A 57671-nucleotide genomic window follows, 5' to 3' on the forward strand; every position below is an offset into this window, starting at 1 on the left:
GGGTGCATCGGCGGGGGAGGGCGCGGGCTCGGCGCGGCGCGTGGCCGGGATGGCCACGGTCTCCGCCTCGCTCGCCGTGGCCGGCTCGGACTGTGTGGCCGGCTCGGACTGTGTGGCCGGCTCGGACGGGGCGCCGGCGTGCTCCGCGGAGGACCCGGGGGTGTCCGTCGCCGGATCAGGGGACGTGGTGGTGTCTTCGTTCTTCGGATCCGGCACGCGATCCCCCTTGCTGGACGGACGGCTGTTCTCCCGGGCAGCCTATCGACCGACCTCGGGCGGTGGGCACAATGGTGGCCATGACGTCTTTCGGTGACCTTCTCGGACCCCAACCCACCCTGCTGCCCGGCGACGACGAGGCGGAGTCGGCGCTGCTGAACCACGAGGACCCGGCGAAGGTGGCCGCCGACCACCCGACCGCGTCGATCGCCTGGGCATACCTGGCCGAAGCCGCTCTCGGGCGCGGCGAGACGATCACGGCCTACGCCTACGCCCGCACCGGTTACCACCGCGGTCTCGACCAGTTGCGCCGCAACGGCTGGAAGGGCTTCGGTCCCGTGCCGTTCGACCACGAACCGAACCGGGGCTTCCTGCGGTGCGTCGCGACACTGGCCCGCGCGGCGAAGGAGATCGGCGAGGCCGACGAGCACGCCCGCTGCCTCGACCTGCTCGAGGACTGCGACCCGCGCGCCGCCGAAGCACTTGGTGTCGATTAGTCCCCGGTTACCCACCAAGCGGGGCACGCGCCGGCGGCTGCGCACGTCGGGGCGCCGCCTGCGTTCCTCGGCGCTGCCGATCCTGCAGTGCGCGCTGGCAGCGGGCATCGCCTGGTGGGTCGCCACGGGGCCGGTCGGGCACGAGCAGCCGTTCTTCGCGCCCATTGCGGCGGTGGTGTCGCTCGGGTTGTCGCTGGGCGCGCGGATGCGACGGTCGGTCGAACTCGTCTGCGGTGTCACCGTGGGCATCGGTGTCGGCGACCTGATCATCTCGTTCATCGGCAGCGGCCCGTGGCAGATCGCGCTCGTCGTCGCAATGGCGATGGGCACGGCGGTCGCGCTCAACAGCGGCCCGATCTTCTCCATGCAGGCCGGGAACTCGGCGGTGCTGGTGGCGACCCTGATCCCGCCCGGCGGGTCCGGAGGTATCGACCGAATGGTCGACGCCCTCATCGGCGGGCTGGTCGGCATCGCCGTCGTCGCCGTGATCCCCACGCACCCGGTGCGCCGGGCGCGGCGGGAGGCGGCGAACGTGCTGTCCACCACCGCGGACGTGCTGCGCAAGGTCGAGGCCGGCCTGGTCGAGAACAACCCGAAGCCGATCGAGTCGGCCCTCAGGGAGGCCCGGGCCACGCAGTCGGCGATCGACGCGATGCGCGCCAACATCTCCGGCGGCAAGGAGGTGAGCCGCATCTCGCCGCTGTACTGGAACAGCCGGCCCCGGCTCGAGCGCCTCATGGCCGCGGCGGACCCGATCGACAACGCCATGCGCAACACACGGGTGCTGGCGCGCCGGTCGCTCTCGCTCGTGCGCGACGACGAGATCCTCGACCCGCGGCTGGTGCGGCGCATCGAGGAGCTGGCCGGGGCGGTGGACGTGCTGCGGCTGATGGTTCTCGCCGAGCCGGGGGAGCAGCCCGATCAGGCGGAGGCGGCCCGCGTGCTGCGCAGCGTGGCCCGGGAGATGAAGCCGGAGCTCGTGTCGGGGGCGGGCCTGTCCTCGACGGTGGTGTTCGCGCAGATTCGTTCGCTGATCGTGGACCTGCTGCAGGTGGCCGGCCTCGAGCGGGTCTCGGCGATCGCCACGCTGCCCCCGACGGTGGAGCATCCGGCGTATCCTCCGGAGTCCTGAGCGGCTCATCTCCCGTTGAACATATGCGTATGTCTGCATATGATGGCCGAGACTTCGGAGGGAGGACCATGGGCGTCGGACACGGCCACTCGCACGGCCATTCCGGGACGAGCGCTCCCGGCGGTGCCGGCCCGTCGACGCGACGCCTGTGGCGGATGGCGATCGCCCTCGTCGTCCTGGTCGCGTTCCTGATCCTCGAGACGGGCGTCGCCCTGTGGATCGACTCGCTGGCCCTGCTCGCCGACGCCGGCCACATGCTCACCGACGTGGTGGGCATGTCCATGGGCATGGTCGCGTTGATCCTGGCCCGGCGGGGCAGCACGGCGGCCGCGCGCACCTTCGGGTGGCACCGCGCCGAAGTGCTCGCCGCCATGGCGAACGCCGCGCTGCTGCTCGCGGTGGCGGTGTGGGTGTTCTACGAGGCGATCCGCCGCCTCGGTGACGCCCCGGAGATCCCCGGGACGGCCCTGGTGGTCACCGCGACGGCCGGCCTGGCCGCCAACCTCGTCGTCATGCTGCTCCTGCGGGCCGACGCCAAGGACAGCCTCGCCGTGCGCGGCGCCTATCTCGAGGTGCTCGCCGACGCGGTCGGCAGCGTCGGGGTGCTCGTCGCCGGCGCCCTCGTCCTGCTGTTCGACTGGAGCCTCGCCGACGTCGTCGTCGGCGTCCTCATCTCCCTGTGGGTGGTCCCGCGGGCGGTGCGCCTGGCCGCGGCGTCGCTGCGCATCCTCACCCAGGCTTCGCCGGCCCACCTGGACGTCGACGGGGTCCGCGCCGACCTGTCCGCCCTGCCCGGCGTCACCGGCGTCCACGACCTGCACGTGTGGACCCTGACCACCGGCATGGACGTCGCCACCGTGCACCTGATCAGTGACCACGACCCGCAGTGGGTGCTCGAATCGGCCCGCGCCGTGCTCACCTCCCACGGGCTCGAGCACGCCACCGTCCAGGTGGAGACGACCGTCAACGGTCGGCGCTGCGAAGAGAACGTCACCTGGTAGGGGCGGCTCAACCCAGCCGCAGCGACCACCGGCCCCCGCGTCCGTGCAGCCGGACCTGTGCGAGCGGGCGCACGTCGATCCGCCAGAATCCGGCCGGGGGCGCGCCGAGGGCGTGCACCGTCGCGGCGCGGATCACGGCCGGGTGGGTCACCGCGACGACCCGGCCCGGCGCCAGCCCGGCGAGCCAACCCGCCACCCGCTCGCTCAGCTCCGCGATCGACTCGCCGCCGTGCGGCGCCGCGTGCGGGTCGGTGAGCCACTGCTGCAGGCTCTCGGCCGGCACCTCGTCCATCGCCCGCCCCGCCCAGGCGCCGTAGTCCAGGTCCCGCAGTGCCGGATCCCGCAGTGCCGGATCCCGCAGTACCGGATCGACCCCGGCCGTCGTGCCCAGCGCGGCCGCGGTCTCGACGGCCCTTCGCTCCGGCGCCGCGACGATGCGGTCGGCCACCGGCGCGACCACCCGCTCCAGCTCGCGTCGGCCGCGCCGGGAGAGCGGCTCGTCGGTGGGGAACCGGACGGCGCGCTGCGCCTCCGTCGAGGCATGGGCCAGAAGAACGAGGCGAACCACGGCGGTCATCGAATCACAGCCGCCCGGGGTGGTCTCGAATCACAGCGCCGGAGGCGGTCTCGAATCACAGCCACCCGGGGCGTCGCCTTGACAGGGGCGGGCGCACGGTGCGACTGTTCCTGCGTCACACGTGCCGAGGTGCAGGCAATCCGGTGCAAGTCCGGAGCGGTCGCGCCACTGTGACCGGGTCATCCGCCCGGGAGTCAGAAAACTGTCTCGGCGCAAGAATTTTCGACGGGACGCGTTATCCCAGGAGGATGCCATGGCTACTGTCCACACCCCCGAGTCCACGATGGGCTCCGCGGCCCTGGCCGCCGCGATCACCGCCGTCGTGCTGCTCGCCTTCGTCACCCTCTACCTGGTCGGCTTCGACCAGGGCGCGATCTCGCGCACCGGCATGTTCATGCACGAACTGATGCACGACGGCCGGCACCTGCTCGGCCTGCCGTGTCACTGAGCCGGGAGACCGGCGTGTCACCGAGCCGGGGGACCGGCGTGTCACCGAGCCCGGACGCTGCCGTGTCGGCAAGCGTTCCGCTGACCGGCCCCTATACCCGGATCCTGCTGCGCGGCCTGCTGGCCGGCCTGATCGCCGGCCTGCTCGCCGGCGCCGTCGCCTTCGTGATCGGCGAGCCGCACATCGAGGCCGCGATTGCGCTGGAGGAGGCCGCCGCGACGCACGCGGCCACCGAGGCGCACTCCCACACGCACGAAGTCGAGTCCGCCGGTCACAGCCACGGCGAGGACGCCCTCGTCAGCCGCACCGGGCAGAAGGTGGGCCTGATCCTCGCCACCACCCTCGCCGGTCTGGCGCTCGGTGCGCTGTTCGCGTCGGTGCTGCACTTCGCCCGGCGCCACACCACGCTGTCGGGTTCCGCTCTCGGACTGCTCGGCGCCGGGGCAGGATGGCTCGCGATCGAAGCGGTGCCGTTCCTGAAGTACCCGGCCAACCCGCCGGCGGTGGGGGACCCGGACACCGTCGACCAGCGCACCCTCCTGTGGGTCGCGGCGGTCGTGCTCGGCCTGGTCGCGCTCGCGGTGGCGGTCGCCGCCTCGAAGGCGCTCGCCCGTCAGGAGCTGCGTACCGTCCGGCTCGCCGGACCGGTCCTGGCCTTCCTCGTCGTGGTCGGGCTCGGGTATGCGGTGCTGCCGACGATCGACGAGGTCGGCGCGGACTTTCCGGCCACACTGCTGTGGGACTTCCGCGTTGCGTCGGTGATCATCCAGACCACCCTGTGGTTCGCCCTGGGCGTGGCGTTCGCGTTCCTCACCGAACGCGCCGACCGTCGCGCGCCCGTCCGCGTGGCGTAGCCGTCGTGGGACAGGGCCTGCTCGTCGCCGGAACCACCTCGGATGCCGGGAAATCCGTGGTGACCACCGGGATCTGCCGGGCCCTGGCCCGCCGCGGGTTGTCGGTGGCGCCGTTCAAGGCGCAGAACATGTCCAACAACTCCATGGTGGCCGTCGACCCGGTCACCGGCGACGGTGTGGAAATCGGCCGCGCGCAGTGGATCCAGGCGGTGGCGGCGCGCGCCGTGCCCGAGGCCGCGATGAATCCCGTGCTGCTCAAACCCGGTAGCGACCGTCGCAGTCACGTCGTCGTGCTCGGCCGGCCCGCCGGTCACCTCGAGGCCGGCGAGTTCGCCGGCGGCCGAAAGCACCTCGCCGAGGCCGCCTTCGGTGCGCTCGACGACCTGCGGGACCGGTTCGACGTGGTGGTCTGCGAGGGCGCCGGCAGCGCCGCCGAGATCAACCTGCGGGCCCACGACTACGTGAACATGGGCCTGGCCCGGCACGGCGACCTGCCGACGGTGCTCGTCGGCGACATCGATCGCGGCGGGGTGTTCGCCGCCATGTACGGCACGCTGGCCCTGCTCGACGCGTCCGATCAGGCCCTCGTCCGCGGCTTCGTGATCAACAAGTTCCGTGGGGACCTCGGGCTGTTGCGTCCCGGTCTCGAGTCGCTCGAAGAGCTCACGGGCCGGCCCGTGCTCGGCGTGCTGCCCTGGCAGCGTGACCTGTGGCTCGACTCGGAGGATTCGCTCGCCCTGTCCTCGCGCCCGGCCCACGACGGCGCCGGGTCGCTCACCGTCGCGGTGGTGATGCTGCCGCGGATCAGCAACTTCACCGACGTCGACGCGCTGTGCCTCGAACCGGACGTGCGGCTGCGGTTCGTCGACGATCCGCGCGCCCTCGCCGGCGCCGACGTGGTGATCCTGCCCGGCACCCGCGCCACCCTCGCGGACCTCGCGTGGCTGCGCGGCCGCGGCCTCGACACCGCCGTCGCCGACCACGCCCGTCGCGGGGGCGTGGTGCTCGGAATCTGCGGCGGCTTCCAGATGCTCGGCCGGCGGATCTCCGATCCGCACGGCGTCGAGGGCACTCCCGGGGCGTGCGTGGACGGGCTCGGATTGCTGGACGTGCACACCCGTTTCGAACCGGAGAAGGTGCTGCGGCTGCCGGCCGGGTCGGCGCTCGGGGTGCCTGCCTCCGGCTACGAGATCCACCACGGCCGGATCTCCCGCGGCGGCGACGAGGAGTTCCTCGGCGGCGCCCGGACGGGAACGGTGTTCGGCACCATGTGGCACGGCAGCCTCGAGGGCGATGCCCTGCGCACGGCGTGGCTCCGCGAGGCGGCCGCACTCACCGGCCGCGACCTCGCCACCGGCACCGTCGGTTTCCACGCCGCCCGCGAGGCGCGCCTCGAGGTGCTCGCGGACATGGTCGAGGAGCACCTCGACGTCGACGCCCTGCTCGGGATGCTCGGGGATCGGCCGGTGCTGCCCACACTGAAGGGCGGCCTGGCGTGACGGTACTCGTCCTCGGCGGCACCGGCGAGGCCCGGGCGCTCGCCGCCGGCCTGGACACCGCGGGGGTGGCGTACCTGTCGTCGCTCGCGGGACGGGTGCGCAACCCCCGCCTGCCGGTCGGCGAGGTGCGGATCGGCGGTTTCGGTGGCATCGACGGACTGCGGGAGTATCTGCGCGGCAACGGCATCCGTCGGGTGGTCGACGCCACCCACCCGTTCGCCGCGCGGATCAGCGGCAACGCCGCGGCCGCGTGCGCGGCGGCCGGGGTGCCGCTGCTGCGCCTGGCGCGGCCGGGCTGGACCGGCACCGGCGACTGGACGTGGGTCGACGACCACGACGCGGCCGCCGCGGTGGCCGCCCGCGGTGCGAGCGTGTTCCTGAGCACGGGCCGCCAGACCCTCGACCGGTTCGCCGGCCCGCTCGCGCGGCACCGCGTCCTGGTGCGGGTGGTCGAGCCGCTGGACCTCGACGTGCCGGACTCCTGGACGGTGCTGCTGGCCCGCGGCCCCTACACCGTCGACGGTGAGCGTGCGCTCCTCGTCGGCCACGGGGTGGATGTGCTCGTCACCAAGGACTCCGGTGGGGACCTCACACGCGCCAAGCTCGACGCGGCGGCCGAACTCGGGGTGCGGGTGGTCGTCGTGCGCCGCCCGCCGTCGCCGGCGGGCGTGCCGACGGTGGCGACGGTCGCGGACGCCGTCGCGTGGGCGACGGATTCCGGCGCGAAGTAGTTCTCCGTGCACGGACTTTCGGGTGCGGACGACCGGGAACCCCCGGTCCGCGGGTTCAGACCTGCGGGCCCTCGGTGCGCAGGTCGTCGACCTTGCGCATCGCCTCGCGCAGCTCGGCGAGCCACTGCTCGCTGTGCTGCCCGACGAGCTGGACGCACCAGGCGAGCGCGTCGGAACGCGAGCGGGCGACGCCGGCGTCGACGAGGGTGTCGAGGACCTTGCGCTCGGGCTGGCGCAACCGGGTCATCACCGGAACGGCCAAGTGGGTGAACAGCACTCGACGCTCGCCGAGCGTGACGCCCCACGCGACCTTCCGGCCGTAGCGGGCCTCGGCCTCGTCGGCGATGCGCATGCGGTCCGGCCGGGTGGTCTCCCGGAACCGGGCGATGCGCCCGTCGACGGACGCGGGGCCGGTGTCCTCGGGCGGGGGGAGTTCGCCGACGACCACGATCTCCTCGCGGTCGACCTCGATGTCGGCGGGGCCGGTGAACCAGTCGTCGGGCAGGCGTCCGGCGAACCACTCGGCGGCGTCGCTCGCATCGGGGACGTCGGCCTGTTGCCAGCCGCCCGAGCGTCCGAAGCGGGGGCCGTGCATGTGCGGATGGTGTCGCATGTCGTCCTCCTCGGGACGAAGTGCCAATATCACTGATTACAGTGTTACACCGCTTACGTGATTCGCGCCACAACGGTGTTCGCGGACGCGACGACGGCGGACACCGCGAGCGCGCCCGCGCCGACCCGTGCCGCGAGCCGCACGCCCCGCGCGATGTCCCCGGGTTCCGGGGCCGGGCCGTCGCCGAGAGTGCCGCGGTCCTCCACCACGCCGTGGTAGACGTTCACCCCGCCCAGGGTGACCCCGAGCGCGCCCGCGAAGGCCGCCTCGACCGGCCCCGCGTTCGGGCTCGGATGCCGGTGGGCATCGCGGCGCCAGGCCGTCAGGGCCGCGCCGGGCCGCTCGCCCAGGCCCGCAGCGAGCAGCGCGGACAGCCGTGCCGGCGCCAGGTTGAGCAGGTCGTCGAACCGGGCGGACGCCCAGCCGAACCGCTCGTGCCGCGGCGTGCGGTGGCCGACGCGGGCATCGAGGGTGTTCGCCGCCCGGTAGCCGAGCAGGCCCGCCGGCCCCGCCACCGCACCCCACAGCAGCGGGGCGACGACGGCGTCGGAGGTGTTCTCCGCGAGGGACTCGAGGGTGGCGCGGGCGACGCCGGCGGCGTCGAGGCGCGACGGGTCGCGCCCGACGAGGTGGGTGACCTGCCGGCGCGCGGCGGGCAGATCCGCGCGGCGCAGCTGGGCGTCGATCGTCGTCGCCTCCCGCGCCAGCGACCGGCCGCCGAGCACGGTCCACGTCGCGGCCGCGGTCACCGCCGTCCGCACCAGCGGACGACGCCGGGTGAGCCGGTCCGCGCCGTAGCCGAGGCCGGCCGCGCCGCCGACCAGCACCGCGGTGAACAGCGTCCCGGCCGCCCGGTGGTCCGCGTACAGCGCGCGCTCGGTGGTCCGGGCGAGCCGGCCGAAGCCGCTCACCGGGTGGCCGCGACGGGGATCGCCGAACGCCTGATCGGCGAGGTAGCCGAGGACGAGGCCGGCGGTACGCGGGTTCACGTCAGGTCCCGCCATGCCTCGAGCAGCGCCGCGGTGGTCTGCGCATCGCGCACCGCGATGCGCACCCAGTCGGCGCCGAGGCCGGGGAAACTGTCCCCGCGACGCACCGCGAAGCCCTTGCCCCGCAGGCGCTCCCGCGTCCCCACGGGGACGTGCGCCAGCACGAACGGCGCCGCGGACGGGCCGGTCACCTCGATGCCGAGCGCGGTCAGGCCGTCGACGAGGACAGCGCGGTCGGCCGCGACCTGCACGGCGATGCGCTCCGACTCGGGCGCGGCCGACGGCGACGCGCACGCGATCATCGCCGCCGCCGCCGGTGTGGACACCGACCACGGCGGCTGGTGCGCCGCGAGCTCGGCGACGATCGACTCGTCGCCGAGTACGTATCCGGCCCGGATACCGGGTATCGCCCACGTCTTGGTGAGCGAGCGGACCACCACGACACCCGGAAGGGGCGCGCCGGCAAGCGATTCCGGTTCCCCCGGTACCGCATCCATGAACGCCTCGTCCACCACCAGCACCCGGCCGGGCCGCGCCAGGGCCCGCAGCGCGGCACCCGGGTGCAGCACGCCGGTCGGGTTCGTGGGGTTGCCGACGATCACGAGGTCGGCGTCGTCGGGCACCAGCGCCGGGTCGAGGACGAAGCCGTCCTCGCGGCGCAGCAGCACCCGGGTCACCTCGTGCCCGGCGGCGCGCAGCGCCGCCTCCGGCTCGGTGAACTGCGGGTGCACCACCGCCGGTCGCGCCCAGCGGCGGGCGCGGGCGACGAGGGTGAACGCCTCCGCGCCGCCGGCGGTGGGCAGCACCTCGAGCGGGTCGCGACCGTGCCGGGCGGCCAGAGCGGTCCGTGCCGCGCGCGGGTCCGGATATCGATCCAGCTCGGCCAGCGAGCCGGCCAGCGCCGCGTCGAGCCACTCCGGGCGCGGCCGGCGCGAGACGTTGACGGCCAGATCCACCAGTCCCGGCGTGGCCTCCCGGTCGCCGTGGTGCTGCAGGTCCGGCGCGACGGCCCGGGTCGTGCGCGGCGGCGGGGGAACCGGCGTCGCGGCCCGCACCGCGTCGGCGAACCGCTGCGCCAGCGCCGAATGCCCGGCCCAGTGGGTGTGCAGGTAGGAGGCGTGTAGGGTGGCGGACGCGAAGCCGTCGGGCCGCCCGTCCAGCAGCCATGCCGGCTCGTGGGTGGAATCGACCGTGGTGCGGTGGAACTCGTGTCCGGTCACCCGCGTGCCCGCCGGTGCGAGCAGGGTCTCGCGCGGCGCGACGGCCGTGCGGTAGCCCAGGGTCAGGCGTGGCGTCATCCGGGCGGCCGCGTCGATCGCGCCGATCATCGGCGCCCCGTCCACCTCGCGGCACAGGTACAGCAGCCCGGCGCACTCGGCGACGGTGGGCGTGCCGGCCGTGACAGCCGCCCGGAGATGTTCGCGCAGAGCGGTGTTCGCGGCGAGGTCGGCTGCGTGCACCTCGGGGAAGCCGCCGCCGAGATAGATCCCGGCCGTGCCGTCGGGCAGTCGTTCGTCGCGCAGCGGATCGAACACCACGGTGCGGCAGCCGGCGGCGCGCAGCATCTCCTCGGTCTCGGTGTAACGGAACGTGAAGGCGCGGCCGCCGGCGATCGCGACGACCGGCCCGTCGTCGGCCGCCGCCCCCGGATCCCACGGCTTCGCAGTAAGATCCGGTGCGGCACAGGCGATCCGCATCACCTCGGCGAGGTCCACCCGCGCGGCGATCTGTGCGGCCAGGCGATCGAGCTGGGCGGCGGCCTCGGCCCGCTCCTGCGCCGGCACCAGCCCCAGATGCCGCGACGGCGCGGAGATCCCGTCGTCGCGCTGCAGCACACCGAGCACCGGGACGCCCGTCGCGGCCAGGGCCTCGACCACCTCGTCGGAATGCCGCACCGAGCCGGCCTTGTTCAGGATCACCCCGGCGATGCGGACGCTGCGGTCGAACGTGGCCATGCCGTGCACCACGGCCGCGACCGAGCGGGAGGCGTGGGAGACGTCCACGACGAGGATCACCGGGGCACCGAGCACCGCGGCCGTGTGGGCGGTGGAGGCGAACCCGTCGGTGCCCAGCATCCCGTCGTACAGGCCCATCACGCCCTCGACGATCGCGACGTCCGCGCCGCGGGCGCCGTGCGCGAGCAGCGGCGCGAGCAGGTCGGTGCCGACGAGATGCGCGTCCAGGTTGCGGCCGGGCCGGCCCGTCGCGAGGGCGTGGTAGCCCGGGTCGATGTAGTCCGGGCCGACCTTGTGTCCCGACACCGTGTGCCCGGCCGCCCGCAGGGCCGCCATGAGGCCCGTCGCGACCGTGGTCTTCCCGTGGCCGGAGGCGGGCGCGGCCACCACCAGCCGGGGCAGCGGCGTCATGCGGTCACCACGCCGTCACCCGCGAGTGTCACCACGCCGTCACAGGGGAGTGTCACCACGCCGTCACATGGGAGTGTCACCACTCGATGCCCCTCTGGCCCTTCTGGCCCGCATCCATCGGGTGCTTGATCTTCGTCATCTCCGTGACGAGATCCGCGGCTTCGATCAGCGCCGGATGCGCCCGGCGGCCGGTGATCACGACGTGCTGGTGGCCGGGGCGCGCCCGCAGGGTCTGCACCACCTCGTCGGCGTCGATCCACCCCCAGCCGATCGGGTAGGTGAACTCGTCGAGCACGTACAGCCCGTGCTGCTCGGCGGCGAGCCGGCGCTGGATCTCCCGCCACCCGGCGAGCGCCGCGGCGGCATGGTCCTCCTCGGTGCCGTCCTTGCGCGACCACGACCATCCGGAGCCCATCTTGTGCCACTCGATCGGGCCACCGGTGCCGCGTTCGGTGTGCAGGTCGCCGAGGGTCTCGAAGGCGGTCTGCTCGCCGAGGCGCCACTTGGCGGACTTGACGAATTGGAACACCGCGACGGACCAGCCCTGGTTCCAGCCGCGCAGCGCAAGACCGAACGCGGCGGTCGACTTGCCCTTGCCGTCGCCGGTGTGGACCATCAGCAGCGGCCGGTTGCGGCGCTGGCGGGTGGTGAGACCGTCGTCCGGCACGGCGGTCGGTTGTCCCTTCGGCATCAGGCGGCCCTTCCTCGCACGACGGTGGTGAGCGCGTCGGCGTGGACCTCACCGACGGGGACGTGTTCGGCGCCGAGCCGCTCGGCGAGCCGGGCCGCGAGTCCCATGCGGAACCGGCCGGTCTCGGAGTCCACGACGACCGAGTCGATCCCGGCGGCGGCGAGCCGGTCGGCGGCCGCGAGGGACCGGGCCACCGCGTCCGGCCCGGCGGTGGCGCGGCCGTCGGTGACGACGACGAGCAGTGCCCGCCGGTCGGGTTCGCGCAGCCGGTGCCGCCGGATCGTCTCGGCCGCCTCGAGCAGTCCCTCGGCGAGCGGGGTGCGCCCGCCCGCCGGCAGTTCCCGCAGCCGCGTCGCGGCCACGTCCACCGAATTGGTCGGCGGCAGCACGAGCGTGGCGCGCTCCCCGCGGAAGGTCACCAGGCCCACCGTGTCGCGCCGCCGGTAGGCGTCGAGCAGCAGCGACAGGATCGCCGTCTTCACCTGCGTCATCCGCTGCCGCGCCGCCATCGAGCCGGAGGCGTCGACGCACAGCAGCACCAGGTTGGCCTCGCGGCCCTCGACGACCTTCCGCCGCAGCTCCGGCCGTGGTGTCCTTTCGGACTCCGGCAGGTCCGAAAGGACACCACGGTGCAGGGCGCCGGCGCGGATGGTGGCGGGCAGGTGGACGGGGCCGGTGTCGCCGCGACGCTCGCCGACGGTCCGGCCGACCGTGGTGCGGGCGCGGGAGCGGCGGCCCGCGGCACCGCGGCCGGTTCGGTCGGCCGTGAACAGGCGGGTCCGGTAGGGCTCGGCGGGGGCCGCGACGGACGTCGCCGGACCGGAACCCTGACCCCGGTCGTCCCGGTCCGGCGCTGCCGCGCCGGTGCCGGGGCCGTCCGGGCCGGAATCGTCGGGGCCGCCGGGACCGGAATCGTCGGGGCCGTCCGGATCGGGCTCGGGCGGCTGCTCGCCGAGCAGCTCGTCGAGCAGCGACTCGTCCATGCCGGGCTCGTCGAACGGGTTGCGGCGACGGCGGTGCGGCAACGCCAGCCGCGCCGCCACCGCGATGTCCTCCCGGGTGACCTCGTCGCGGCCCACCCACGCCGCGTGCGCGACGGCGGTCTTCGCGGTGACCAGGTCGGCGCGCATCCCGTCGACATCGAACGCCGCGCACACCTCCGCGATCGCGACGAGCGCGTCGTCGCCGAGCCGCACGTGCGGCAGCCGGTCGCGGGCCTGCGCCAACCGCCGTGTCAGCGCCGCCTCGGCGTCGGCCCACCGCGCGACGAACGCGTCCGGGTCGGCGTCGAACGCCAGGCGCCGCCGCACGATCTCCGCTCGCACCTGCGGATCGCGCGGCGCGGCCACCTCGACGGTGAGGCCGAAGCGGTCGAGCAGCTGCGGCCGCAGCTCACCCTCCTCCGGGTTCATCGTGCCGACCAGCACGAACCGGGCGGCGTGCGAGACCGACACCCCGTCGCGCTCGACGGAGCAGCGGCCCATCGCGGCGGCGTCGAGCAACAGGTCCACGAGGTGGTCGTGCAGCAGATTGACCTCGTCGACGTAGAGCACGCCGCGGTGCGCCCGGGCGAGCAGACCGGGCTCGTACTCGGCGGTGCCCGCCGACAGTGCCTTCTGCAGGTGCAGGGAGCCGGTGACGCGGTCCTCGGTGGCACCGACCGGCAGTTCCACCAGCCGCGCCGGACGGGTCTGCGCCGCCGCACCGCCCGGGTGCGGACCGTCGGGGCACGCCGGGTCGGGGGCGGCGGGATCGCACGCGAAGCGGCAGCCGGTGACCTCGGTGACCTGCGGCAACAGCGCGGCCTGGGCGCGCACGGTGGTCGACTTGGCGGTGCCCTTCTCGCCGCGCACGAGCACCCCGCCGATCGACGGCGAGACCGCGCACAGGGACAGGGCCAGCGCCAGGTCGTCGGAGCCGACGACGGCACTGAACGGATACACGTGCACTCGAACCTCCACAGGCTCCCGCTGGGATGTCTTCTCGGCAGCTGAAATCGAGGCCGGTATTCGGACTTCCCGATCGACGCCGTGCGATCGCCTTCCCGGACCGGCCGGTCCAGTGGCTGCGCGTGATGCGCGTGATCGACGGCTCCCGGGTCACCGCAGCGGGCCTGTGCCGGATTCGCACCGGCTTCCCGATTATCCCCGTGAGGGGCACCTCGATTGTCTTGCCGCCGCCGAGTCTAACCGCACCGGCTAAGGTTCGACGCCATGGGTTCACAGATCACCGTCGTCGGCATGGGCGCCGACGGCTGGGACGGCCTGCCGCCCCCCGCCCGCGACGCGGTGCTCGGGGCGCAGGTCCTGCTCGGCGGGCGGCGCCACCTGGCGCTGCTGCCCGAGACCGGCGCCGTCCGGGAGCCGTGGCCGACCCCGCTGCGCGACGGTCTCGGCGCGCTGCTCGAGCGGCACCGCGACCGGCGGATCGTCGCGGTCGCGTCGGGCGACCCGCTCGTCTCCGGCATCGGCTCCACGCTCATCGACCACCTCGGCGCCGCCGCGGTGACGGTGCTGCCCGCGGTGTCGTCGGTGGCCCTGGCCCGCGCGCGGATGGGGTGGAGCGCCGAGTCGGTGGACGTGGTGACGCTGGTGGGCCGCGACGTGCATGCGGTCCGCCGTGCCTTCGGGCGGGGCCGGCGGCTGATCGTGCTCTCCTCCGACGGGTTCACCCCGGCGCGGGTCGCGGACCTGCTGCGCCGCGACGGCTTCGGGGCGAGCGTGCTGACGGTGCTGTCCGACCTCGGCGCCCCCGCCGAGGCGCGCCGCAGCGCCACCGCCGACGAGTGGTCCGGCGACGCGCCCGCACTCAACGTCGTCTGCGTCGAATGCCGGGGCGCGGAGGGCTATTCCACCGCGCCGGGCCTGCCCGACGACGCGTTCGAGCACGACGGGCAGATCTCCAAGCGCCCGATCCGGCTCGCCGCGGTGTGCGCGCTCGCGCCCCGGCCGGGACAGCTGCTGTGGGACGTCGGCGCCGGCGCCGGGTCGGTGGCGATCGAATGGGCGCGCACCGATCCGCGCTGCCGCGCCGTCGCGATCGAGCGCGACGCGGGGCGGGCACAGCGGATCGCGCGCAACGCCGCGCGGCTCGGCGTCCCGTCGGTGACGGTGGTGCGCGGCCCCGCCCCGGACGCGCTCGCCGGTCTCGACACCCCCGATGCCGTCTTCGTCGGCGGCGGCGGATCGATTCCCGGTGTGCTCGAAAAGTGCTGGGCGGAACTGCGTCCGGGAGGGCGGCTGGTCGCGCACGCGGTGACGCTCGAGACCGAGGCGACGCTGGTGCAGTGGTGGAAGTCCCACGGCGGGGAGTTGACCCGGCTGACCGTGGAGCAGGCCGCACCCCTCGGCGGGTTCAGCGGCTGGCAGGCGCTGCGCCCGGTGGTGCAGTGGCAGGTGACGAAAGGCGAGAGATGACAGTGCACTTCGTGGGATCCGGGCCGGGTGCGGCCGACCTGCTGACGCTGCGGGCGGCGCGGCTGCTGGGCGAGGCACCGGTGGTGCTCTACGCCGGCACCTACCTCGACGCCGAGGTGCTCGCGCACTGCCGGCCCGACACGGAACTCGTCGACACCCAGCACCTGGACCTCGACGAGATCACCGCGCACCTGGTGGACGCGCACCGGCGCGGCCTCGACGTCGTCCGGTTGTGTTCCGGTGATCCGTCGCTGTATTCGGCGCTGACCGAGCAGACGCGCCGGCTCGACGCGGCCGCGGTGCCGTGGGACGTCACGCCCGGTGTGCCGGCCTACGCGGCCGCCGCCGCGACCCTCGGTACGGAGCTGACCGTGCCCGAACTGGTGCAGACCGTCGTGCTCACCCGCACGCAGGCCCGCTCGACGGCGATGCCCGACACCGAGTCCCTCGCCCGCGTCGCGGGACTGCGCGCCAGCCTGGTGCTGCACCTGGCGATCACCCGCATCCGCGCCCTCGCCGAGGAACTGAGCGGCGAGTACGGCGCCGACTGCCCGGCCGCGGTGGTGGCGTTCGCGTCCCGCCCGAACGAGCTGGTGCTGCGCGGCACCCTCGCCGACCTCGCCGACCGGGCCGAGGCGGCGGGCCTGAAGCACACCGCGGTGATCGTCGTCGGCCGGGCCCTGGGCGTGCGGGCACAGCCGGACGTCGCGTGCTCGCACCTCTACGACCCGGCGCGGGACCGCAGCGGCTTCACGCGCTGACCCGGGATCCGCGCCCGCCACGGTGGGCGCGGATCCCGGTGTGCCGCACGGATGTCAGGAGCCGGAGCGCACCGACCGCGCCGTCCACACCGCACCGGTCGCGGTGACCGCGGTCCCGGACGAGCCCACGAGGAGCAGGCACTTCATGTCGATCGTGGCCGGCTCGAGCTTCTCGAGGGTGGTCACCTCGAGCGACTCACCGGGACGGCCGACGTCGCGGCCGACCACGACGACGGTGTCGGCCGGCCGGTGCCGCAGCAGCACGGCCCGGGCCTGCGCGACCTGCGTGGTCCGCGACCGCGACGCCGGGTTGTAGATGCCCAGCACCAGGTCCGCCTGCGCGACGGCCGCGAGCCGCTGCTCGATCACCTCCCACGGCTTGAGCCGATCGGACAGGCTCATCACCGCGAAGTCGCCGCCGATCGGGGCGCCCGCCCGGGCGGCCACGGCCTGGATCGCCGACAGGCCGGGCAGCACCCGCACCGGCAGCTCGGCGAAGCGCGGATCCTGCGTGGCCTCGAAGACGGCCGACGCCATCCCGAACACCCCGGCGTCGCCGCCCGAGACGACGGCCACCCGCTGCCCGGACAGCGCCAGCTCGAGCGCGAACCGGGCCCGGTCCACCTCGACGGTGTTCCCGGACGCGTGCCGCCGCTGACCCGGGCGGACCGGCACCCGGTCGACGTAGGGCCCGTAGCCGACGATGTGGTCGACCGACGCCAGCGCGGCGGCGGCCTCGGGGGTGAGCCACTTCTCGTCCGCGGGGCCGAGACCGACGACGAGGAGCTCCCGGGCAGCGACCGCCTCGGGAGCGTCGGCGACGACGGGCCGGGACCGGTCGGTGAGGTCCCGGTTGCGCGGTGCCCGGTCGCCGGGGGTGAGGATCACCGAGAAGTACGGCACCGCGTCGGCGTCGACGTCGGCGACGGGGACGATGCGCTGCCCGCCCATCGAGGCCCGTTCGACGTAGACCGCGTCGTCGAGCCGGCCCGCCTGGGCGAGCGCGGCGCGGACCGCGGGGAAGGTGCGGCCCAGCTTCATGATCGCGGCGCCGTCGGTGTCGGCGAGACGGCGCGCCAGTTCCGGCTCGGGCAGCGTGCCGGGCAGCACGGTGAGCACGTCGGTGCGCCGCACCAGCGGTTCCGCCGCGGCCGCGGCGGCCGCGGACACCGACGTCACGCCCGGAACCACCTCGGTCGCATAGCGATCCGCGAGCCGGTCGTGCAGGTACATGTAGGAGCCGTAGAACAGCGGGTCGCCCTCGCACAGCACGACGACGGTGCGGCCGGCGTCGAGGTGGGCGGCCAGGCGCGCCGCACAGTCGTCGTAGAAGTCGGCGATGGCGCCGTCGTAGCCGCCGGGATGGTCGGTGGTGCCGGTGGTGACCGGGTAGATCAACGCCTCCTCGAGCACCGTATCCCGGATCAGCTCGGCCGCGATGCCCCGCGCGATGGAGCGGCCGTGGGTGCCCGAGTGGTAGGCGATCACGTCGGCCTGCTCGATCAGCCGGGCCGCCTTGCGGGTGATCAGTTCGGGGTCGCCGGGGCCGAGGCCCACGCCGTAGAACCGTCCGGTGTCGTTCACTCCGCCTCCTGGGCCAGGGCATTGATCGCGGACGACGCCATCGCCGAACCGCCACGGCGTCCCCGCACCACCAGGTAGGGCAGCTGCAGCGGATGCGCGGCGAGCGCCTCCTTGGACTCGGCGGCGCCGATGAACCCGACCGGCACCCCGACGATCGCGGCGGGCCGGGGGCCGCCGGCGTCGATCAGCTCGAGCAGGTGGAACAGCGCGGTGGGGGCGTTGCCGATCGCGACGACCGCGCCGTCGAGCCGGTCCTCCCACAGCGACACGGCCGCGGCCGAGCGGGTGGTGCCCCACGCCGCCGCGAGGTCCGGCACCCGCGGGTCGCGCAGGAGGCACAGCACCTCGTTGCCCGCGGGTAGCCGCGTGCGGGTCACCCCGGACGCGACCATGTGGGCGTCGGTGAGGATCGGCGCGCCCGCCCGCAGCGCCCCGCGCGCCGCCGACACCAGGTCCGGATGGATCGCGAGATCGCGGGTCAGGTCGGTCTGGCCGCACGCGTGCACCATCCGCACCGCCACCTTCTCGGCGTCGGCGGGGATCGCGGACAGGTCCGTCTCGGCGCGGATCGTCGCGAACGACCGGACGTAGATGTCGGCGCCGTCGGTGACGTAGTCGTAGCGCCGGGGTGGGGGAATGGGCGTCATGGGCGGGTCCTCGCGAACAAGAGGGTATGTGGGAAATTCGGGGCGCCACAGGATCGTTCGCATCCCACGACGTGGAGGTGGCCGGCCGGGGACGCGCCGGCGACGGCGTGCCGGGCCGCGAAACGGGTGTCGCCCTCGGCGAGGCTACACCCCGGCGCGCCGGCACACGCGGTGGTGCGGGCCCACGGCGACGCACCGTCGAGCACGAACCCGGCGTCGCGCAGCGGCTGCGGATCGCGTTCGCCGGCGAGGACGAGGCCGCGCCACGGCGTGACGATCACATCCGACTCGGGCAGCGCCGCCACCATCGCCGGCGGGAGGATGCCCAGCGGGACCAGCGCCGAGACCGCGCCCGGCAGGGGGCCGTACGGCATCGGGTACCGGGCGGACGCCGGCAGCGGCGCGCCACCCCCGAGCTCGGCCCCTGCCTCGGGCAGCTGGTGCACGTGCCAGCAGGTGCCGCGCACCGCCGCGAACCGCCGCGCCAGGTCGATCAGCGCGTCGACGACCCGGTCGGCCGGGACCACCGGCCCGGAGAGCCGGCCGATCGCGATCTCGAACAACCCCGGGTCGACGGCCACCGCGGCGAGGTCGCAGCGCAGGGCCGCGACGTCGCCGCGACCGTCGTCGAGGCCGAACAGGAACCGGCCCGGCAGCTGCGCGAGCGCGGGCTCGGCGCACAGGGCGGCGTCGAGCGCGCCGATCAGCGGACGGATGTCGGCGCGTCCTCCGACGATCCCGGACAGCGGCGAGGCGACGACGTTGCGGACCCGTTCGTGCGACGGTGCCGGCAGGAACCCGGCCGCCGCCACCGCGTCGACGAGACCGGCCGGCACACCGCCGCCCTCGTCCAACGCGACGCCCCTGAACTGCAGGTTTCCGCGCGAGGTGAGGTGGACGTCGCCGTCCGCGAAGGCGATCGACGCCGCCGACAGCGCCCGCAGTCCACCGTCCGGGAGCCTGCCGCCGGGCGCGCGCAGCCGCACCAGCGCGCCGTCGGCGGCGAGGTGGGGGCGCAGCAGACCGGGGCATCGGTCCGGGGGAACGTCGACCATGGGGGCACATGGTTGCACACGACGAGGAAGCGGTGCGTTACGCTCCACCTGCCGTGGTGCTCGGGAAGCCGGTGTGAGACCGGCGCGGCCCTCGCCACTGTGAGCGGGTAGTTGCTCGCCCTCGTCCGAACCGGTCCGCCGGTCCGGAGACCACTGGACGCACGTCCGGGAAGGTCGGCGCAGCAGCGACGATCCGTCAGCCAGGAGACCGGCCACGGCACGGGAAGTCCACGAGGGTTTGGAGACTGAACATGACCGAATTCGTGCTGCGCGGAATCGAACTGCGCAGGACCCGGCCGTGACGCGGCTCGCGCTGCTGTCCACGTCGGACACCGACCTGCTGTCGGCGCTGAGCTCGGACGCCGAGTACGCGCTGGGCAACCCGTCGCGCCTCGACGTCGGCACCGAGCTTCCCCGCCTCCTCGACGGCGCCGACCTGGTGATCGTCCGCATCCTGGGCTCGGTGCGGTCCTGGCAGAGCGGCATCGACGCCGTCCTGGCGCACGGCGCGCCCGTCGTCGTGCTCGGCGGCGAGCAGCTGCCCGACGCCGAACTGATGAGCCACTCGACCGTCCCTGTCGGCATCGCCACCGAGGCGCACGCCTACCTCGCGCAGGGCGGGCCCGCGAACCTCGCCCAGCTGCACGCCTTCCTGTCCGACACCGTCCTGCTCACCGGCGAGGGCTTCGATCCGCCGGCCGCGCTGCCGGAGTGGGGCAGCCACGCGCCCGCCGCGGCCGATCCCGACCTGCCGAGGGTGGGCATCCTCTACTACCGCGCCCACGAGACCAGCGGAAACACCCGCTTCGTCCGCGATCTCGCGCAGGCGGTCGACGCCACCGGCCGAGCCGTGGCCGTCCCGATCTTCTGCTCCACGCTGCGCGGTGCCCCCGCGGACCTGCTCGCCGAACTCGGCACCCTCGACGCCCTGATCGTCACGGTCCTCGCCGCCGGCGGTACCCGCCCCGCCACCGTCTCCGCCGGCGGCGACGACGATGCCTGGGACGTCGCAGCGCTCGCCGCACTGGATATCCCGATCCTGCAGGCGCTGTGCCTGACCTGGGGACGCGACGCGTGGGCCGACTCCGACGAGGGCGTCTCCCCGCTCGATTCCGCGACGCAGATCGCCGTCCCCGAATTCGACGGCCGCATCATCACCGTGCCGTTCTCGTTCAAGGAATTCGGCGCCGACGGCCTGCCCCGCTACGTCACCGACCCCGAACGGTGCCGTCGCGTCGCCGGTATCGCCGTCGCGCACGCCCGCCTGCGGCGCATCCCACCCGCACGGCGGCGCCTGGCGATCATGCTCTCGGCGTATCCGACGAAGCACTCCCGCGTCGGCAACGCCGTCGGCCTGGACACCCCCGTCTCCGCGATCCGGCTGCTGCGCGCGCTGCGCGAGCACGGCTACGACCTCGGCGACGGCTTTCCCGGCCTCGACACCGACGACGACGCCGAGGCGGGCAACGCGCTGATCCACGCCCTGATCGCCGCGGGCGGCCAGGACGAGGAATGGCTCAGCGCCGAGCAGATGGCGGGCAACCCGGTGCGGGTGAGCGCGGCGCGGTACCGCGAGTGGACGGCGGACCTGCCGACCGAGCTGACCGGCGCGATGACCGAGGCGTGGGGCCCCGCCCCCGGCGAGCTGTTCGTCGACCGCAGCGCTGACCCGGACGGCGAGATCGTGCTCGCCACCCTGCAGGCCGGCAACGTGGTGCTGATGATCCAGCCGCCCCGGGGGTTCGGCGAGAACCCCGTGGCGATCTACCACGATCCGGACATGGCGCCGTCGCACCACTACCTCGCCGCGTACCGGTGGGTGGAGAACGGCTTCGGCGCCGACGCCGTCGTCCACCTCGGCAAGCACGGCTCGATGGAGTGGCTGCCCGGCAAGAACGCCGGCCTGTCCGCGGCCTGCGCGACCGACGCCGCCATCGGCAACCTCCCGCTGATCTACCCGTTCCTGGTCAACGACCCGGGGGAGGGGGCCCAGGCGAAGCGCCGCGCCCACGCCACCATCGTCGACCACCTCATCCCGCCGATGGCGCGCGCCGAGTCGTACGGCGACATCGCCCGTCTCGAGCAGTTGCTCGACGAGTACTCGAACATCGCGGCGATGGACCCGGCCAAGCTGCCGGCGATCCGCGCCCAGATCTGGACGCTGATCCAGGCCGCCAAGCTCGACCACGACCTCGGGCTCGAGGACCGCCCGCACGACGCCGAGTTCGACGACTTCCTGCTGCACGTCGACGGCTGGCTGTGCGAGGTCAAGGACGCGCAGATCCGCGACGGCCTGCACGTGCTCGGCACGGCCCCGGTCGGCGAGGCCCGCGTGAACCTGGTGCTGTCGATTCTGCGGGCCGCCCAGGTGTGGGGCGGGCGGGCCCACGCCGTGCCCGGTCTGCGTACCGCCCTCGGCCTGAAGCCGGACGCGCCGCTCACCGAGACCGACGCGGTCGAGGCGCAGGCCCGGGCGCTGGTGCAGGGCATGGAGGACGCCGGCTGGCGGGTGGAGCACGCCGGCACTGTCGTCGAACAAGTACTGGGACAGCAGGATCCGGAGGTCGAGCGGGTGCTCGCCTTCGCCGCCGAGCAGGTCGTGCCACGCCTGGCCCGCACCACCGACGAGCTCGACGCGGTGCTGCACGCCCTCGACGGCGGCTACGTTCCCGCGGGCCCGTCCGGATCGCCGCTGCGCGGCCTGGTCAACGTGCTGCCCACCGGCCGCAACTTCTACACCGTCGACCCGAAGGCGGTGCCGAGCCGGCTCGCCTACGACACCGGCGTGGCGCTGGCGAACAACCTGCTCGACCGGTATCGCGCCGACACCGGCGGCTATCCGCCCTCGGTGGGCCTGTCGGTGTGGGGGACCTCCGCGATGCGCACCTCCGGCGACGACATCGCCGAGGTCCTCGCCCTGATCGGCATGCGCCCGGAATGGGACGCCGAATCCCGGCGGGTGCGCGAGCTGACCGTGATCCCGCTCGACGAGCTCGGCCGACCGCGCATCGACGTCACCGTCCGCATCTCCGGGTTCTTCCGCGACGCCTTCCCGCACGTCGTCGCGATGCTCGACGACGCGATCCGCACCGTCGCGGCCCTCGACGAACCCGACGAGCTGAACTACGTGCGCGCGCACGCCCGCCGCGACGAGGCCGAGCACGGCGACCCCGAGCGCGCGGTACGCCGCATCTTCGGCTCCAGGCCCGGCTCCTACGGCGCCGGCATCCTGCCGCTCATCGACTCCGGAAACTGGCGCAGCGACGCCGATCTCGCCGAGGTGTACACCGCGTGGGGCGGCTTCGCGTACGGGCGGCACCTGCACGGCGTCCCGGCCGCGGACGACATGCGCGCCAACTACCGGCGGATCGCGGTGGCGGCGAAGAACACCGACACCCGCGAGCACGACATCGCCGACTCGGACGACTACTTCCAGTACCACGGCGGCATGGTCGCCACCGTCCGGGCGCTCACCGGTGCGGACCCGAAGGCCTACATCGGCGACTCCACCGCCCCCGACCAGGTCCGCACCCGCTCGCTCGCGGAGGAGACCGCCCGCGTGTTCCGGGCCCGGGTCGTCAACCCGCGCTGGCTCGCGGCGATGCGCCGGCACGGCTACAAGGGCGCGTTCGAGCTCGCCGCCACCGTCGACTACCTGTTCGGCTACGACGCCACCGCCGGGGTCGTCGCCGACTGGATGTACGAAACCCTCGCCCGTACCTACGCCCTCGACTCCGAGAACCAGCGGTTCCTGCGCGAGGCCAATCCGTGGGCGCTGCGCGGCATCGTCGAGCGGCTCACCGAGGCCGCCGACCGCGGCCTGTGGGCCGAACCGGACCCGGCGACGCTCGCGGAACTGCAGCAGGCCTACCTCGACGTGGAGGGCGACCTCGAGGACCGCGCGTGAGGAGGCGGCTGCGGCTGATCGGGATCGGGCCGGGCGGGCCCGACGACCTCACCGTGGCCGCGGTCCGGGCGCTGAACGACGTCGACGTCTTCCTCGTCGCCGACAAGCAGCGTGGCGTCGACGATCTCGTCGCGGTGCGCGAGGAGATCTGCCGTCGCCACATCGTGGGCGACTACCGGACGATCACGGTGCCCGACCCGCCGCGGGACCGCGCCCCGTCCGCCTACGGCACCGAGGTGCGGGACTGGCACGCCGCCCGCGCCGCCGTCTACGAGGCGGTGCTGCGCGAGCAGGTCGCCGAGCACGAGACCGCCGGGTTTCTCGTGTGGGGGGATCCGAGCCTGTACGACAGCACGATTCGCGTCGTCGAGCGCATCCGGGACCGGGGCGTGCTAGACGTCGACTACGACGTGATCCCCGGGGTGAGCAGCGTGTCGCTGCTCGCGGCGCGGCACCGGCTGGTGCTCAATCGGATCGGCGGGCCGATCGTCGTCACCACGGGCCGCCGGCTCGCGCGGGAGGTGGCGGCCGGCGGTGACAACCTCGTGGTCATGCTCGACGGTGCGCTGGAATGCGCCCGGCTCGAGGGTGAGTGGCACATCTGGTGGGGTGCCGACCTCGGCACGTCCGACGAGGAACTCGTCGCCGGTCCGCTGCGGGAGGTGCTGCCGGACCTCGAGCAGGCCCGCGCCCGCGCGAAGGCCGCGCGCGGCTGGGTGATGGACACCTACCTGCTACGTCGCGCGGACGGCGACGGCGTCGTCTCCTGACCGCACGCCGAGGAACGCCCACGCCACGATCGGCATGTCGATGTCGAACACGCAACGGGACATCCGCGCGCCGAGGGCCGGCGCGCGGATGCCCCGTCAGAGCACGGGCGTGGTCACCGGCTGCGGGTGCCGGTCCGTGGGGGAGCGGCTGAGCACGACGGGCAGCCACTGCGAGGTCAGCGCCACCATGCCGAGCCAGGACAGCACCATCCCGGCGCCGGGGGCGTGCGGGGTCTCGACCGGCATGCCGTTCTGCGACCAGTAGCCGAGCAACCCGAACAGGGACGCCAGTCCGGAGCCGAGCATCGACGCCGACGCGAGCCGCCAGCGGTGCGTGCACAGCGCCGCGGTGGACGACACCACGCCGAACACCAGGGCGAGGCTCACGAAGATCCGCATCGGCACCGTCGTCGTGGCGTCGTGCCCGAACCACGTGCCGAGCACCGTCCACGACCATTCCGTATCCGATTGCGGCAAAAGCAGACCCAGCGCGACCGCGACGATGCAGGCGACGAGGGCACGGTGCCGGCGCCCGGCGTCGAACTCGCCGGCGACCTTTCGCTCGATGCGGGCGAACTCCTTACGGTACGCGGACAGATCGTCGCTCACCGGCACTCCTCGTCGATCGGCACACGAGGGACCATTATGCGCGCCCCCGCATGCGCCACCCGACGGCGGTGTCGACGACGAGGAACGCCAGCAGGCTCAGCCCGAGCACCGGGGCGAACCAGCCCACGACCGCGGCCGCGACGCCGATCGCGGCGGCCGGACCTGCGCCGATGCGGCGCAGCACGCCCCGGGACGGGGCCCGGCCGACGGCCCACGCGGACCCTCGCGTGGGCCGTCGCCGCCACCACATCACGTATCCGCGCAGCACGATCGTGATCAACGCCACCGCCAGCAGCGCCAGGGCGACCTGCGTGACGAGCCCGAACATGATGCCCATGTGGAGGGTGATCGACCACCACGTCAGCTGCGCGGCGAGCGGCCAGTCCGCGAACCGCAGCACGTCGACGACCTCGCCGGTCGCGCCGTCGACGGCGACCGAGTCGATGCCGTACACCCAGGACTGGCGGGTTTCGGCGACGGTGAACGCGGTGCCGGTCTGCGCCGGGATCGAGGCCTCGACGACCCCGGTCAGTCCCGCGGCGGCGGCCGTGTCCAGCACCGAGTCGATCCGGACGATGTTCGCGTCGAGCAGTCCCGGGTCGGCCGGGTGCCCGGCGGGGCCGCCGTGCCCCTCGTGGCCCGTCGCGGCCGCGGCGCCGCCCCCGGTCAGGGTCGCGTCGACAGTCGGCGTCTTCCAGTGCAGCGCGGCCCGCAGCTCGGCGATGTTGTCACCGGCGAACCGGGACCAGGTCAGGCCGGTCGCGGACAGGAACACCAGGCCCACCGCGATCCACACGCCCACCACGCCGTGCCGGCCGAGGGTGCGGGACCGGCCGGTGGCGGCGCGGTCGACGGTGAGCAGGCGTGCCTGGGCGTCGCGGGCACGCAACGTGCGGTACCGGCGCACCCACAGGTACCCGCCGCCGAGCGCGATCACCCACATCCAGGACGCGGCCAGCTCGCTGTAGAGGCGGCCGGGCTCGCCGAGATGCAGGTGCCGGTGCAGCTGCGAGATCCAGGCCCGGACCGGCAGCGCGCTGCTGCTGCCGTAGACGGCCAGCTCGCCGAGCGGCCGCGCGGTGACCGGGTCGACGAAGACGGCGAGCCGCTGCGACTCGCCGAGGCTCGGGTCGGCGAACAGTACCCGGGTGGTCTCGCCGGGGGCCGCGGCCGGGCGCACCGCGGTGACGGTGAGATCGGGGCGTTGCCCGGCGGCCACCCGGATCTGCTCCGCCACCGGCACAGCCGGACCGGTGGCGTCGGTGTGCAGCTGGTCGCGGTAGACGAGCTGCTCGATCGTCGGGGACAGTGCGTAGAGGCCGCCGCTGACCGCGGCGATCAGGATGAACGGGGCGACGAGGATGCCGGCGTAGAAGTGCAGCCGCAGCATCAGCGGGCGCAGCGCGGGCGCGGGCGCGGTGGGACGGTCCGGGCCGGAACGGGGTGGGACGGGACGATCCGTCCCGAGGTCGGTCGTGGACATGCGAATGCTCGTTTCGATCGTCGGTGGCGACGGCAGCGCGCAGCGCTCAGCGTCGGCAGGCGCAGCGTTGGCAGGCGCAGCGTTGGCAAGTGCGCAGCGCGCAGCGTCGGCACACGTGGGAAGACCGCCGCGGCGAACGGGCTGCGGCGGAACGGGATCGGGTCAGGCGGCGCGGGGCGGACCCCGGGTGCCGGCTTGCGCGGAAACGAGCACCCGCAGCACGAGACGTGCCCGGTGCGACGGCGTGGCCACCCACAGCGGCGCATGCGCCGGCGGCAGGGTGAGCACCGCGGCGACGATGCGCCGCAACACGCCGAGCGCCGCGGCACGGCCCTGCTCGGCCGCCCGGATCAGGGCGGCGGAGACGACGAGGGCCGCGGCGTGGGCGCCGAGCATCGCGGGCGAGAGCCCGAGGCCGTGGGCGTGCTCGGCGGTGAGGGTGAGGACGGTGTGACCGACGATCTGTCCGGCCCCCAGGGGGAGCACCAGGGCGGGCAGCAGCCGGGACGCCCGGATGGCGGACACCGCGGCGCCGAACGCGGCGCAGGCGGCGATCAACAGCACCACCGACGACTGGGACGGAATTCCGCCGCCCGCCAGTCCGTGGGCCGCGACGGAGACCGCGGCGGAGGTCGAACCCACGAACGCGCCACGCAGCTGCGTGGACGTCTGCGGGCGTGGATTCACGGTTGGGCACACTACCCGTCGTGACGACGGACCGGGCCGGCCCGGGTGCGCAACCGCAGCACCCGGGCCGGCCCGGTCCGGTGAGCGTCAGTGACCGCGCGGCTCGCGCAGGCTCGTTCCCTCGACGTTGCGGACCCGCTTGCGCTCCAGCATGACCAGCACGGCGCCCACCACGAAGGACACGATGCACGCCGGGCCGGCGATCCACGCCCAGCCCTCGAATCCGTACCCGGCGGCCACCAGCGTCAGCCCGAGCAGGAGCAGCCCGAGGCCCAGGAAGAAGTAGCCGGGCCACCCCTTGGAGTCGGTCAGGGCCTCGCCGGCATGGCTTCGCATCGTGCGGGCGTCGTCGGCCGGGAAGTCGCTGTCGGTCGTCAGATCCCTGTTGTGCGTCCGCCTGCCGTGCAACGGCTCGGCACCCGCCCGGGTCTCGTCGCTTCTCCGAAACTGGCTCTCGTGTTCCGTCACAGCCGCATCCTTTCCAGAAGTCGGGTCGGGCGAGCGCTGCGGCGCTCGGATTCGCCGACCGTGTCCTCCGTGTACCCGCTCCCCGGGCCGGGTATGCACCGGCCGGACCCGACGGTCCCCGTCCGGGGCCGCCGGTACTCGCCCGCAGACCTCGAGGGAGGAACCATGACCGACCAGCACCGGCCCCGAAATCCGGTCGAGCAATACCCGGCACCGGATCGCGAGCGGCAACCCGAGCTCGAGTATCCGGGCCTCACGTCCGACATGGTCTCGGCACCCGACCACGGCGAGCAGACCTATCGCGGCAGCGGCAGGCTCGAGGGCCGGCGGGCGCTGATCACCGGTGCCGACTCCGGGATCGGCCGGGCCGTCGCGATCGCCTTCGCCCGCGAGGGCGCCGACGTCGTCCTCAGCTATCTCGAGTCCGAGGAGGACGACGCCCGCGACACCGTGCGGTGGATCGAGGAGGCGGGCCGGCGCGCCGTCGCGGTGCCGGGCGACATCCGCGCCGAGGAACACTGCCGGCATCTGGTCGACACGGCGGTGCGTGAACTCGGCGGCCTGGACATCCTGGTGAACAACGCGGCGTTCCAGATGGTGCAGATGAACGGGATCGCCGACATCACGACCGAGCAGTTCGATCGCGTGCTGAAGACGAACCTGTACGCGTTGTTCTGGTTGTGCAAGTTCGGCGTCGAGGTGATGGAGCCGGGCTCGACGATCATCAACACGTCGTCGATCCAGGGGACGAGCCCGTCGCCGGAACTGCTCGACTATGCCACGACCAAGGCCGGCATCGTCGACTTCACCAAGGGGCTGGCGGCGGACGTCGCGCAGCGCGGAATCCGGGTCAATGCCGTTGCCCCGGGACCGATCTGGACGCCCCTGATCCCGGCCACCATGCCGCGGGAGAAATTCGAGTCCTTCGGTGACGACGTCCCGCTCGGCCGTCCCGGGCAACCGGCCGAACTGGCGCCGGCCTACGTCTTCCTCGCCTCGCAGGAGTCGAGCTACATCACCGGCGAGGTCATCGCCGTCACCGGCGGCAAGCCCTTCTCCTGACCCCCTTGTGGTGGCTGACCCACCCGTGGTGGCCGAATGTCACACGCGTTCGATTCGATCGACGCGGTGTGACATTCGGCCACCGCCACCCGGGTAGGAGGCGCGGGGGTCAGGCCTGGGCCCGCTCCCACACGCGGTGGGCGCCGAGCAGTTCGACGATCCCGGTGACCACCGCTTCCGGATCGTCGGCGGTGACCACACCCGGGGCCTCGGGGTGGACGGCGGCGTGCTCGAGTGCCTCGGTGCCGGTGCCCCACGTGCCGATCGCCTTGCAGTGCCGGAACGTCTCGTCGACCAGGATGCGCACGCGCGGATCGGCCGGGGCGCTCGCGAGCAGCAGCGCGTCGTACTCGACGGACCGGGCCGTGTCGAAGGTCCGCGAGATCGGCACCTCCTTGCGGCCGCCGTCGAGCTTGCCGCCGTGCGGGCCGATCACCAGCGGCACGGCCTTCGCGGCGGCCACCGCGGCGACGGCCTTGGCGACCTCGGCGACGTCGGCGCTGTCGTCCGCGACGATGCCGACCATCCGGCCCTCGATCGGCCAGGTCGCACCGACCTGGGACAGTGCCTCGCTGCGCAGCGGCTCCCCGTCGAACGACACCGTCGGCTCCGGTGCCGGCAGCCCCAGACCGGCCGCGACGGTGGCGCACAATCCGGCATCGATGTTCGCGAGCACGCGCAGGGCCCGCTCCTTGATCGCCTGCTCGAAGCACTTGCCGAGTTCGAAGGTGTAGGCGTCGGCCACGTGCTTCCGCTCGACCTCGGACAGGCTGGTGTAGAACAGCCGTGCCTGCGAGAAGTGGTCGTCGAACGTGCTCGGTGCCTCACGTTCCTTGACTCCCGCGGCGATGGGTGCCGGCACGTCGATGAACGCGGCCTCCTCGGCCCCGGCGAGGAACGGGCAGCCCGCCCCGAGCGAGTTGGGCCGGTACGGTGCCGCCCCGGGATGAACGCCGGTCTGGTGCATGCCGTCGCGCAGCATGTCGTTGACGGGCGCATGCGGCCGGTTGATGGGCAGCTGACCGAAGTTGGGACCGCCGAGCCGGCTGATCTGGGTGTCGAGATAGGAGAACAGCCGGCCCTGCAGCAGCGGATCGTCGGTGACGTCGATGCCCGGCACGAGGTGTCCGGGGTGGAAGGCGACCTGTTCGGTTTCGGCGAAGAAGTTCGTCGGGTTGGCGTTGAGCTGCAACGTCCCGATCACCTGCACCGGCGCGAGCTCCTCGGGGACGATCTTGGTGGGATCGAGCAGGTCGATGCCCTCGAACGTCTGCTCCGGGGTGTCGGGGAAGACCTGCACGCCCAGGTCCCACTCCGGGTAGGCGCCGGCCTCGATGGCGTCGGCGAGGTCGCGGCGGTGGAAGTCCGGGTCGATCCCGCCGAGCAGCTGCGCCTCCTCCCACACCAGCGAGTGCACCCCCAGCCGCGGCTTCCAGTGAAACTTCACCAGCGACGTCTCCCCGTCGGCGTTGACCATGCGGAAGGTGTGGACGCCGAAGCCCTCCATCATCCGGTAGGAGCGGGGGATGCCGCGGTCGGACATGTTCCACAGGGTGTGGGCGGTGGCCTCGGTGTGGAGCGAGACGAAGTCCCAGAACGTGTCGTGAGCGCTCTGCGCCTGCGGGATCTCCCGGTCCGGATGCGGCTTGGCGGCGTGGACGACGTCGGGGAACTTGATCGCGTCCTGGATGAAGAACACCGGGATGTTGTTCCCCACCAGGTCGAACGTGCCCTCCTCGGTGTAGAACTTCGTCGCGAAGCCGCGCGTGTCGCGGACGGTGTCGGCGGAGCCGCGCGAGCCGAGCACGGTCGAGAAGCGGACGAACACGGGCGTCTCGGCGCCCTTCTGCAGGAACCCGGCACGGGTGATCTTCGAGGCGGCGCCGTTGGCCTGGAAGACACCGTGGGCCGCAGCGCCGCGGGCGTGCACCGCCCGTTCGGGGATGCGCTCGTGGTCGAAGTGGGTGATCTTCTCGCGGAAGTGGTGGTCCTGCAGCAGGGTGGGGCCGCGCCGACCGGCCTTGAGGGAGTGGTCGGTGTCCGTCAGCCGCGCGCCCTGCGCGGTGGTGAGGTACCGGCCCTGGGGCCCGCGCGCGCCGTCGGGCAGGTCTGCGGGTGTGCCGGTGGCAGTGACCGGGATGGGTTCACGCTGGTCGGGCTTGGCCGGCGGCGGGTCCGTCGGGGTGGTGGGTTCCTCGACCGGGACCTCGAAACCGGCGGGCGAGCCGGGAACCGGCGGATTCTTCTCGAACACTGCGATGCTCCGTTCGATCGAGACGGGGGACGTTCACGTCTCGACCGAGTTGCCCCGCACGTCCGTTCCCAAACATCGGCCGGGGCGCGTCAGGCCTCGGCGTGCGCCGGGGTGGCGACCCACCGGTCCGTGGCGGCGTCGTATCGGGCCAGGCCCGCCTCGGCGAATCGCGCAAGCCACCCGGTCATCGGCCAGCGCCCCCAGTGTCGGTGGAAAACTGCTGCGTTGTAAAGGATCTCGTGCAGATGCTCGACGGGCGGGTCGGAGACCGGATGGTGCTGATGGAAGGCGTGCGCGCCGCCGATCCAGCGCAGCCCGACCCCGGCCCGCGCGGCGCGCTGGGCGAAGTCGGTGTCCTCACCCCCGTACCCGATGTAGTCGGTGCAGAAGCCGCCGACGGTGGTCCATGTCTCGCGGGTCGCCGCGAAGGACAGAGACCAGAACAGGTCGTACTCGTCGCCGACGTGGATCGCGCCGGCGGGCGGGTCCGGCCGCGCGGGGTGCGGGTTCACGTTCCGGCCGAGGCGGGTGAGGTCGTACCCGCCGGGCCCCGGCGGCGGCAGGTAGGTCACCGGGCCGCACAGCAGCGCGTCGCGGTGCTGTGGATCGCCCGCGGCCCGCTCGTACAGCCCGAGCAGGCCCGCGGAGGGGATGCAGTCGACATCGAGGAACACCAGCAGGTCGGCGCCGCGGGCCAGGGCGCGTTCGGCGCCGAGATTGCGGGCGGCGGACAGTCGCAACGGCCCACCTGCGGTGGGCAGTCGCAACGGCCCGCCTGCGGTGGGCAGTCGCAACGGCCCGCCTGCGGTGGGCAGCCATTCCGTGTGAGCAGGGTAGCCCTCCGACTCGATCAGGGGCGCGACGGCCGGGTCCCCCATCGAAACCACCACGTGGTCGTCCGGGGCCCGCTCGCTGCGTGCCAGGCCGCGCAGCTGCAGCCGCAGGTGCGCGTGCCGGCCGGCGACGAGGGTGATCACGGTCGTTCTCATCGCGGCGCCACCCTCGCGGCGACCTCCTCGAGCACCGCGGCGGCGCGCGCGGCGGCCCCCTCGGTGCGCCATCGGGACCACTGCGCAGGGTCGAGCCGCCGTGCCCGGCGCAGCAGTTTCGGCCAGTCGTCGGGGTGCGGCCAGGTCGGCAGGGTTACCGCCAGCCCGGCCCGGCCGAGCGCGTCGGCGGTGGCGCACTGCTCGTCGTACGGCCGGGGCTCGGCGACGACGATCGCCGGCCGCCGTGCCGCGGCGATGTCGGCGACGGAGTTCTGCCCGGCGTGGCCGACGACGACGTCGGCGCGGCTCAGGGCGGGCCACGGATCGTCCACCCACGGACCGCCCGGCACGCCGACACCGTCCCACGCGTAGCCGGGATGACGCTCGGCCAGCTCGTGCAGGCACTCGGCCGACAGGGACGAGCCGCCGCTGCCGCTCAGGACCAGGACCCGGGGCCGGTCCCCGGGGCCGGGGCACGCGACGGGCCGGCCGTCGAACCGGCTGATGCCGCCGACATAGGTGGTCTTGTCCGCGTACGGACGCAGGTACGCCGGGTCGTACACCTCCCGCGGCCACGGCGCGACGATGTGTTCGGCCGCGCGGTATCCCAGCCGGTGCGGGGTGTCGGCGCGCTCGCCCGGCATGGCCACAACCACGACGGGGACGCCCAGCAGCCGGGCGAACACCGTGACCTCGACCGACACGTCGACCACCAGCAGCCGGGGCCGGGCCGTGGCGACCCAGTGCGCCAGTGCCGCCATCCGCTCGCGCAGGCCGCGGTCGTGCCGGGGGACCCAGTGCAGCAGCCCGCCGGCGGTGGGATCCTCGGCGGTGCCGGCGGCCTCGTCGTCGCGGGGCAGTTCCACGACGTCGGCGAAGACGTCCGCGAAGCCGCCCAGCGGGGCCGAGCACAGGGCGGTCACGGGTTCACGCGTGCGGGCGCAGATCGAGGCCGCGCGGGTGCGGTGCCCGTGCCCGTGGTGGTGGATGTAGTAGCCGATCACGCCGGGCACCGCCGGACGATCGGGCCGGGACGGGCGGGCGCCGCGCACAGGCGGCGGTACAGGCCGAGGTAGGAGTCCACCATGGTGCGTTCCGAACAGAACGTCTCGGCGCGCCGGCGGGCGTCGCGCCGGGACAGCCGGACCGCGTGGGGGACGGCCGCCGCCAGCGCGGCCACGTCGCCGGGGGCGACGAGGCGGCCGCTGCGCCGGTCGAGCACCTCGGGGATGCCGCCGCGCGCGAAGGCGACGACGGGTGTGCCGCACGCGAGGGACTCGGCCACGACGAGGCCGTACGGTTCGTCCCACTGCGGGGTGACCAGGGTGGCGGCCGACCGGCCCACCGCGGTCGCAAGTTCCTGCTGCGGCAGGTGGCCCAGATAGGTGACGCCGTCGCCGAGGTGCGGGGCGATGTGCCGGGTGAAGTAGTCCTCGTCGCTGACCGGACCGGCGAGCCGCACGTGCGTTCCCGCGCGCCGGGCCGCCTCGATCGCCAGGTGGGCGCCCTTCTCGGGGACCAGGCGGCCGAACCAGATCAGCGACGGACCACCCGAGCCCGGCGGCCACGTCGCGAGGTCGACACCGTTCGGCACGACGGTGATCGGCGCGGCGACGGCGTGCGCCCAGGCCGCGGCGGTGTGCCGGCTGACGGCCGCGAAGTGGGCCGGGCCGCCGCCGGGGACGGCGAGCGCCGACTCGAGCCACGGCGTCGGCGGGGTGTGCAGGGTGGTCAGCATCGGGGTGCGCAGCGTCGCGGCCATCGCCGGCGGCAGGTAGTGGAGGCTGTGGTTGTGGATCACGTCGAACGAGCCGGCGAGCGGGCCGGCCAGTTCCAGCATCAGGGACAGGTAGGCGTGATGGGCGTCGAGGAACGTTTCCGGCGGCATCGACACGTCGCTGCGCGCCGCGGGGCTGGGCGTGAAGGTGCGCACCTCGAGGAACGAGGCGGGCAGCGTGACATCGGAGCCGGTGGCGGCGAACAGCGTCACCCGGTGGCCCTCGGCGCCGAGCGCCCGGGTCAGGTGCCACACGTGGGCCTCGAGTCCCCCGGCGAAGGGCTGGGCGACGGGGAAGCGGTGGGACGCGATGAGGGCGATGCGCAGCGGACGGTCGATCACGACAGCGCCCGTTCGTAGATCGTGTGGTGCGCCCGGGCCAGGGACCGGCGCTCGACCATCCGCTGCGCCCAGTCGCTGTGGGGCCGCCTGCCGCTGTGGTACAGGGCGCGCACCGACTCGGCCAGGGAATCCGGGTCGAAGGACTGCTCGTCGAAGGTGAACACCTGGCAGGGCCGTTGCTGGTGGTAGAAGCCACAACTGGGGGCGATGACCGCCGTGCCGAGATCGTGGCAGGCCTCGAGCCAGCCGGAATGGGTGCCGAACCGGTACGGCAGGACGGACACCGACAGCGAGGACAGGTACTCCCACAGCTCGTCGTCGGAGAAGTACCGGTGCACGCGCACGTCGACCCCCGGCCGGTCGCCGAAGGCGAGGATCCTCGCCCCGGCCTCGGGGGCGTACCAGTGGTTGTCCGGATCGAAGATCTCGTCGTGGACGTTGATCCGCAGCTGCGCTCCGGGCAGTTCGCGGACGGTCCGCGCCAGGGTGTCGAGGACGGGGAAGACGTCCATGTTGGCGCGCAGGCTCTTCGCGTGCACCCCGACGACGAACGGCTCGTCCGGCGACCGGGACGCACGCGCGAACCAGGGCTGTTCGACCACGTGCGGATGGGGCAGGACGGTGGGGGTGCGGCCCCACGTCGCCTCGATGCGTGCGGCGGCGCCCTCGGTGAGCGTGATCAGCTCGGTGGCGGCGGGGATCAGGACGTCGAGCTGCTTGTTGTGGATGCCCGGCGTGGGATGGTGCGGGTTGCGCAGGTCGTGCACGGTGTAGACGAGCGGGATGTCGTGGTCGGCCAGTTCCGCGACCACGTCCTGCAGGGCCTCCGGTTCGATCGCGTCGAAACCGAAGTGGATGTGGAACACGTCGAACTCGGTGTGGTGGGCGGCGATCCATCCCGGCTCGAGCATGAGGGGCGGCCACCATCCGCCCGGCACCTTACGTCCGTCGGCGGGCACCGGATCGGGAAGCCGGACCACCTTGTCGCCCCCGTGCGGTCCGGCGAGGTGCCGGACGTAGACGTGCGACGCGGGCACCGAGGCCACTCGAATCATGTTCCCACCCTCCCCGTGACAACCGTTGCGGCCGGCCACGGGCGAGGTGGCCGGCCACGACGGGCGTCTACCCGTTCGGCGGGGATCCCACACCTTGCCCGACGGGCGACGAGAACGGAGGCCCGCCGCGGGGGCGGGGTGGACATATTCGGGGGCCGGAGGTTTCGACCGCGCGCCAGTGGGCACAACGGTTCCGGGCCGACCCGTAGTCCGGATGCGTGCCGGCCAAGGTGCCCCGGGTTGAACTCGACAGCCCGGGGCGCCGAACTCTCTCGGCGTGCGGGCCGATCAGCGGGTGAAGCGCTCGACGCCGGCGCCGGGCCGCCACAGGTCCACGTACATGTGCTCCCCGTCCACCGACGTGAGCACCGCCTCGGCCAGGCCGAGTTCGAACACGTGCATCGGTCCCGGCGGCACCTCCTCCGGGTAGGCGGCAAGCACGGCCGCCTTCTCCTCGTCGTGCAACTCCCGGGCCCGGCCGGCGACCTTCGCGTCGCCCCCTGTCATCGAGTGGTGCCCCGGATTCGAATGCAGGGCGTAGCGCGGGTCGCGCTGCAGATCGCGCGCCTTCCTCGCGCCGGGCATCGAACCGAGCACCAGCCGGCCGCCGACGATCTCGACCTCCGTCCCGCTGACGCGGGGCGAGCCGTCCCGCCGCACCGTCGCCAGGACGTGATGCTTGTGCGCCTGCAGTCGTGCGGCGATCGCCTTCGCCAGATCCGGTGCCTGCTCGGAGAACTCGTCCCATGTACTCATGGCTCCAGCATGCCCCCGTATCACTGACATCTGAGTGTCAGTGATTTTTGCGTAGGCTGCGGACATGCGATCGGCACGTCTGCTCGCGATGATGCTCCGGCTCCAGGGCAGCGCGGGCCTGACCGCGCGGCAACTCGCGGACGACCTCGGCGTGTCGGTGCGCACCGTGTACCGCGACGTCGGTGCCCTGTCCGCCGCGGGGGTCCCGGTGTGGACCGAGAGCGGGCCGGGTGGCGGCATCCGCCTGCTCGACGGGTGGCAGTCCCGGCTGAGCGGGCTCACCAGCGACGAGAGCGCCGCGCTGATGCTGCTGGGGGTGCCCACCCTCGCCGCCGACCTCGGGGTGGAGCTCGACGCGGCACGCGGCAAGCTGCTCGGGTCCATGCCGGTCACCCTGCGCAGCGCCGCCCAGGCCTGGCGCGACCGGGTACACGTCGACGTCCCCGGCTGGTTCGCCGCACCGCGCGACAACACGCACCTGCCGGCGGTCGCGTCCGCCGTGTTCGACGAGCGTCGCCTGCGCATCCGCTACCGGCGCGGCGAGCGGACCGTGGCCCGCACCCTCGACCCGCTCGGGCTCGTCGCCAAGGCCGGGGTCTGGTACCTCGTCGCCGCCCACACCGGTCACGTCCGCACCTACCGCGTCGGGCGCATCGCGTCCGCCACGGTGCTCGACGCTCCCGCGCACCGCCCCGGCGGCTTCGACCTGCCCGCCTACTGGGCGGCGTCCGCGGCGGAGTTCGACCGGGCCCTGCGCACGTTCGCCTGCACGGTCCGCCTCACCCCGGCCGCGTGGCGGCGCCTGCCCCGCGTGGTGGGCGCCGACGCCGCCGACGTCGAGCCGGGCCCGCCGGACGCGGACGGGCGGGTTCGGGTGGAGCTGCTGCTCGAGACCGAGGAGGTGGCGCTCGACCAGCTCCTCGCGCTCGGCGGCGGGGTCGAGGTCGTGGCCCCGCCGTCGTTGCGGGCCACCCTCCGCGCCGCCGGAGAGACGCTGGCCCGCTGCAATTCGTGACGCGGGCGAGAGGGCCGAGGGGACTCGGCGGACGGGGCCACCGGGCGCCGGCGCCGCGGGCGCTGCCCGTGGCCGGGCGGGGTGCCCCGGCAAGGAGCCGGACCGAAGGCGAAAACTGTTCTGCGCGAACGGGTACCGGGGTGCGGCGGGGTGCGCGGAATGCTCAGCGCACGAGCTTCCACTTGTGCTCGTGCCGGTAGAACGTGGACCGCTTCACCGCCCGGAGGTTGGCCACCCCGTCACGGGTGAGCAGGGCGCCGGGCGAGCCGAGCTGGACGGCGCGTCCGGTCACCCAGCGGTAGCCACCGAACCAGCGCGGCCGGTCGATCGCGGCCCGCAGGCCCGGCATGTCGGGGATCGGCTCGATCCGCACGCCCGGGGCGACCCCGCTGAACAGGCGAGTGTCGTCCACGTACGCCTCGCCGACGAGCTCGCCGACCTCACCCTCGACGAGGGCACGCCCGACGAGGGCGATGCCGGCGTCGTCCCGGATGAGCGGCACCGGCCGGGCCACGCCGTGCAGGGCGACGGTCGCGGCCTTGGACCCGAACCGCAGCCCGTAGGCCTCGGCGGCCGGGGTGCGCCGCTCGGGGACGTAGGCCAGTTCGATGCCGAGCCGCTCCGTGCGCATCATCCGGGTCAGCGCCGCGGCGAAGGCGGCATCCCCGCCCACCACCACGAGCCGGGGATCCTCGACCGACTCGAGATGCGCGAACACGTCCTCGAAGTCGTCCTTGCCGGGAAGCACGGGGGCGGTCAACGTGGTCAGGGACGTCAATGTCAACGGCAGCGGGGCGTCACCGCACTTGAGCACAACGGGGGTCAAGAGCACTCCTCTCGCGGCCGACGATGATCCGTTCACTCTAGTCACGACGGGCCCCGCCGCCGGGCGCCCGAACGTGGCACGGTGAGTCGGGCGGATTCTCGGTCCCCCTCACAGACGGGACGGCGACCGGCGGACGCCGGAGGCAGCGCCGCGGGCGTGGTCCGCTAGACTGTCCCCCCGGCTTCTGTTCTGTGACGGCAGAACCCTGCAGGCGGAGGGCGCCCGCACGTCGACACCCTAGGAGACAGCGAAATGCCGGCAATCGTCCTGATCGGCGCCCAGTGGGGCGACGAGGGCAAGGGCAAGGCCACCGATCTGCTCGGTGGCCGGGTGCAGTGGGTGGTGCGCTACCAGGGGGGCAACAACGCCGGCCATACCGTCGTCCTCCCCAACGGGGAGAATTTCGCGCTGCACCTGATCCCTTCCGGCATCCTCACACCCGGCGTCACCAACGTGATCGGCAACGGCGTGGTCGTGGACCCGGGCGTGCTGCTCGACGAGCTGGCCGGCCTCGAGAACCGCGGGGTCGACACCACGAACCTGCTGCTCAGCGCCGACGCGCACCTGATCATGCCGTACCACGTGGCCATCGACAAGGTCACCGAACGCTTCCTCGGCGCCAAGAAGATCGGCACCACCGGCCGCGGCATCGGCCCGTGCTACCAGGACAAGATCGCCCGCGTGGGCGTCCGCGTCGCCGACGTCCTCGACGAGAAGATCCTCACCCACAAGGTCGAGGCCGCCCTGGAGTTCAAGAACCAGGTGCTGTCGAAGATCTACAACCGCAAGGCCCTCGACCCGCAGCAGGTCGTCGACGAGGTGCTCGGCCAGGCGGAGGGTTTCAGGCATCGCATCGCCGACACCCGGCTGCGCCTGAACCAGGCCCTCGAGGCCGGCGAGACGGTGCTGCTCGAGGGATCGCAGGGCACGCTGCTCGACGTCGACCACGGCACCTACCCGTACGTGACGTCGTCGAACCCCACGGCCGGCGGCGCGGCGGTCGGGTCGGGCATCGGCCCCAACCGGATCGGTACGGTGCTCGGCATTCTCAAGGCCTACACCACCCGCGTCGGTTCGGGTCCCTTCCCGACGGAACTGTTCGACGAGCACGGCGCCTACCTGGCCAAGACCGGCGGCGAGGTCGGCGTCACCACCGGCCGGGCCCGGCGCTGCGGCTGGTTCGACGCCGTGATCGCCCGCTACGCGACCCGCGTCAACGGCATCACCGACTACTTCCTCACCAAGCTCGACGTGCTGTCGAGCCTCGAGACCGTGCCGATCTGCGTCGGCTACGAGGTGGACGGGGTCCGCGTCGACGAAATGCCGATGACGCAGACCGACATCCACCACGCCACACCGATCTACGAGGAGATGCCCGGCTGGTGGGAGGACATCTCCGACGCCCGCAGCTTCGAGGACCTGCCGAAGAACGCACAGAACTACGTGCTGCGGCTCGAGGAGCTTTCGGGCGCGCGCATGTCGTGCATCGGCGTCGGCCCGGGCCGCGACCAGACGATCGTGCGGCGCGACATCCTGGGCTGAAACCCGCTGCGGCTGCCCGTCAGAACAGGGTCGGATCGTCGAAGCCGGGGGCGTGCTCGAGCGCGAGCAGCTCCCGCTTCGTGACGGTGCTGCCGGGTGCGGAGAAGCCGCCGATGCCGCCGCCCGCGGCGAGGATCCGGTGGCACGGCACGACGAGCGGAACGGGGTTGCGCCCCAAGGCCTGCCCGACGGCCTGCGCTCCGGCCGGCCGGCCGATCCGGGTGGCCACCTCGCCGTAGGTCGCCACCGTCCCGGGACCGACCGTGCGTGCGAATTCGTAGACCGCGGTGTCGAATTCGGACACATTCTGGTAGTCGACGGGAACCCAGCGCAGGTCGTCCGGGGTGCCGGCGAGATGCGCAGCGACGGCATCGATCACGGGCTGCACGGAGGCCGGGGCCGGGCGCTCGATCGCGCCCGGGAAGCGGTCGAGCAGTTCGTCGCGCGTCGGCTCGGGTGCGGTCTCGGGCAGTTGCAGGCCGACGATGCCGGCTGCGGACCACACGAGCCCACACGTGCCGACGGCGGTGTCGAAGAGGGTGTAGCCGAGGGTGGTCACGTCGTCAGTATGGACTGGCCCGGGGACAGGCGGCCACTTCACCGACTGGCCTGCGATACTGGACTGGTGATCACGCGTGCGATCGGAGCCGGCTCCCTGGCCCGCGACCTCGGCAACTGGCAGGACACCGCCGATCGGCGGCCCACGTACCGGGCCCTCGCGGACGGAATCCGCCTGCTGGTGCACGACGGTCGCGTCCCCCTGGGCGTGGCGCTGCCCAGCGAACGCGAGCTCGCCGCCGCGCTGGCACTGAGCCGCACCACCATCACCTCCGCGTACACGGCGCTGCGCGAGGCCGGGTACCTGCGCAGCCGGCAGGGCGCGCGCAGCACCGTCGCGCTGCCGTCCGGCCGGACCGCCGCCCCGGCGCGGGCCGCCGGTCCCGGCCCCGCCCGGGCGTCCGAGACCGTGGACCTGAGCTACGCGTCCATGCCCGCGCCCGCCGCCGAGATCGAGTCCGCCTACGCGGCCGCGTTGCGCTCGGTGCCGGCCTACCTCGACTCGCACGGCATGGAGCCGATCGGCGTGGCCCCGCTGCGCGAGGTCATCGCGCGGCGCTACCGGGACCGTGGCCTGCCGACCGAGGCGGACCAGATCATGGTCACCTCCGGCGCGCAGCACGCGCTGCGCCTGCTGCTCGGCGTGCTCACCGACGCCGGCGACCGCGTGATCGTCGACCATCCCACGTATCCCAATGCGCTCGAAGCGATCCGGCGGCACGGGGCGCGGCCGGTCGTGGTGCCGGTGCGGCCCGAGGGCGGCGCCGACGCCGGCTGGGACCTGGAGGGCCTGCGCAGCGCCGCGCGGCAGACGGCGGCGCGAATGGCATTCCTGATCCCGGACTTCCACAGCCCCACCGGGCTGTGCATGGGTGTGCAGGGCCGGGCCGAACTCGTGCGGATCGCCGAGGAGACCCGCATGACGCTGGTCGTGGACGAGACGATGGTGGACCTGTGGCTGGACACCCCACCGCCCCCCGCCGTCGCCTCGTACGGGGCGGACCGGTCCGTCGTGACGGTGGGATCCACCGGGAAGTCCCTGTGGGGCGGGCTCCGGGTGGGCTGGATCCGTGCCGACCGGTCCCTGATCACGCGGCTCGTGGGGGCGCGCTCCGCCGTCGACCTCGGCACGCCGGTGATGGAGCAGCTCGCCGCGGCGCACCTGCTCGGCGACGTCGAGGGCCTGCTCGAGCGGCGGCGCGGACAGCTGCGCCGCCGGCGCGCGGCGATGCTCGACGCGCTCGGCGAACACCTGCCCGACTGGCAGTACACGGTCGGGCCGGGCGGGATGTCGCTGTGGGTGCGGATGCCCACGCCGGTGTCGACGGCCCTCGCGGCGACCGCCCCGAATCACGGCGTGGTCCTCGCCGCCGGACCGCGGTTCGGGGTGGAGGGCGCGTTCGAGCGATTCCTCCGGCTCCCGTACGCACGGGAGGTCGACGAGGTGCGCCGGGCGGTGGCGTCCGTGGCCTCGGCGTACGACGCGCTCGCCCGCGGCCGGGACCTCGCGGAACCACACCTCGTGGTCTGATTCGGGGGTGGCCGGACGGGGCCCGGGAACCGGTCCGCGGCGTTATGCTCGAGGGGTACGCACGGGCGGTCACGCCGTTGTGGCCGTCCGCGAGCCGCCACTTCGGACGGATGCGAGAGCGACTGTGGCCGAAAAGGATCCGTACGCGACGCAGCGCGACATCGGGTTCGACCTCGCTGCCGAACTCGCCGCGGCCGGATTCGACGACGCGCGCGAGATCGGGCGCGGCGGATTCGGTGTCGTCTACCGCTGCTACGAGACCGCGCTCGACCGCCCGGTCGCGGTGAAGGTCCTCACCTCCCACATGGACACCGACAACCTCGAGCGGTTCCTGCGCGAGCAGCGCGCCATGGGACGGCTGTCCGGGCATCCGAACATCGTCAACGTCCTGCAGGTCGGCACCACCGAATCCGGGCGCCCGTACCTCGTGATGCAGTACCACCCGCGCGACTCGCTCGACGCGCAGCTGCGCCGCTCCGGACCCCTCCCGTGGGCCGAGGTGGTACGGATCGGCATCAAGCTGGCCGGCGCCCTCGAGACCGGCCACCGCGTCGGCATCCTGCACCGCGACGTCAAGCCGGCCAACATCCTGCTCACCGAGTTCGGCGAGCCGCAGCTGACGGACTTCGGGATCGCCCGCATCAGCGGGGGCTTCGAGACGGTGACGGGGGAGGTGACCGGGTCGCCGGCGTTCACGGCCCCGGAGGTGCTCAGCGGCCGCGTGCCCACCCCCGTCTCGGACGTCTACAGCCTCGGCGCCACGCTGTTCTGCGCGCTGACCGGGCACGCGGCATTCGAACGGCGCAGCGGCGAGCGGGTCGTGACGCAGTTCGTGCGGGTGACCACCCAGCCCGTCCCGGACCTGCGCGAGCAGGGCGTCCCGGACGGATTGTCCTCGGCGATAGAGCGTTCCATGTCGGTGGACCCGCAGGCCCGGCCCGCGACCGCCGCCGAGTTCGGGGAGCTGCTGCGCGAGGTGCAGGCCGACGAGGGGCTGCCGGTGGACGAGCTGCCGGTGGCCGGGGAACTCGAGCCGGGCTCGGAGCCCGGTCACCCTCCGTCGCCGTCCGTGGCGGAGCGGCGGAGCACCTATCGGTCCGGCGTGCGGGCCACGACCCCCCCGGTGCCGGCGACCCGGTTCCGGCCGCCGTCGACCACACGCCGGCTCGTGCCGCGGCGGCGCCTGCTCGCCGTCCTCGACACCGAGCAGCGCCGGAAACTGACCGTCATCCACTCGCCGCCGGGATTCGGCAAGACCATGCTGGCACTGCAGTGGCGCTACGTGCTCACCGAGAGGAACGTGCCCGTCGCCTGGCTCAACGTCGACCACGACGACAACAACGTGGTGTGGTTCCTGACCCACCTCGTCGAGTCGATCCGACAGGTGCGGCCCTCGCTGGCCCGCGAGCTCGGCCAGGTGCTCGACGAACACGGCGACGAGGCCGAACGTTACGTGCTCACCTCGCTCATCGACGAGATCCACAGAGCCGGTGAGCGACTCGTCGTCATCATCGACGACTGGCATCGGGTCGACGACCCCGCGACGGTCGCGGCGATGGCATTCCTGCTCGACAACGGCTGCCACCACATGCAGCTCGTGGTGGTCGGCCGGACCCGCGCGGGACTGCCGACGAGCCGGATGCGGGTCCGCGACGAGCTCGTCGAGATCGACTACGAGGCATTGCGATTCGACGAGTCCGAGGCGCGGACCTTCCTCGTCGATCTCGCCGGCCTGGAACTCGACGACCACGAGGTCGCCGACCTGACCGCCGCCACCGACGGGTGGGCGGCCGCGTTGCAGCTCGCGGCGGTGTCGCTGCGCGGGCGCGAGGACCCCGGGGAACTGATCTCCCACCTGTCCGGCCGGCACCGGGCGATCGGCGACTTCCTCGCCGAGAACGTGCTCGAGTCGCTGCCCGCGGACGACGTCGAGTTCCTGCTCACCACCGCGGTGACCGAACGCATCTGCGGCAGCCTCGCCACCGCGCTCACCGGGCACGAACGCGGTCAGGCCCTGCTCGAGGACCTCGAGGACCGGGACCTGTTCCTGCACCGGATCGACGAGGACGGCCGCTGGTTCGGGTATCAGCCGCTGTTCGCCGAGTTCCTCCGGCAGCGGCTCGAACGGGAGCACCCCGAGCGCATCCCGGCCCTGCACCGGACCGCGTCGGAATGGTACGAGAGCCATGCGATGGTCGGCGAGGCGGTCGACCACGCCCTCGCCGCGGGCGACGAGGAACGCGCCGTCGACCTCGTCGAGAAGAACGGGCGCCGCATGATCGAGCACGGGCACGCCACCACGCTGCTCGGGCTCGTCGCCAAACTGCCGCGCCGCACCGTGGCGAACCGGATCCACCTGCAGCTGTCGATCGCGTGGGGGAACATTCTGCTGCACCGCTCGGCGCCGGCGCTGCACGCGTTGGACGTGGTCGAGGCGGCGGTCGCGGCCGACGGCGTGAACGCCGAGGAGGCGGCCGACATCGCCGTCGAGGTCGAGGTCGTGCGCAGCATCGTCGCCCTGCGCCGCGACCGCTTGGAGCGCGCCGACGATCTCGTCGAGCACTGCCTGGCCCGCGCCGCCACGCTGCCGCCGCTGGTGATCTCGTCCGGGCTCAACGTCGCCACGTTCGCCGCGGTCTACCGGGCCGACTACGACGAGGTGGTTCGGCTGCAGCAGGTGGCGCAGCCGTACCACGAACTCAACGAGGGTCCCTACAACACCATGCACGCTCGCGCCCTGCTGGGGCTGGCCGCGGTCGAGCAGCTCGACGTCGCCGGGGCCGAGGAGCATTTCCGTGCGGGACTGCGCGCGGCGCGGCGCATCGGCCGGCACTCGTCGGCCGCGATGCTGGCCGGGTCGATCCTCGGCGAGCTGCTCTACGAGCGGGGCGAGCTCGACGAGGCCGAGCGGCTGCTCGACGACGGCTACGCCCTCGGCTCGGAGGGCGGCGTCGTGGATTTCAAGATCTCGCGGTACGTCGTCGGCGCCCGGCTCAAGGCGGTGCGCGGCGACCGCGCGGCGGTGGTGTCGCGACTGGCGGACGGTGCCCGCGCGGCCGCCGCCATGAACCTGGAGCGGCTCGCGGCGGCCGTCGAGAACGAACGCGTCCGGCTCGGTCTCGGACCGCTGCCGGCGGCGCCGCGGCAGCAGCCGGTCGCGTACGGGACGCGGCCGCGCCCCGACCACGGCACGGCGGCGTGGACCGCGCAGCTCGAGGAGGCCACGGCCATCCGGGGGCTGCTCGCCGACCCCACGCCGGAGAACACCGAGCTGGCGTGCCGGTGGGCCGGCGAGTGGGTGCAACTGCTGCGCGGCAGCCGCCGGGAACGGAGACTGCTGCGCGCGGAGCGGCTCGAGGTGGCGTGCCTGGCCGCGGCCGGGCACGACGAGGAAGCGGCGACCCTGCTGGCCTCCGTCGCCGCGCGGTGCGAACACGCGGGTCTGCGCCGGTTCCTGCCGGACGGCGGCCCGCTCGTGCTCGACGTCGCGCGCCGGCTCGCGGACGAGCTCACCGCGGGCAGGGGCCGCGCCGGTCGCCCGGACGTGTCCCCGGCGTTCCTGCAGGACGCGGTCGACACGGGCGCCGTGCACCTCCTGTAGGCGCCTGCGGCGCCGGTGTGTCCTTCGGGCCGTCAGGGCAGCCCGAAGGACACACCGGCAGCTCCGCTGCCTAGCGCCAGACGGAGTCGATGTCGGTGGCCTCGCCGGCCGGCGCGGCCGGAGGGCCCGCCGGGGTACGGGAGAACCGGGGCGCCGGGGCGTGCTGGGTGACGCCGTCGAGCTCGATCAGCGAGCCGCGGGCCGCGATGTGCGGGTTGGCCGGGGCCTCGCCGAACGTGAGCACCGGGGAGACGCACGCGTCGGTTCCGTCGAAGATCGCGGCCCACTCGTCGCGGGTCTTGGACAGGAACTTCTCGGTGAACAGCTTCTTCATCTGCGGCCACGCCGAGGTGTCGAGCTGCTGCGGCAGTTCGGCCGGATCGAGCTCGAGGCCCTGCAGCAGCAGCGCGTAGAACTGCGGCTCGATGGAACCGACTGCCATGTACCTGCCGTCGGCGGTCTCGTACACGTCGTAGAACGGCGCGCCGGTGTCGAGGAGGTTCACGCCGCGCTCGTCCGACCACACGCCGCGGCCGCGGAACGCCCACATCATGTGCGAGAGCGCCAGCGCGCCGTCGACCATCGCGGCGTCGACGACCTGCCCCTTGCCGGAACTCTGGCGCTCGACGAGGGCGGAGAGGATGCCGAAGATCAGGAACATCGAGCCGCCGCCGAAGTCGCCGACCATGTTCAGCGGCGGCACCGGCCGCTCACCCTTGCGCCCGATGGCGTGCAGCACGCCCGTCAGCGAGATGTAGTTGATGTCGTGGCCGGCGGCGTGGGCGAGCGGGCCCTCCTGGCCCCAGCCGGTCATCCGCCCGTAGACCAGGCGCGGGTTGCGGGCCAGCGCGACGTCCGGGCCGAGGCCCATGCGCTCGGTCACACCCGGGCGGAAGCCCTCGATGAGGACGTCCGCGCGCTCGACCAGCCGGAGGACCTTCTCGACCTGCTCGGGATCCTTCAGGTTGGCCTCGACGACGCGGCGGCCGCGCTGGATCTGGTCGCGGTGACCGGCGGGCGGGATCAGGCCCGGCCGCTGCACGCACACGACGTCGGCGCCGAGGTCGGCGAGCAGGGTGGCGGCGTGCGGGCCGGGGCCGAGTCCCGCGAACTCGACGACGCGGATACCCGCGAGCGGACCCTTCTTCTCAACAGCTTCTGCGGACACTCGTCGAACCTCACTCGGGGTGCGTTGGGATCATTCCCCGAGGAGGCTACCTTAGCGATCGCTAGAATGTGTCGAGGGTCATGGCGCGCGGCTATCCCTCGTACAGGTCCCCCTCGTTCAGCCGGGTGGCCTCGAACGCCTCCTCGAGGGTGTCGTGCCGGTACACCGAGACGACATGGTCGCCCACCACCCGGAATGCGATCGCCTCCTCGCGCGGGTGCTCCGGATCGGCCGCCCACGTGGCGGTCTCCTCGACCACGACGATCCCCTCGTGCACGAACATCCGGCCGGGCCGGAACGTCACGCCCGCCGTCGTCGCCCACTCCCGCAGTTCGTCGAGGCCCTGGTCCTCGTCGTCGTCCCCGGTGGGGAGCACGATGTCGTCGCTCGACAACGCCAGCAGGGTCTCGATGTCGTTGGAATTGACAGCGTCGTGCCAGGCCAGGACGGTCGCGATCTCGGAGGTGCTCATACGAGCAGATGCTAGTACCCCGGCCCCGCCACACACGGGTTGCCGCAACCTTGCCTGGCCGCGGGGTGAGGCGCACAGTGGTTCCCATGACGATCAGCGGTCAGCTCGTGAGCTTCCTGCCCAGTACCGATCTCGACATCTCGGAGATGTTCTACGTCGACACCCTCGGCTTCGAGAAGCTGTCCCGGGACCACTTCACGCTGATTCTGGACGCGGGCGGCGGCTCGCCCGTACGGGTGACGCTGGTGCAGTCCCGCGCCGATACGGGTTACACCGCCCTGGGGTGGCGGGTACCGAACCTGAACGAGACCGTCGGCACGCTGCGCGCCAAGGGCGTCGAATTCATCCGGTACAACGGCATGGCCCAGGACGAACACGACGCGTGGACGTCACCCGAGGGCATGCGGGTCGCGTGGTTCCGCGACCCCCACGGAAATGTGCTGTCGCTGATGGAGGCCACCGGCTAGGGCCGGCGTCGCCGCGAGGGGGCGGTTCTCGTCGACGCCACCCGCACGATGCCGCGACAACGTCCCCCTCGGCGCAACCGCGACCTCGTCAGCTGCACCCGCTGGTGCTGCCGCACGACGGACAGGCGTGGCAGGAACCCGAGCGCTGCATCTGCACCCCGCACTGCATGCAGTACGGCGCGTCGCTGTGGCGGGCGCGGCCCTGCCGGGTGTCGGCCACCGCGTCGTCGAGGACGGGCGCGCTGCGCTCGGCACCGGTGCGGATGCCGAGTTCGGCCCGCTCGTCCGCGTCGAGGTACTCCACCGCCAGGCGCCGGAAGATGTAGTCCAGGATCGACGTCGCGATCCGAAGGTCCGGATCGTCGGTGATGCCCGCCGGCTCGAACCGCGTACTGGTGAACGCGTTGACGAACGTACGCAACGGAACCCCGTACTGCAGGCCGTAACTGACCGCCATCGAGAACGCGTCCATGATTCCGGCCAGGGTCGAGCCCTGCTTGGCCACCCGCAGGAACATCTCGCCCGGACGACCGTCGTCGTACTGGCCGACGGTGACGAAGCCCTTGCAGTCCGCGACGCGGAACTCGAAGGTGCGCGACCGGCGCAGCCGCGGCAGCCGTTCCCGCCGCGGTGCCGGGGCCGTCGTCGCGGCCGGGGCCGCCGTGGCCGACAACGGTTGTCCCAGTTTGCAGTTGTCGCGATACACCGCGATCGCCTTGAGCCCGAGCCGCCACGCGTCGAGAAACAGCTCCTCGATGTCCGCCGCCGTCGCCGGCTCCGGCAGGTTGACCGTCTTCGAGATCGCGCCGGACAGGAACGGCTGCACCGCGGCCATCATCAGGACGTGGCCGCGCGGCTCGATCACGTTGTCTCCCATCGACGTCGCGAAGACCGGCAGATGCTCGGGCCGCAACTGCGGCGCGCCGACGACGGTGCGGTGCGTGTCGATGTGGGTGAGCAGCTCGGCCACCTTGTCCGGGGCATAACCGAGCCGCGACAATGCCCGCGGCACCGTGCGATTGACGATGGACAGCGTCCCGCCGCCCACCAGCTTCTTCGTCTTCACCAGCGCCAGATCGGGTTCGATGCCGGTGGTGTCGCAGTCCATGGCCAGGCCGATCGTGCCGGTCGGCGCGAGGACCGTCACCTGGCTGTTGCGTACCCCGTGTTCCGCGGCGAGGGCGCACGCGGTGTCCCAGTCCTCCCGCGCCGCGGCGAGAACGTCGGCGGGCGCGGCCTGTTCGTCGATGTCGTCGACGGCCCCGCGATGACGGGACAGCACCGCGAGGGTGTGCTCCCGGTTCTCGGTGAAGCCGTCGAACGGCCCGAGCCGGCGCGCGAGCCGTGCCGACACCGCGTACGCGTGCCCGGTCATCAGCGCGGTGAGCGTCGCGGCGTACGCCCGTCCGGCGTCGCTGTCGTAGGGCAGCCCCAGGGCCATCAGCAACGCCCCGAGATTGGCGTAGCCGAGACCGAGTTGCCGGAACCGGCGTGAGGTCCGCGCGATGCGGTCGGTGGGATAGTCGGCGCGGCCGACGAGGATCTCCTGGCCGGTGAGCACGACCGCGACGGCGTGCCGGAACCCGGCGACGTCGAACGTGCCGTCGTCGCGCAGGAACGCCAGCAGGTTCAGGCTCGCCAGGTTGCATGCCGAGTCGTCCAGATGCATGTACTCCGAACACGGATTCGAGCCGTTGATCCGGCCCGTCGCGGCCGCGGTGTGCCACCGGTTGATGGTGGTGTCGAACTGCAGGCCCGGGTCGGCGCACTCCCACGCGGCGGCCGCGATGCGGCGCAGCAGGTCGCGGGCCGGCACCGTGCGCACCGTCGCCCCGGTGGTCACCGCGCGCAGCGGCCACTGGGCGCCGTCGGCGACGGCCTGCATGAACTCGTCGGTCACCCGCACCGAGTTGTTGGCGTTCTGGTACTGCACCGAATGGATGTCGCGACCGTCGAGTCCCATGTCGAAGCCGGCCGCGGCCAGTACCCGCGCCTTGCGTTCCTCGATCGCCTTGCAGTCGACGAACTCCTCGATATCGGGGTGGTCGACGTCGAGGATCACCATCTTCGCGGCCCGGCGCGTCTTGCCGCCGGACTTGATGGTGCCCGCCGACGCGTCCGCGCCGCGCATGAAACTCACCGGACCCGACGCGGTGCCCCCGCCCGCCAGCGGTTCGGCCGACGACCGGATGCGCGACAGGTTCACACCCGCCCCGGACCCGCCCTTGAAGATCACCGCCTCCTGGCGGTACCACTCGAGGATCGAGTCGATGCTGTCCTCGACCGACAGGATGAAGCACGCGCTGGCCTGCTGCGGGGTGTCGGGCACCCCGATGTTGAACCACACGGGGCTGTTGAACGACGCCCGCTGCGTGAGGACCAGGTACGTCAGCTCGGCGGCGAACGCCTCCGGGTCGTCGAGGTGACCGTCGGACGCGCCCCACGCGGTGATGGTGTCCACGATGCGGGCGACGACGTCGCGCAGCGAGCGTTCCCGCGCGTCGGTGCCGAGGGTGCCGCGGAAGTACTTCTGCGCGACGATGTCGGTGGCGATCTGGGACCAGGCGGCGGGAAACTCGACGTCGCGCTGCTCGAACACGACCGCACCGGTGCCGTGGTGGACGATGCGGGCGTCGCGCCGCTGCCACTCCACCTCGTCGGCCGGGTCGATGCCGGCCGTGGTGAAGAACCGTCCGGTGTCCGACTCGAGGTTCGGCTCTGCGACGTCCATCGCGTCCTCCAGGTGCGACCTGCGGGGCACATATAGTCCCCTCATGGTCTCACCCCGAATCGGCACCCCGCTCACTCCCGGAGCCCTGCGCGTCATGCTGCTCGGCGCGGGGGAGCTCGGCAAGGAGGTGGTCGTCGCGTTGCAACGGCTCGGTGTCGAGGTGATCGCGGTGGACCGGTACCCGAACGCGCCCGGGCACCAGGTGGCGCACCGCGCGCACACCGTCGACATGAGCGACCCGCAGGCCCTGCTCGCGCTCGTCGAGGCCGAACGACCCCACCTGGTCGTACCCGAGATCGAGGCGATCGCCACCGACGCGCTCGCGATCGTCGAGGAGCGCGGTCTCGCCGAGGTGATCCCGACCGCGCGCGCCACCCGGCTGACGATGAACCGGGAGGGCATCCGCCGCCTCGCCGCCGAGGAACTCGGGTTGCCCACCTCCCCGTACCGTTTCGCCGAATCCCTCGACGAGGTCCGCGCCGCCGCGGCCGAGGTCGGCTTCCCGTGCGTGATCAAGCCGGTGATGTCCTCGTCCGGCAAGGGCCAGTCCACGGTCCGCACCCCCGACGACATCGCCGCCGCCTGGGACTACGCGCTCGCCGGCGGACGTGTCGCCCTCGGCCGGGTCATCGTCGAGGGCTTCGTCGACTTCGAGTACGAGATCACCCAGCTCACCGTCCGCGCCGTCGGGCCGTCCGGGGAGGTCGAGACGTTCTTCTGCGAACCGATCGGGCACCTGCAGCGCGCCGGCGACTACGTCGAGTCCTGGCAGCCCCAGCCGATGAGCGAGCGGGCGCTGGACCGGTCCCGGGAGATCGCGGCGACGGTGACCGGCGCGCTCGGCGGCCGCGGCGTCTTCGGCGTGGAACTGTTCGTCGCGGGCGACGACGTGTTCTTCTCCGAGGTGAGCCCCCGCCCGCACGACACCGGCCTTGTGACCCTGCGCTCGCAGCGCTACTCCGAGTTCGAGCTGCACGCCCGCGCGATCCTCGGCCTGCCCGTCGACACCACGCTCCTCGCGCCCGGGGCGTCGGCGGTGATCTACGGCGGCATCGATGCCGCCGGCATCGCCTTCGAGGGCGTCGCCGACGCGCTGTCGGTGCCCGAAACCGACCTCCGGCTGTTCGGCAAGCCCGAGTCGTTCGTCCGTCGTCGCATGGGTGTGGCGGTGTCCACCGGCCCGGACGTCGAGACCGCGCGGGCCCGCGCGGTCGAGGCGGCGTCGCGCGTGCGGCCGGTGGCGCCGTGACCGCCGGCGCGGAGGTCCTCGTCGGGCTCGCGATCCTCGTCGGCCTCGTCGGCATCGTCGTGCCGATCCTGCCGGGCACCCTGTTGATCTTCGGGGCGATCGCGGTCTGGGCCGTCGTCACCGGCGGCGCCGTCGCGTGGACGGTCTTCGCCGTCGCGACGACGGCCCTGCTGGTCACCGGCATCGTGAAGTACACGTGGCCGGGCGGACGGATGCGACGGGCCGGGGTGCCGACGCGCTCGATCGTCGCCGGCGGCCTGCTCGGCATCGTCGGCTTCTTCGTCGTCCCCGTGATCGGTCTGCTGCTCGGTTTCCTGCTCGGCACGTACCTGTCCGAGGTGCAGCGGCACCGCACTCACCGTGACGCCTGGCTCTCGACCGTGCACGCGACCAAGGCGGTGGCGCTGTCGATCCTCGTCGAGCTGCTCGGCGGTCTCGTCGCCGCGGGCGTGTGGCTCGGCGCGGTGCTGCTCACCTGAGCGTCGCAGCCGCCGGATACGGCTGTGGCCGAATGTCACATCGTGTCGATCCGAACGAATCGATGTGACATTCGGCCACGGCGGGGGAGCGGGAGGCGTCAGGCCTTGTGCGGCTCCGAGGCGCGGAACATGTCCTCGCGCTCGACGACCTTGACGCGCTCGCGGCCCTCGGCCTCGCCGAGGCTGCGCTCGTGCGCGTCGAGGCGGTACCAGCCCTGCCAGGTGGTGTACGGCAGCTGCTTGTCCTCGAGGAAGGCGACGATCGCGTCCTCGGACGGGTCCTCGGGAGTGTTGAGCAGGCCCTGCGCCCGGTCGGCGAGCAGGTTCGCGACGGTCTCGTTCGCATCGCCCTTGGTGTGGCCGATCAGGCCGACGGGGCCGCGCTTGATCCAGCCGGTGACGTAGGTCGCCGACAGGTAGCGGGCGGTGCCCTCGGCGGCGTCGTCCGCGACGACGCGTCCGGCCTCGTTGGGCACGGTGCCGGCCTGCTCGTCGAACGGCAGCTTGGCGATGTTCTGCGACAGGTAGCCCACGGCCCGGTACACGGCCTGGACCTCCCAGTCACGGAACTTGCCGGTGCCGCGGACGTTGCCGGTGCCGTCGAGCTCGGTGCGCTCGGTGCGCAGGCCCACGACCTTGCCGTCCTGGCCGAGGATCTCGGCGGGGGACTCGAAGAAGTGCAGGAACAGCTTGTGCGGACGGTCGCCGACGTCGCGGATGGCCCAGTCCTGCAGGGTGTTGGCCACCATGTCGACCTGCTTGGAATTGCGGCGCGCCGCCTCCGAGCCCTCGTCGTAGTCGATGTCCTCGGGATCGACGATGACCTCGATGGTGGGCGAGTGGTCGAGCTCACGCAGCTCGAGCGGGGTGAACTTGGCCTGGGCGGGACCGCGGCGGCCGAACACGTGCACCTCGACGGCCTTGTTGTTCTTCAGGCCCTCGTAGACGTTGGCGGGGATCTCCGTCGGCAGCAGCTCGTCGCCGGTCTTGGCCAGCACGCGGGCGATGTCGAGGGCGACGTTGCCGACGCCGAGCACGGCGACCTTCTCGGCCTCGAGCGGCCAGCTGCGGGGCACGTCCGGGTGGCCGTCGTACCAGGAGACGAAGTCGGCGGCGCCGTAGCTGCCGTCGAGGTCGATGCCGGGGATGTTCAGGGCGCGGTCGGCGTTGGCGCCGGTGGAGAAGATCACCGCGTCGTAGAAGCGGCGCAGGTCGTCGAGGGTGATGTCGGTGCCGTAGTCGAGGTTGCCGAGCAGCCGGACCTGGGGCTTGTCGAGCACCTTGTGCAGGGCGGTGATGATGCCCTTGATACGCGGATGGTCCGGGGCCACGCCGTAGCGGATGAGACCGAACGGGGCGGGCATCCGCTCGAACAGGTCGATGCTGACCTCGGTGTCGGACTTCATGAGCGCATCGGCGGCGTAGATACCGGCGGGGCCGGCACCGACGATCGCGACGCGAAGGGGACGAGTCTGATCGGTCATCAGGGGTCAACTACCTCTTCGGTGTGCGGACGGACGTGGTTCAGCTTAATTGAGGAAGGGAGCCGGCAGGGGTGGCTGCGGTGGGCACGCGGGAGCGGCAGAAAGTGCGCGACGAACCGGGCGTGACGAGAAATCGCTTCAGCGACAACACATGTGGGCGCTCACTCGACACAGGTCGACGGCGAGACGTCGAACGAGGTGCGTAGAGGCCATGGGCAATTCCTACCTCGAGAGGGTTTATTGGGGCAAATGCGCCCGCGTGGGGCCGTGCCGGCGCGGCCTAGGATCGCCCCATGGCAGCCGAACGCGCACCCGAACCCGACCCGGACGAAACGGACCGCAGCAGCGCGACGCCGTTCCTCGCGGCGCTCGCGATCATCGTGGTGCTCGTCGTCGGGGTGTTCGTCGCCCAGTTGGTGTCGCCGTCGGACAGCAGCACCTCCGGGACCGAACTCGTCGTGCGCACGGTCGACGACTACGTCCGCGCGCACAACGCCGGCGACGCCACCGCGCAGGACCGGTTGCGCTGCGACCGGCTCCCCGCCGACCGGGCCCCGCTGGCCGGCGTCGACGGCGAGGTGCAGCTCGCGGGCGTCGAGAACGTCGAGACGGACGGCGATCGGGGAACCGCCGACGTGCGCGCCCGGTTCGACGGGAACGAGCAGACCGCCACGTGGCAGTTCGTCCGGATCGACGACGTCTGGCGGGTCTGCACCTTCTGATCGGGGACCGGCACCACCCGCCCGCCTGGTCGGCTCGCCGGGAACTGTGAAAAGCTGGGGCGGTGAGCTACGCAGGTGATATAACGCCGCAGCAAGCGTGGGAGCTGCTGCGCGAGAACCCGGACGCCGTGCTCGTCGATGTGCGCACCGACGCCGAATGGAAATACGTGGGGGTCCCCGAGACCTCCCCCATCGGGCGCCGCACCGTCTTCGTCGAGTGGGTGCGCTACCCGGACGGTGCCCGCAACGGGGGGTTCGTCGAGCAGCTGAAGGACGCCGGCGTGACCGGCGGGCCGATCGTGTTCCTGTGTCGCTCGGGACATCGTTCCATCGCGGCCGCGGAAGCGGCCACCGCGGCGGGCCTGGCCCCGTCGTACAACATCGTCGAAGGATTCGAAGGCGGCCTCGATGCCGAGAGGCATCGCGGAGCCGAGGGCTGGCGGGCCGCGGGCCTGCCGTGGAGGCAGTCGTGAGCGCAATTCCCAGGGGCGGCGCCTTCGAGCGGCCGCTGCCGGCATCGGTGCGTCCCGCCACGCTCGGCGTGCGCGGCGGCACCATGCGGTCCGGATTCGAGGAGACCTCCGAGGCGATCTACCTCAATTCCGGCTTCGTCTACGAATCGGCCGGGGCCGCGGAGCAGGCGTTCACGGGCGACGTGGACCACTTCGTCTACTCCCGGTACGGCAACCCGACCGTGAAGATGTTCGAGGAGCGGTTGCGGCTGCTCGAGGGCGCCGAGGGCTGCTACGCCACCGCCTCCGGCATGTCGGCGGTGTTCACCTCCCTCGCCGCGCTGCTCGGCAAGGGCGACCGCCTGGTCGCCGCCCGCAGCCTGTTCGGCTCCTGCTTCGTGGTGTGCAACGAGATCCTGCCCCGCTGGGGCGTCGAGACGGTGTTCGTCGACGGCGAGGACCTCGACCAGTGGGAGCAGGCGCTGTCCGTGCCCACGACCGCGGTCTTCTTCGAGACGCCGTCCAACCCGATGCAGACCCTCGTCGACGTGCGCCGGGTCTCCGAGATGGCCCACGCCGCCGGTGCCAAGGTGGTGCTCGACAACGTCTTCGCCACGCCGCTGCTGCAGCGCAGCCTGGATCTCGGCGCCGACATCGTCGTGTACTCGGGCACCAAGCACATCGACGGCCAGGGCCGCGTGCTCGGCGGGGCGATCCTCGGCCCGCAGGACTACATCGACGGCCCGGTGCAGCATCTCATCCGGCACACCGGCCCGGCGCTGAGCCCGTTCAACGCCCACACCCTGCTCAAGGGCCTCGAGACTCTGTCGGTGCGGATCCGGCACTCGGTGGAGTCGGCCGCGCGGATCGCCCGCTTCCTCGAGGGCCACGCCGCGATCAAGTGGGTCAAGTACCCGTTCCTCGAGTCGCACCCGCAGTACGACCTGGCGAGGTCCCAGATGAGCGGCGGCGGCACGGTCGTGACCTTCGAACTGGACGCCCCCGAAGGCGAGGGCAAGAAGCGTGCGTTCGAACTGCTCGACGGGCTGCGCATCGTCGACATCTCCAACAACCTCGGCGACGCCAAGTCGCTGATCACCCATCCCGCGACGACGACGCACCGGGCGATGGGACCGGAGGGCCGGGCGGCGATCGGCCTGTCCGACGGTGTGGTCCGGCTGTCGGTGGGGCTCGAGGATCCGGAGGACCTGCTCGAGGACTTCGAGCAGGCGCTGAAGTAGCCCGCGGCCACGTCGGAGGCGACGGCCACGTCGGGGCCGTGCCGGCATCGCGGACTCCGATCTGCCCCCCGGGCCCGCCGGGTCGATGACACCGGCCGCGCCGAACGCCGAAGGAGAGCCGGCTCCGTGATCGGTACGCTTCGGTAACGTACGGTGTCGACCCGCAACTGCGTGTCGTTCGATCGGCTCTGCACAGCCGAACTGTGGGAGGTTCCCGTGGCTGGTGGTCTCGTCGCCCTGTTGGACGACGTCGCGGCAATCGCGAAAGCGGCCGCGGCGTCCATCGACGATGTCGGGGCCGCGGCCGGTAAGGCCGGCGTCAAGGCGGCAGGTGTCGTCGTCGACGACACCGCCGTCACCCCGCGCTATGTGCACGGATTCACCCCCGATCGTGAACTGCCGATCATCCGCAAGATCGCGACCGGGTCGATCCGCAACAAGCTCCTGATCATCCTGCCGGTGGCGATGCTCCTGAGCGAGTTCCTGCCCCAGGCGCTGCCCTACCTGTTGATCGCCGGTGGTCTGTTCCTGTGCTACGAGGGGGCCGAGAAGGTCTACGAAGCACTCACCGGCGGTCACCACGAGGACGACACACCCGCAGCGCTGAGCGGACCCGAAGTCGAGAAGTCCATGGTCAGCGGCGCGATCCGCACCGACCTCATCCTGTCGGCCGAGATCATGGTGATCTCGCTGGCGTCGGTCGAGGACGAACCGTTCCTCACCCGGCTGGCGGTGCTCGTCGTCGTCGCGATCCTCATCACCGCCCTGGTGTACGGCGCGGTCGCGCTGATCGTGAAGATGGACGACGTGGGCCTGTCGCTCGCCCGACGCCGATCGTCGTTCAGCCGACGAATCGGGCGGGGGCTCGTGGCCGCGATGCCGAAGGTGATGACGGTGCTCACCGTGGTCGGGATCGCCGCGATGCTGTGGGTCGGTGGCCACATCCTGCTCGTCAACGTCGGCGAGGCGGGATTCCATTGGCCGGTCGATCGCCTCCACGACCTCGAACACTGGTTCGGCGAGCTCGTGCACGGCGGCTTCAGCGGGGTTCTGTCCTGGACTGCAGGGACCGTGGTGTCCGCCCTCGTCGGGCTCGTCGTGGGTGCGATCATCGTCCTGATCGCGCACCTGATTCCGAAACGGAAGAAGCGCGTCTCGGCGCACTGACGGCTTCGGGCCGCCGTCCCCGGACCCCGGGTCCTGCGATACGCTGCGGTGACCCCGCTTCCCGGCGGGGTGCCGCAGCGTCTCGGTGAAGTCCGGTGCAATCCGGCACTGTCCCGCAACTGTGAGGCCGGCAGCGCGCTGCCGGACGAGTCAGGTCGGCCGGCGCGGCGGTCACGTACTGGTCCTCGGACGAAGGACGGTGTCGTGCCGCAACGGTGATCCGTTGTAGCCGTGCTGTTTTCGTCCTCCGCCTCACGGAGGATGGCTGTGCCTGCCCCCACTGCGCCCGCCCGCCGGCTGTTCGTCGCCGGACTCGCCGCGCTCGCCCTGCTCGCCACCTCGTGCGGCTCGAGCGGCGGATCCGAGCCGGCCTCCGCGCCGTCCGGCGACGGGACCTTCCCGGTCACCGTGGTCTCCGGCGACGGCGCGATCACCCTCGACGCGGTCCCCGAATCGATCGTCTCCCTCAGCCCCACCGCCACCGAGATGCTCTACGCCGTCGGCGCCGGCGACCAGGTCGTCGCGGTCGACGACCAGTCCGATTTCCCCGCGGAGGTGCCCGTCACGGCCCTGTCCGGATACTCGCCGAACGTCGAGGCCGTGCTCGGCTACGAACCGGACCTCGTGGTCGCCATGGACGACGTCGGCGACCTCGTCTCCGGACTCGATGCGGCCGGCGTCCCCACGCTGCTGCTGCCGGCCGCCACCACCCTCGACGAGGCGTACACGCAGATGGAGCAGCTCGGTGCCGCCACCGGGCACGTCGGCGACGCGGCCGAACTCGTCGCCTCGATGCGCAGCGACATCGACGAGGTCGTCGCCGGGCTGCCCCCGCGCCCGGCCCCGCTGACCTACTACCACGAACTCGACGACACCTACTACAGCGTCACCGGCGGCACCTTCATCGGCGGCATCTACTCGATGCTCGGCCTGCGCTCGATCGGCGACGCCGCCGGAGCCGACGCCTACCCGCAGCTGTCCGCCGAGTACGTCCTCGACGCCGACCCCGACCTGATCTTCCTCGCCGACGGGCAGTGCTGCGGTGTCACCCCGGAAACCGTGGCCGCCCGCGCCGGCTGGGGCGAGCTGACGGCCGTCCGGTCCGGCCAGATCCACGTGCTCGACGAGGACGTCGCCAGCCGCTGGGGACCCCGGGTCGTGGACCTCGTGCGGCACCTCGGGACGATCGTGGCCGCCGCGCCCGCCTCCGCACCCGCCGCGCAGCCCACCCGGTGACCCGCGCCGCGCGCCACCCGGCCCTGGTGCTCGGCGCGGCAGCCCTCGTCCTGGTGGTCGCGCTGCACATCGGGGTGCTCGTCGGCCCCGCCGGGCTCACCGTGCGCGGCGTGTTCCTCGAGCTGATCGACGCCCTGCCGTTCGTCGACGTCGACTCCGGACTGAGCACGCGGCAGCAGGCCATCCTGTGGAACATCCGGATGCCGCGGGTGGCGCTCGGTGCGCTGGTCGGCGCGATGCTCGCCATCGCGGGTGCCACCTATCAGGGGGTGTTCCGCAACCCGCTGGCCGACCCTTATCTGCTCGGTGTATCGAGCGGGGCGGGCCTGGGCGCCACCCTCGCGATCGCGCTCGGCGGTGTGCTCGGCGCCGCCGGGGTGCCGGTCGCCGCGTTCGCCGGCGGCCTGGTGGCCGTCGCCGCCACGTACGCGCTCGGCCGCAGCGTCGGCGGGATGCGTTCGGAGGTCGTCATCATCCTGGCCGGCGTCGCGGTC

At 72.9% G+C, this 57671-nt stretch carries 50 protein-coding genes, 1 pseudogene and 3 riboswitches (1 of these 54 running past the window's edge); of the genes and pseudogenes, 25 read left to right on the forward strand and 26 right to left on the reverse strand.

Annotation, left to right across the window (positions count from 1 at the left end; genetic code table 11):
* A pseudogene (locus G6038_RS11575) lies at positions 1–216 on the reverse strand (hypothetical protein); the annotation flags it as partial.
* Positions 217–296: 80 nt separating this feature from the next.
* Here G6038_RS11575 and G6038_RS11580 point away from each other — a divergent pair.
* The 3 genes from G6038_RS11580 to G6038_RS11590 all read left to right on the forward strand — a co-directional run bounded on the left by G6038_RS11580 (position 297) and on the right by G6038_RS11590 (position 2846).
* Positions 297–713, forward strand: coding sequence for a DUF3151 domain-containing protein (locus G6038_RS11580; RefSeq protein WP_165037777.1), 417 nt, complete (start codon positions 297–299; stop codon positions 711–713).
* Positions 700–1845, forward strand: a complete 1146-nt coding sequence (locus tag G6038_RS11585; protein WP_165037778.1) for an FUSC family protein — start codon at positions 700–702, stop codon at positions 1843–1845. Before G6038_RS11580 ends, G6038_RS11585 begins: the two co-directional genes overlap by 14 nt.
* A gap of 68 nt (positions 1846–1913) precedes the next feature.
* Positions 1914–2846, forward strand: coding sequence for a cation diffusion facilitator family transporter (locus G6038_RS11590; protein WP_165037779.1), 933 nt, complete (start codon positions 1914–1916; stop codon positions 2844–2846).
* 7 nt (positions 2847–2853) lie between these two features.
* Here the strand turns inward: G6038_RS11590 and G6038_RS11595 are convergent, their stop codons facing one another.
* Entirely contained in the window at positions 2854–3423 is a 570-nt protein-coding gene (locus G6038_RS11595) for a histidine phosphatase family protein (protein ID WP_165037780.1), read from the reverse strand.
* Between the two features lie 137 nt (positions 3424–3560).
* A riboswitch (cobalamin riboswitch) is annotated at positions 3561–3625 on the forward strand.
* 51 nt (positions 3626–3676) lie between these two features.
* Here G6038_RS11595 and G6038_RS11600 point away from each other — a divergent pair.
* The 4 genes from G6038_RS11600 (at position 3677) to G6038_RS11615 (ending at position 6955) form a co-directional block, all read left to right on the forward strand.
* Positions 3677–3871, forward strand: a complete 195-nt coding sequence (locus G6038_RS11600) for a CbtB domain-containing protein (RefSeq protein ID WP_006945393.1) — start codon at positions 3677–3679, stop codon at positions 3869–3871.
* Between the two features lie 62 nt (positions 3872–3933).
* Positions 3934–4725, forward strand: a complete 792-nt coding sequence (locus G6038_RS11605; RefSeq protein ID WP_165037781.1) for a CbtA family protein — start codon at positions 3934–3936, stop codon at positions 4723–4725.
* A gap of 5 nt (positions 4726–4730) precedes the next feature.
* The gene (locus tag G6038_RS11610) at positions 4731–6224 is read left to right on the forward strand and encodes a cobyric acid synthase (RefSeq protein WP_165037782.1); all 1494 of its coding nucleotides are present in this window, start codon (positions 4731–4733) and stop codon (positions 6222–6224) included.
* Complete coding sequence (locus G6038_RS11615) at positions 6221–6955, forward strand: cobalt-precorrin-6A reductase (protein WP_165037783.1); 735 nt, start codon at positions 6221–6223, stop codon at positions 6953–6955. The genes G6038_RS11610 and G6038_RS11615 overlap by 4 nt, the downstream gene beginning before the upstream one ends.
* Before the next feature lie 55 nt (positions 6956–7010).
* Here G6038_RS11615 and G6038_RS11620 read toward each other — a convergent pair whose 3' ends face one another.
* The 5 genes from G6038_RS11620 to G6038_RS11640 all read right to left on the reverse strand — a co-directional run bounded on the left by G6038_RS11620 (position 7011) and on the right by G6038_RS11640 (position 13563).
* Entirely contained in the window at positions 7011–7568 is a 558-nt protein-coding gene (locus G6038_RS11620) for a hypothetical protein (protein ID WP_165037784.1), read from the reverse strand.
* A gap of 53 nt (positions 7569–7621) precedes the next feature.
* Entirely contained in the window at positions 7622–8572 is a 951-nt protein-coding gene (locus G6038_RS11625) for a cobalamin biosynthesis protein (RefSeq protein ID WP_165037785.1), read from the reverse strand.
* Positions 8554–10923 carry a cobyrinate a,c-diamide synthase gene (locus G6038_RS11630; RefSeq protein WP_165037786.1) on the reverse strand — a complete coding sequence of 790 codons (2370 nt, stop codon included), beginning with the start codon at positions 10921–10923 and terminating at the stop codon, positions 8554–8556. Before G6038_RS11630 ends, G6038_RS11625 begins: the two co-directional genes overlap by 19 nt.
* A gap of 76 nt (positions 10924–10999) precedes the next feature.
* A complete protein-coding gene (cobO, locus tag G6038_RS11635) occupies positions 11000–11614 on the reverse strand; it encodes a cob(I)yrinic acid a,c-diamide adenosyltransferase (protein ID WP_165037788.1) in 615 nt (204 codons plus the stop codon).
* Complete coding sequence (locus tag G6038_RS11640; RefSeq protein WP_346772800.1) at positions 11614–13563, reverse strand: magnesium chelatase subunit D family protein; 1950 nt, start codon at positions 13561–13563, stop codon at positions 11614–11616. The genes cobO and G6038_RS11640 overlap by 1 nt, the downstream gene beginning before the upstream one ends.
* 33 nt (positions 13564–13596) lie before the next feature.
* Positions 13597–13793, reverse strand: a riboswitch (cobalamin riboswitch).
* Between the two features lie 34 nt (positions 13794–13827).
* On the opposite strand from G6038_RS11640, the gene cbiE reads away from it, so the two are divergent.
* Both cbiE and G6038_RS11650 read left to right on the forward strand, forming a co-directional pair.
* The gene (gene cbiE, locus G6038_RS11645) at positions 13828–15030 is read left to right on the forward strand and encodes a precorrin-6y C5,15-methyltransferase (decarboxylating) subunit CbiE (RefSeq protein ID WP_165037791.1); all 1203 of its coding nucleotides are present in this window, start codon (positions 13828–13830) and stop codon (positions 15028–15030) included.
* Positions 15027–15791: an SAM-dependent methyltransferase gene (locus tag G6038_RS11650; protein ID WP_165037793.1), complete on the forward strand. Its 765-nt coding sequence runs from the start codon at positions 15027–15029 to the stop codon at positions 15789–15791. The genes cbiE and G6038_RS11650 overlap by 4 nt, the downstream gene beginning before the upstream one ends.
* Positions 15792–15845: 54 nt before the next feature.
* Here the strand turns inward: G6038_RS11650 and G6038_RS11655 are convergent, their stop codons facing one another.
* From G6038_RS11655 to G6038_RS11665, 3 genes are read right to left on the reverse strand one after another with little or no spacing between them, the layout of a single operon-like run.
* A complete protein-coding gene (locus G6038_RS11655) occupies positions 15846–17375 on the reverse strand; it encodes a precorrin-2 C(20)-methyltransferase (protein ID WP_165037794.1) in 1530 nt (509 codons plus the stop codon).
* Positions 17372–18022 carry a precorrin-8X methylmutase gene (locus G6038_RS11660; protein ID WP_165037796.1) on the reverse strand — a complete coding sequence of 217 codons (651 nt, stop codon included), beginning with the start codon at positions 18020–18022 and terminating at the stop codon, positions 17372–17374. Before G6038_RS11660 ends, G6038_RS11655 begins: the two co-directional genes overlap by 4 nt.
* Positions 18019–19077, reverse strand: coding sequence for a cobalamin biosynthesis protein CobG (locus tag G6038_RS11665; protein WP_165037798.1), 1059 nt, complete (start codon positions 19075–19077; stop codon positions 18019–18021). The genes G6038_RS11660 and G6038_RS11665 overlap by 4 nt, the downstream gene beginning before the upstream one ends.
* Before the next feature lie 37 nt (positions 19078–19114).
* A riboswitch (cobalamin riboswitch) is annotated at positions 19115–19309 on the forward strand.
* 66 nt (positions 19310–19375) lie between these two features.
* On the opposite strand from G6038_RS11665, the gene cobN reads away from it, so the two are divergent.
* Together cobN and cobF are read left to right on the forward strand one after the other, a co-directional pair.
* Complete coding sequence (cobN, locus tag G6038_RS11670) at positions 19376–22984, forward strand: cobaltochelatase subunit CobN (protein WP_165037799.1); 3609 nt, start codon at positions 19376–19378, stop codon at positions 22982–22984.
* Positions 22981–23754, forward strand: a complete 774-nt coding sequence (cobF, locus tag G6038_RS11675) for a precorrin-6A synthase (deacetylating) (RefSeq protein ID WP_165037800.1) — start codon at positions 22981–22983, stop codon at positions 23752–23754. Before cobN ends, cobF begins: the two co-directional genes overlap by 4 nt.
* 96 nt (positions 23755–23850) lie before the next feature.
* On the opposite strand, the gene G6038_RS11680 is transcribed toward cobF, so the two are convergent.
* The 4 genes from G6038_RS11680 to G6038_RS11695 form a co-directional block, all read right to left on the reverse strand.
* On the reverse strand, positions 23851–24363 hold the full coding sequence (locus tag G6038_RS11680; protein WP_165037801.1) for a hypothetical protein: 513 nt from the start codon (positions 24361–24363) through the stop codon (positions 23851–23853).
* Positions 24364–24397: 34 nt separating this feature from the next.
* Positions 24398–25846 (reverse strand): PepSY-associated TM helix domain-containing protein, encoded by a 1449-nt coding sequence (locus G6038_RS11685; RefSeq protein ID WP_165037802.1) that lies wholly within the window; start codon positions 25844–25846, stop codon positions 24398–24400.
* Positions 25847–26008: 162 nt separating this feature from the next.
* Complete coding sequence (locus tag G6038_RS11690; protein ID WP_165037804.1) at positions 26009–26533, reverse strand: hypothetical protein; 525 nt, start codon at positions 26531–26533, stop codon at positions 26009–26011.
* Between the two features lie 87 nt (positions 26534–26620).
* Complete coding sequence (locus tag G6038_RS11695) at positions 26621–26869, reverse strand: hypothetical protein (RefSeq protein WP_240918442.1); 249 nt, start codon at positions 26867–26869, stop codon at positions 26621–26623.
* Between the two features lie 297 nt (positions 26870–27166).
* Between G6038_RS11695 and G6038_RS11700 the strand changes: the two genes are divergently transcribed.
* Positions 27167–28063, forward strand: coding sequence for an SDR family oxidoreductase (locus G6038_RS11700; RefSeq protein WP_165037806.1), 897 nt, complete (start codon positions 27167–27169; stop codon positions 28061–28063).
* A gap of 109 nt (positions 28064–28172) precedes the next feature.
* Here the strand turns inward: G6038_RS11700 and G6038_RS11705 are convergent, their stop codons facing one another.
* The 6 genes from G6038_RS11705 to G6038_RS11730 form a co-directional block, all read right to left on the reverse strand.
* On the reverse strand, positions 28173–30317 hold the full coding sequence (locus G6038_RS11705; protein ID WP_165037807.1) for a catalase: 2145 nt from the start codon (positions 30315–30317) through the stop codon (positions 28173–28175).
* Between the two features lie 89 nt (positions 30318–30406).
* Positions 30407–31306: a galactosyltransferase-related protein gene (locus G6038_RS11710; protein ID WP_165037809.1), complete on the reverse strand. Its 900-nt coding sequence runs from the start codon at positions 31304–31306 to the stop codon at positions 30407–30409.
* Positions 31303–32310 carry a UDP-N-acetylglucosamine--N-acetylmuramyl-(pentapeptide) pyrophosphoryl-undecaprenol N-acetylglucosamine transferase gene (locus G6038_RS11715; protein ID WP_165037864.1) on the reverse strand — a complete coding sequence of 336 codons (1008 nt, stop codon included), beginning with the start codon at positions 32308–32310 and terminating at the stop codon, positions 31303–31305. The genes G6038_RS11710 and G6038_RS11715 overlap by 4 nt, the downstream gene beginning before the upstream one ends.
* Positions 32307–33425 carry a glycosyltransferase gene (locus G6038_RS11720; RefSeq protein ID WP_165037811.1) on the reverse strand — a complete coding sequence of 373 codons (1119 nt, stop codon included), beginning with the start codon at positions 33423–33425 and terminating at the stop codon, positions 32307–32309. The genes G6038_RS11715 and G6038_RS11720 overlap by 4 nt, the downstream gene beginning before the upstream one ends.
* Entirely contained in the window at positions 33422–34480 is a 1059-nt protein-coding gene (locus tag G6038_RS11725) for a glycosyltransferase (protein ID WP_165037812.1), read from the reverse strand. Before G6038_RS11725 ends, G6038_RS11720 begins: the two co-directional genes overlap by 4 nt.
* A 288-nt stretch (positions 34481–34768) precedes the next feature.
* Positions 34769–35236 carry a pyridoxamine 5'-phosphate oxidase family protein gene (locus G6038_RS11730; RefSeq protein WP_165037814.1) on the reverse strand — a complete coding sequence of 156 codons (468 nt, stop codon included), beginning with the start codon at positions 35234–35236 and terminating at the stop codon, positions 34769–34771.
* A gap of 64 nt (positions 35237–35300) precedes the next feature.
* On the opposite strand from G6038_RS11730, the gene G6038_RS11735 reads away from it, so the two are divergent.
* A complete protein-coding gene (locus G6038_RS11735) occupies positions 35301–36251 on the forward strand; it encodes a WYL domain-containing protein (protein WP_165037815.1) in 951 nt (316 codons plus the stop codon).
* A 163-nt stretch (positions 36252–36414) separates the two neighbouring features.
* Here the strand turns inward: G6038_RS11735 and G6038_RS11740 are convergent, their stop codons facing one another.
* Positions 36415–37065 carry a hypothetical protein gene (locus tag G6038_RS11740; RefSeq protein WP_165037866.1) on the reverse strand — a complete coding sequence of 217 codons (651 nt, stop codon included), beginning with the start codon at positions 37063–37065 and terminating at the stop codon, positions 36415–36417.
* 264 nt (positions 37066–37329) lie between these two features.
* Between G6038_RS11740 and G6038_RS11745 the strand changes: the two genes are divergently transcribed.
* Positions 37330–38619, forward strand: coding sequence for an adenylosuccinate synthase (locus G6038_RS11745; RefSeq protein WP_165037816.1), 1290 nt, complete (start codon positions 37330–37332; stop codon positions 38617–38619).
* Between the two features lie 19 nt (positions 38620–38638).
* On the opposite strand, the gene G6038_RS11750 is transcribed toward G6038_RS11745, so the two are convergent.
* Positions 38639–39178, reverse strand: a complete 540-nt coding sequence (locus tag G6038_RS11750) for a methylated-DNA--[protein]-cysteine S-methyltransferase (protein ID WP_165037818.1) — start codon at positions 39176–39178, stop codon at positions 38639–38641.
* Positions 39179–39244: 66 nt separating this feature from the next.
* Here G6038_RS11750 and G6038_RS11755 point away from each other — a divergent pair, with 66 nt between their 5' ends.
* Complete coding sequence (locus tag G6038_RS11755) at positions 39245–40708, forward strand: PLP-dependent aminotransferase family protein (RefSeq protein WP_165037819.1); 1464 nt, start codon at positions 39245–39247, stop codon at positions 40706–40708.
* Positions 40709–40832: 124 nt separating this feature from the next.
* Complete coding sequence (locus G6038_RS11760; RefSeq protein WP_165037821.1) at positions 40833–44309, forward strand: serine/threonine-protein kinase; 3477 nt, start codon at positions 40833–40835, stop codon at positions 44307–44309.
* Positions 44310–44379: 70 nt separating this feature from the next.
* On the opposite strand, the gene G6038_RS11765 is transcribed toward G6038_RS11760, so the two are convergent.
* Positions 44380–45477, reverse strand: a complete 1098-nt coding sequence (locus tag G6038_RS11765; RefSeq protein ID WP_165037822.1) for a CaiB/BaiF CoA-transferase family protein — start codon at positions 45475–45477, stop codon at positions 44380–44382.
* Between the two features lie 91 nt (positions 45478–45568).
* Positions 45569–45949 carry a nuclear transport factor 2 family protein gene (locus G6038_RS11770; RefSeq protein ID WP_165037824.1) on the reverse strand — a complete coding sequence of 127 codons (381 nt, stop codon included), beginning with the start codon at positions 45947–45949 and terminating at the stop codon, positions 45569–45571.
* Between the two features lie 86 nt (positions 45950–46035).
* Between G6038_RS11770 and G6038_RS11775 the strand changes: the two genes are divergently transcribed.
* On the forward strand, positions 46036–46416 hold the full coding sequence (locus tag G6038_RS11775; protein WP_165037826.1) for a VOC family protein: 381 nt from the start codon (positions 46036–46038) through the stop codon (positions 46414–46416).
* 88 nt (positions 46417–46504) lie between these two features.
* On the opposite strand, the gene G6038_RS11780 is transcribed toward G6038_RS11775, so the two are convergent.
* Entirely contained in the window at positions 46505–49147 is a 2643-nt protein-coding gene (locus G6038_RS11780) for a vitamin B12-dependent ribonucleotide reductase (protein WP_165037827.1), read from the reverse strand.
* Between the two features lie 43 nt (positions 49148–49190).
* Here G6038_RS11780 and purT point away from each other — a divergent pair, with 43 nt between their 5' ends.
* Complete coding sequence (gene purT, locus G6038_RS11785) at positions 49191–50396, forward strand: formate-dependent phosphoribosylglycinamide formyltransferase (RefSeq protein ID WP_165037828.1); 1206 nt, start codon at positions 49191–49193, stop codon at positions 50394–50396.
* Positions 50393–50875, forward strand: coding sequence for a DUF456 domain-containing protein (locus G6038_RS11790; RefSeq protein WP_165037830.1), 483 nt, complete (start codon positions 50393–50395; stop codon positions 50873–50875). Before purT ends, G6038_RS11790 begins: the two co-directional genes overlap by 4 nt.
* A gap of 98 nt (positions 50876–50973) precedes the next feature.
* Here G6038_RS11790 and G6038_RS11795 read toward each other — a convergent pair whose 3' ends face one another.
* Entirely contained in the window at positions 50974–52359 is a 1386-nt protein-coding gene (locus G6038_RS11795) for an FAD-dependent oxidoreductase (RefSeq protein WP_165037832.1), read from the reverse strand.
* A gap of 293 nt (positions 52360–52652) precedes the next feature.
* On the opposite strand from G6038_RS11795, the gene G6038_RS11800 reads away from it, so the two are divergent.
* From G6038_RS11800 to G6038_RS11825, 6 genes are all read left to right on the forward strand, one after another.
* On the forward strand, positions 52653–53081 hold the full coding sequence (locus tag G6038_RS11800; RefSeq protein WP_165037834.1) for a hypothetical protein: 429 nt from the start codon (positions 52653–52655) through the stop codon (positions 53079–53081).
* Positions 53082–53143: 62 nt separating this feature from the next.
* Positions 53144–53554 carry a rhodanese-like domain-containing protein gene (locus G6038_RS11805; protein WP_165037836.1) on the forward strand — a complete coding sequence of 137 codons (411 nt, stop codon included), beginning with the start codon at positions 53144–53146 and terminating at the stop codon, positions 53552–53554.
* Entirely contained in the window at positions 53551–54774 is a 1224-nt protein-coding gene (locus G6038_RS11810) for an O-succinylhomoserine sulfhydrylase (protein ID WP_165037838.1), read from the forward strand. Before G6038_RS11805 ends, G6038_RS11810 begins: the two co-directional genes overlap by 4 nt.
* A gap of 216 nt (positions 54775–54990) precedes the next feature.
* Positions 54991–55941 (forward strand): DUF808 domain-containing protein, encoded by a 951-nt coding sequence (locus tag G6038_RS11815; RefSeq protein ID WP_346772801.1) that lies wholly within the window; start codon positions 54991–54993, stop codon positions 55939–55941.
* Positions 55942–56202: 261 nt separating this feature from the next.
* A complete protein-coding gene (locus G6038_RS11820) occupies positions 56203–57177 on the forward strand; it encodes an ABC transporter substrate-binding protein (RefSeq protein ID WP_165037839.1) in 975 nt (324 codons plus the stop codon).
* Positions 57174–57671 carry the 5' end (the start) of an iron ABC transporter permease gene (locus G6038_RS11825; RefSeq protein ID WP_165037840.1) on the forward strand. Its footprint extends 531 nt past the window's final position, so the window shows 498 of its 1029 coding nt (coding positions 1–498); its start codon is at positions 57174–57176; its stop codon lies beyond the right edge, outside the window. The genes G6038_RS11820 and G6038_RS11825 overlap by 4 nt, the downstream gene beginning before the upstream one ends.

The sequence above is a fragment of the Rhodococcus sp. 14C212 genome, assembly GCF_011058195.1.
In the GTDB taxonomy this organism is placed as follows: domain Bacteria; phylum Actinomycetota; class Actinomycetes; order Mycobacteriales; family Mycobacteriaceae; genus Rhodococcus; species Rhodococcus aetherivorans.

What these genes read in the sequence shown, in the direction of transcription:
- G6038_RS11580 (WP_165037777.1), top strand. Translation starts at nt 297, where the DNA reads ATGACGTCTTTCGGTGACCTTCTCGGACCCCAACCCACCCTGCTGCCC.
- G6038_RS11590 (WP_165037779.1), top strand. Translation starts at nt 1,914, where the DNA reads ATGGGCGTCGGACACGGCCACTCGCACGGCCATTCCGGGACGAGCGCT.
- G6038_RS11595 (WP_165037780.1), bottom strand. Translation starts at nt 3,423, where the DNA reads ATGACCGCCGTGGTTCGCCTCGTTCTTCTGGCCCATGCCTCGACGGAG.
- G6038_RS11600 (WP_006945393.1), top strand. Translation starts at nt 3,677, where the DNA reads ATGGCTACTGTCCACACCCCCGAGTCCACGATGGGCTCCGCGGCCCTG.
- G6038_RS11620 (WP_165037784.1), bottom strand. Translation starts at nt 7,568, where the DNA reads ATGCGACACCATCCGCACATGCACGGCCCCCGCTTCGGACGCTCGGGC.
- G6038_RS11625 (WP_165037785.1), bottom strand. Translation starts at nt 8,572, where the DNA reads ATGGCGGGACCTGACGTGAACCCGCGTACCGCCGGCCTCGTCCTCGGC.
- G6038_RS11630 (WP_165037786.1), bottom strand. Translation starts at nt 10,923, where the DNA reads ATGACGCCGCTGCCCCGGCTGGTGGTGGCCGCGCCCGCCTCCGGCCAC.
- cobO (WP_165037788.1), bottom strand. Translation starts at nt 11,614, where the DNA reads ATGCCGAAGGGACAACCGACCGCCGTGCCGGACGACGGTCTCACCACC.
- cbiE (WP_165037791.1), top strand. Translation starts at nt 13,828, where the DNA reads ATGGGTTCACAGATCACCGTCGTCGGCATGGGCGCCGACGGCTGGGAC.
- G6038_RS11650 (WP_165037793.1), top strand. Translation starts at nt 15,027, where the DNA reads ATGACAGTGCACTTCGTGGGATCCGGGCCGGGTGCGGCCGACCTGCTG.
- G6038_RS11660 (WP_165037796.1), bottom strand. Translation starts at nt 18,022, where the DNA reads ATGACGCCCATTCCCCCACCCCGGCGCTACGACTACGTCACCGACGGC.
- G6038_RS11665 (WP_165037798.1), bottom strand. Translation starts at nt 19,077, where the DNA reads ATGGTCGACGTTCCCCCGGACCGATGCCCCGGTCTGCTGCGCCCCCAC.
- G6038_RS11685 (WP_165037802.1), bottom strand. Translation starts at nt 25,846, where the DNA reads ATGTCCACGACCGACCTCGGGACGGATCGTCCCGTCCCACCCCGTTCC.
- G6038_RS11695 (WP_240918442.1), bottom strand. Translation starts at nt 26,869, where the DNA reads ATGCGAAGCCATGCCGGCGAGGCCCTGACCGACTCCAAGGGGTGGCCC.
- G6038_RS11700 (WP_165037806.1), top strand. Translation starts at nt 27,167, where the DNA reads ATGACCGACCAGCACCGGCCCCGAAATCCGGTCGAGCAATACCCGGCA.
- G6038_RS11710 (WP_165037809.1), bottom strand. Translation starts at nt 31,306, where the DNA reads ATGAGAACGACCGTGATCACCCTCGTCGCCGGCCGGCACGCGCACCTG.
- G6038_RS11725 (WP_165037812.1), bottom strand. Translation starts at nt 34,480, where the DNA reads ATGATTCGAGTGGCCTCGGTGCCCGCGTCGCACGTCTACGTCCGGCAC.
- G6038_RS11730 (WP_165037814.1), bottom strand. Translation starts at nt 35,236, where the DNA reads ATGAGTACATGGGACGAGTTCTCCGAGCAGGCACCGGATCTGGCGAAG.
- G6038_RS11735 (WP_165037815.1), top strand. Translation starts at nt 35,301, where the DNA reads ATGCGATCGGCACGTCTGCTCGCGATGATGCTCCGGCTCCAGGGCAGC.
- G6038_RS11745 (WP_165037816.1), top strand. Translation starts at nt 37,330, where the DNA reads ATGCCGGCAATCGTCCTGATCGGCGCCCAGTGGGGCGACGAGGGCAAG.
- G6038_RS11770 (WP_165037824.1), bottom strand. Translation starts at nt 45,949, where the DNA reads ATGAGCACCTCCGAGATCGCGACCGTCCTGGCCTGGCACGACGCTGTC.
- G6038_RS11775 (WP_165037826.1), top strand. Translation starts at nt 46,036, where the DNA reads ATGACGATCAGCGGTCAGCTCGTGAGCTTCCTGCCCAGTACCGATCTC.
- G6038_RS11780 (WP_165037827.1), bottom strand. Translation starts at nt 49,147, where the DNA reads ATGGACGTCGCAGAGCCGAACCTCGAGTCGGACACCGGACGGTTCTTC.
- purT (WP_165037828.1), top strand. Translation starts at nt 49,191, where the DNA reads ATGGTCTCACCCCGAATCGGCACCCCGCTCACTCCCGGAGCCCTGCGC.
- G6038_RS11795 (WP_165037832.1), bottom strand. Translation starts at nt 52,359, where the DNA reads ATGACCGATCAGACTCGTCCCCTTCGCGTCGCGATCGTCGGTGCCGGC.
- G6038_RS11800 (WP_165037834.1), top strand. Translation starts at nt 52,653, where the DNA reads ATGGCAGCCGAACGCGCACCCGAACCCGACCCGGACGAAACGGACCGC.
- G6038_RS11820 (WP_165037839.1), top strand. Translation starts at nt 56,203, where the DNA reads ATGGCTGTGCCTGCCCCCACTGCGCCCGCCCGCCGGCTGTTCGTCGCC.